Annotated in this window: 50 protein-coding genes and 3 tRNA genes (2 of these 53 only partly in view); 21 read left to right on the top strand and 32 right to left on the bottom strand. The window is 72.7% G+C overall.

The genetic code is table 11. The annotated features are described in order from the left end of the window. Together RQM47_RS04495 and RQM47_RS04490 are read left to right on the top strand one after the other, a co-directional pair. On the top strand, positions 1-761 hold the 3' portion of the coding sequence (locus RQM47_RS04495; protein ID WP_311661441.1) for a hypothetical protein. 277 nt of this gene lie to the left of the window's left edge; the window shows 761 of its 1,038 coding nt (coding positions 278-1,038); its start codon lies off the left edge, out of view; the stop codon is at positions 759-761. Positions 762-873: 112 nt separating this feature from the next. Further along, positions 874-1,491 (top strand): class I SAM-dependent methyltransferase, encoded by a 618-nt coding sequence (locus RQM47_RS04490; protein WP_311661439.1) that lies wholly within the window; start codon positions 874-876, stop codon positions 1,489-1,491. Between the two features lie 139 nt (positions 1,492-1,630). Here RQM47_RS04490 and RQM47_RS04485 read toward each other — a convergent pair whose 3' ends face one another. The 4 genes from RQM47_RS04485 to secA all read right to left on the bottom strand — a co-directional run bounded on the left by RQM47_RS04485 (position 1,631) and on the right by secA (position 8,626). Then, positions 1,631-2,518 (bottom strand): PPK2 family polyphosphate kinase, encoded by an 888-nt coding sequence (locus tag RQM47_RS04485; RefSeq protein WP_311661437.1) that lies wholly within the window; start codon positions 2,516-2,518, stop codon positions 1,631-1,633. 278 nt (positions 2,519-2,796) lie between these two features. Next, positions 2,797-3,018 carry a hypothetical protein gene (locus RQM47_RS04480; RefSeq protein ID WP_311661436.1) on the bottom strand — a complete coding sequence of 74 codons (222 nt, stop codon included), beginning with the start codon at positions 3,016-3,018 and terminating at the stop codon, positions 2,797-2,799. A 210-nt stretch (positions 3,019-3,228) separates the two neighbouring features. Next, a complete protein-coding gene (gene recN, locus RQM47_RS04475) occupies positions 3,229-4,953 on the bottom strand; it encodes a DNA repair protein RecN (protein WP_314007589.1) in 1,725 nt (574 codons plus the stop codon). 247 nt (positions 4,954-5,200) lie between these two features. Further along, positions 5,201-8,626, bottom strand: coding sequence for a preprotein translocase subunit SecA (gene secA / locus RQM47_RS04470; RefSeq protein WP_314007587.1), 3,426 nt, complete (start codon positions 8,624-8,626; stop codon positions 5,201-5,203). A gap of 397 nt (positions 8,627-9,023) precedes the next feature. Here secA and RQM47_RS04465 point away from each other — a divergent pair, with 397 nt between their 5' ends. The 4 genes from RQM47_RS04465 (at position 9,024) to RQM47_RS04450 (ending at position 11,146) form a co-directional block, all read left to right on the top strand. Further along, positions 9,024-10,001 (top strand): PorV/PorQ family protein, encoded by a 978-nt coding sequence (locus tag RQM47_RS04465; protein ID WP_314007584.1) that lies wholly within the window; start codon positions 9,024-9,026, stop codon positions 9,999-10,001. Positions 10,002-10,070: 69 nt separating this feature from the next. After that, complete coding sequence (locus RQM47_RS04460; RefSeq protein WP_311661430.1) at positions 10,071-10,277, top strand: hypothetical protein; 207 nt, start codon at positions 10,071-10,073, stop codon at positions 10,275-10,277. 3 nt (positions 10,278-10,280) lie between these two features. Continuing rightward, positions 10,281-10,568 (top strand): type II toxin-antitoxin system RelE/ParE family toxin, encoded by a 288-nt coding sequence (locus tag RQM47_RS04455; RefSeq protein ID WP_311661429.1) that lies wholly within the window; start codon positions 10,281-10,283, stop codon positions 10,566-10,568. Positions 10,569-10,732: 164 nt separating this feature from the next. Beyond that, the gene (locus tag RQM47_RS04450; RefSeq protein WP_311661428.1) at positions 10,733-11,146 is read left to right on the top strand and encodes a hypothetical protein; all 414 of its coding nucleotides are present in this window, start codon (positions 10,733-10,735) and stop codon (positions 11,144-11,146) included. A gap of 20 nt (positions 11,147-11,166) precedes the next feature. Here RQM47_RS04450 and RQM47_RS04445 read toward each other — a convergent pair whose 3' ends face one another. From RQM47_RS04445 to RQM47_RS04435, 3 genes are all read right to left on the bottom strand, one after another. Next, on the bottom strand, positions 11,167-11,523 hold the full coding sequence (locus RQM47_RS04445; RefSeq protein ID WP_314007581.1) for a Uma2 family endonuclease: 357 nt from the start codon (positions 11,521-11,523) through the stop codon (positions 11,167-11,169). Next, complete coding sequence (locus RQM47_RS04440) at positions 11,520-11,777, bottom strand: hypothetical protein (RefSeq protein WP_311661426.1); 258 nt, start codon at positions 11,775-11,777, stop codon at positions 11,520-11,522. The genes RQM47_RS04445 and RQM47_RS04440 overlap by 4 nt, the downstream gene beginning before the upstream one ends. 71 nt (positions 11,778-11,848) lie before the next feature. Then, entirely contained in the window at positions 11,849-12,781 is a 933-nt protein-coding gene (locus RQM47_RS04435) for a tyrosine-type recombinase/integrase (protein WP_314007577.1), read from the bottom strand. Between the two features lie 265 nt (positions 12,782-13,046). Here RQM47_RS04435 and RQM47_RS04430 point away from each other — a divergent pair, with 265 nt between their 5' ends. Beyond that, positions 13,047-13,685 (top strand): peroxiredoxin-like family protein, encoded by a 639-nt coding sequence (locus RQM47_RS04430; protein ID WP_314007574.1) that lies wholly within the window; start codon positions 13,047-13,049, stop codon positions 13,683-13,685. Positions 13,686-13,755: 70 nt separating this feature from the next. Here RQM47_RS04430 and sucB read toward each other — a convergent pair whose 3' ends face one another. Next, complete coding sequence (gene sucB / locus RQM47_RS04425; protein WP_314007571.1) at positions 13,756-15,711, bottom strand: 2-oxoglutarate dehydrogenase, E2 component, dihydrolipoamide succinyltransferase; 1,956 nt, start codon at positions 15,709-15,711, stop codon at positions 13,756-13,758. Between sucB and RQM47_RS04420 the strand changes: the two genes are divergently transcribed. Then, entirely contained in the window at positions 15,613-18,579 is a 2,967-nt protein-coding gene (locus tag RQM47_RS04420; protein WP_314009434.1) for a M16 family metallopeptidase, read from the top strand. The two genes, sucB and RQM47_RS04420, sit on opposite strands and share 99 nt — an antisense overlap. A 255-nt stretch (positions 18,580-18,834) precedes the next feature. On the opposite strand, the gene RQM47_RS04415 is transcribed toward RQM47_RS04420, so the two are convergent. The 5 genes from RQM47_RS04415 to RQM47_RS04395 form a co-directional block, all read right to left on the bottom strand. Further along, positions 18,835-21,081: a sodium-translocating pyrophosphatase gene (locus tag RQM47_RS04415; protein ID WP_314007569.1), complete on the bottom strand. Its 2,247-nt coding sequence runs from the start codon at positions 21,079-21,081 to the stop codon at positions 18,835-18,837. Positions 21,082-21,140: 59 nt separating this feature from the next. Next, entirely contained in the window at positions 21,141-21,797 is a 657-nt protein-coding gene (pth, locus tag RQM47_RS04410; RefSeq protein WP_314007566.1) for an aminoacyl-tRNA hydrolase, read from the bottom strand. A gap of 246 nt (positions 21,798-22,043) precedes the next feature. Then, on the bottom strand, positions 22,044-22,697 hold the full coding sequence (locus RQM47_RS04405) for a 50S ribosomal protein L25 (protein ID WP_314007563.1): 654 nt from the start codon (positions 22,695-22,697) through the stop codon (positions 22,044-22,046). 99 nt (positions 22,698-22,796) lie between these two features. After that, a complete protein-coding gene (locus tag RQM47_RS04400; protein ID WP_314007560.1) occupies positions 22,797-23,813 on the bottom strand; it encodes a ribose-phosphate pyrophosphokinase in 1,017 nt (338 codons plus the stop codon). Between the two features lie 83 nt (positions 23,814-23,896). Continuing rightward, a tRNA-Gln gene (locus tag RQM47_RS04395) sits at positions 23,897-23,967 on the bottom strand. Positions 23,968-24,177: 210 nt separating this feature from the next. On the opposite strand from RQM47_RS04395, the gene RQM47_RS04390 reads away from it, so the two are divergent. The 4 genes from RQM47_RS04390 (at position 24,178) to RQM47_RS04375 (ending at position 29,228) form a co-directional block, all read left to right on the top strand. Next, positions 24,178-25,008 (top strand): aspartate/glutamate racemase family protein, encoded by an 831-nt coding sequence (locus RQM47_RS04390; RefSeq protein WP_314007557.1) that lies wholly within the window; start codon positions 24,178-24,180, stop codon positions 25,006-25,008. A gap of 233 nt (positions 25,009-25,241) precedes the next feature. Beyond that, a complete protein-coding gene (locus RQM47_RS04385; RefSeq protein ID WP_314007554.1) occupies positions 25,242-26,669 on the top strand; it encodes an undecaprenyl-phosphate glucose phosphotransferase in 1,428 nt (475 codons plus the stop codon). Positions 26,670-26,683: 14 nt separating this feature from the next. Continuing rightward, entirely contained in the window at positions 26,684-27,091 is a 408-nt protein-coding gene (locus tag RQM47_RS04380; RefSeq protein WP_314007551.1) for a four helix bundle protein, read from the top strand. 34 nt (positions 27,092-27,125) lie between these two features. Next, entirely contained in the window at positions 27,126-29,228 is a 2,103-nt protein-coding gene (locus tag RQM47_RS04375; protein ID WP_311661406.1) for an ABC-F family ATP-binding cassette domain-containing protein, read from the top strand. 208 nt (positions 29,229-29,436) lie between these two features. Here the strand turns inward: RQM47_RS04375 and RQM47_RS04370 are convergent, their stop codons facing one another. The 4 genes from RQM47_RS04370 to tkt all read right to left on the bottom strand — a co-directional run bounded on the left by RQM47_RS04370 (position 29,437) and on the right by tkt (position 33,909). After that, entirely contained in the window at positions 29,437-30,354 is a 918-nt protein-coding gene (locus RQM47_RS04370; RefSeq protein ID WP_311661404.1) for a hypothetical protein, read from the bottom strand. A gap of 58 nt (positions 30,355-30,412) precedes the next feature. Next, a complete protein-coding gene (gene rpe, locus RQM47_RS04365; RefSeq protein WP_311661402.1) occupies positions 30,413-31,090 on the bottom strand; it encodes a ribulose-phosphate 3-epimerase in 678 nt (225 codons plus the stop codon). Positions 31,091-31,321: 231 nt separating this feature from the next. Then, the gene (locus RQM47_RS04360; RefSeq protein WP_311661400.1) at positions 31,322-31,729 is read right to left on the bottom strand and encodes a hypothetical protein; all 408 of its coding nucleotides are present in this window, start codon (positions 31,727-31,729) and stop codon (positions 31,322-31,324) included. Between the two features lie 158 nt (positions 31,730-31,887). Next, a complete protein-coding gene (tkt, locus tag RQM47_RS04355) occupies positions 31,888-33,909 on the bottom strand; it encodes a transketolase (RefSeq protein WP_409945959.1) in 2,022 nt (673 codons plus the stop codon). A gap of 236 nt (positions 33,910-34,145) precedes the next feature. On the opposite strand from tkt, the gene RQM47_RS04350 reads away from it, so the two are divergent. Further along, entirely contained in the window at positions 34,146-37,052 is a 2,907-nt protein-coding gene (locus tag RQM47_RS04350; RefSeq protein ID WP_311661396.1) for a penicillin-binding protein 1A, read from the top strand. A 90-nt stretch (positions 37,053-37,142) separates the two neighbouring features. Here the strand turns inward: RQM47_RS04350 and nuoH are convergent, their stop codons facing one another. The 11 genes from nuoH to RQM47_RS04295 all read right to left on the bottom strand — a co-directional run bounded on the left by nuoH (position 37,143) and on the right by RQM47_RS04295 (position 47,461). Then, positions 37,143-38,273, bottom strand: coding sequence for an NADH-quinone oxidoreductase subunit NuoH (gene nuoH, locus RQM47_RS04345; protein ID WP_311661394.1), 1,131 nt, complete (start codon positions 38,271-38,273; stop codon positions 37,143-37,145). A gap of 251 nt (positions 38,274-38,524) precedes the next feature. After that, the gene (locus RQM47_RS04340) at positions 38,525-40,252 is read right to left on the bottom strand and encodes a 2Fe-2S iron-sulfur cluster-binding protein (RefSeq protein ID WP_311661392.1); all 1,728 of its coding nucleotides are present in this window, start codon (positions 40,250-40,252) and stop codon (positions 38,525-38,527) included. 88 nt (positions 40,253-40,340) lie between these two features. Then, on the bottom strand, positions 40,341-40,835 hold the full coding sequence (locus tag RQM47_RS04335; protein WP_311661391.1) for a DUF4920 domain-containing protein: 495 nt from the start codon (positions 40,833-40,835) through the stop codon (positions 40,341-40,343). A gap of 80 nt (positions 40,836-40,915) precedes the next feature. Then, positions 40,916-42,379: an NADH-quinone oxidoreductase subunit NuoF gene (gene nuoF / locus RQM47_RS04330; protein ID WP_311661389.1), complete on the bottom strand. Its 1,464-nt coding sequence runs from the start codon at positions 42,377-42,379 to the stop codon at positions 40,916-40,918. A 28-nt stretch (positions 42,380-42,407) separates the two neighbouring features. Further along, on the bottom strand, positions 42,408-42,581 hold the full coding sequence (locus tag RQM47_RS04325; RefSeq protein WP_311661388.1) for a hypothetical protein: 174 nt from the start codon (positions 42,579-42,581) through the stop codon (positions 42,408-42,410). Further along, on the bottom strand, positions 42,578-43,165 hold the full coding sequence (locus RQM47_RS04320) for a Uma2 family endonuclease (protein WP_311661387.1): 588 nt from the start codon (positions 43,163-43,165) through the stop codon (positions 42,578-42,580). Before RQM47_RS04320 ends, RQM47_RS04325 begins: the two co-directional genes overlap by 4 nt. Before the next feature lie 15 nt (positions 43,166-43,180). Then, entirely contained in the window at positions 43,181-43,879 is a 699-nt protein-coding gene (locus tag RQM47_RS04315) for an NAD(P)H-dependent oxidoreductase subunit E (RefSeq protein WP_311661385.1), read from the bottom strand. Positions 43,880-43,971: 92 nt separating this feature from the next. Further along, positions 43,972-45,366: an NADH dehydrogenase (quinone) subunit D gene (gene nuoD, locus RQM47_RS04310; protein ID WP_311661383.1), complete on the bottom strand. Its 1,395-nt coding sequence runs from the start codon at positions 45,364-45,366 to the stop codon at positions 43,972-43,974. A gap of 77 nt (positions 45,367-45,443) precedes the next feature. After that, the gene (locus tag RQM47_RS04305; RefSeq protein ID WP_311661382.1) at positions 45,444-46,259 is read right to left on the bottom strand and encodes an NADH-quinone oxidoreductase subunit C; all 816 of its coding nucleotides are present in this window, start codon (positions 46,257-46,259) and stop codon (positions 45,444-45,446) included. A gap of 103 nt (positions 46,260-46,362) precedes the next feature. Then, the gene (locus RQM47_RS04300; RefSeq protein WP_314007546.1) at positions 46,363-46,908 is read right to left on the bottom strand and encodes an NADH-quinone oxidoreductase subunit NuoB; all 546 of its coding nucleotides are present in this window, start codon (positions 46,906-46,908) and stop codon (positions 46,363-46,365) included. Positions 46,909-47,083: 175 nt separating this feature from the next. After that, positions 47,084-47,461: an NADH-quinone oxidoreductase subunit A gene (locus RQM47_RS04295; RefSeq protein WP_311661378.1), complete on the bottom strand. Its 378-nt coding sequence runs from the start codon at positions 47,459-47,461 to the stop codon at positions 47,084-47,086. A 160-nt stretch (positions 47,462-47,621) separates the two neighbouring features. Between RQM47_RS04295 and RQM47_RS04290 the strand changes: the two genes are divergently transcribed. After that, entirely contained in the window at positions 47,622-48,047 is a 426-nt protein-coding gene (locus RQM47_RS04290) for a hypothetical protein (protein ID WP_311661376.1), read from the top strand. A 71-nt stretch (positions 48,048-48,118) separates the two neighbouring features. Here the strand turns inward: RQM47_RS04290 and purB are convergent, their stop codons facing one another. Next, complete coding sequence (gene purB, locus RQM47_RS04285) at positions 48,119-49,417, bottom strand: adenylosuccinate lyase (RefSeq protein WP_311661374.1); 1,299 nt, start codon at positions 49,415-49,417, stop codon at positions 48,119-48,121. Between the two features lie 225 nt (positions 49,418-49,642). Between purB and RQM47_RS04280 the strand changes: the two genes are divergently transcribed. Together RQM47_RS04280 and RQM47_RS04275 are read left to right on the top strand one after the other, a co-directional pair. After that, complete coding sequence (locus RQM47_RS04280) at positions 49,643-49,936, top strand: type II toxin-antitoxin system RelE/ParE family toxin (protein WP_311661373.1); 294 nt, start codon at positions 49,643-49,645, stop codon at positions 49,934-49,936. Positions 49,937-49,970: 34 nt separating this feature from the next. Beyond that, positions 49,971-50,276: a HigA family addiction module antitoxin gene (locus tag RQM47_RS04275; protein WP_311661372.1), complete on the top strand. Its 306-nt coding sequence runs from the start codon at positions 49,971-49,973 to the stop codon at positions 50,274-50,276. A gap of 96 nt (positions 50,277-50,372) precedes the next feature. On the opposite strand, the gene RQM47_RS04270 is transcribed toward RQM47_RS04275, so the two are convergent. Further along, positions 50,373-50,446, bottom strand: a tRNA-Val gene (locus RQM47_RS04270). A 51-nt stretch (positions 50,447-50,497) separates the two neighbouring features. Then, positions 50,498-50,570: transfer RNA gene (locus RQM47_RS04265), tRNA-Gly, on the bottom strand. Positions 50,571-50,772: 202 nt separating this feature from the next. On the opposite strand from RQM47_RS04265, the gene rpmH reads away from it, so the two are divergent. The 4 genes from rpmH to mnmE all read left to right on the top strand — a co-directional run bounded on the left by rpmH (position 50,773) and on the right by mnmE (position 54,895). Beyond that, positions 50,773-50,928 carry a 50S ribosomal protein L34 gene (gene rpmH, locus RQM47_RS04260; protein ID WP_311661370.1) on the top strand — a complete coding sequence of 52 codons (156 nt, stop codon included), beginning with the start codon at positions 50,773-50,775 and terminating at the stop codon, positions 50,926-50,928. Positions 50,929-50,966: 38 nt separating this feature from the next. Continuing rightward, positions 50,967-51,407: a ribonuclease P protein component gene (locus tag RQM47_RS04255; RefSeq protein WP_314007544.1), complete on the top strand. Its 441-nt coding sequence runs from the start codon at positions 50,967-50,969 to the stop codon at positions 51,405-51,407. Between the two features lie 38 nt (positions 51,408-51,445). Beyond that, a complete protein-coding gene (gene yidC / locus RQM47_RS04250) occupies positions 51,446-53,332 on the top strand; it encodes a membrane protein insertase YidC (protein WP_314007541.1) in 1,887 nt (628 codons plus the stop codon). A 114-nt stretch (positions 53,333-53,446) separates the two neighbouring features. After that, positions 53,447-54,895, top strand: coding sequence for a tRNA uridine-5-carboxymethylaminomethyl(34) synthesis GTPase MnmE (mnmE, locus tag RQM47_RS04245; protein WP_314007538.1), 1,449 nt, complete (start codon positions 53,447-53,449; stop codon positions 54,893-54,895). A gap of 260 nt (positions 54,896-55,155) precedes the next feature. On the opposite strand, the gene RQM47_RS04240 is transcribed toward mnmE, so the two are convergent. Beyond that, positions 55,156-55,575 (bottom strand): hypothetical protein, encoded by a 420-nt coding sequence (locus RQM47_RS04240; protein WP_314007535.1) that lies wholly within the window; start codon positions 55,573-55,575, stop codon positions 55,156-55,158. A gap of 139 nt (positions 55,576-55,714) precedes the next feature. On the opposite strand from RQM47_RS04240, the gene mnmG reads away from it, so the two are divergent. Beyond that, positions 55,715-56,072 carry the 5' portion of a tRNA uridine-5-carboxymethylaminomethyl(34) synthesis enzyme MnmG gene (gene mnmG / locus RQM47_RS04235; protein WP_314007532.1) on the top strand. Its footprint extends 1,646 nt past the window's final position, so only the first 358 of its 2,004 coding nucleotides appear in the window; it begins with the start codon at positions 55,715-55,717; its stop codon lies beyond the right edge, outside the window.

The following is a 56,072-nucleotide window of genomic DNA, read 5'->3' as shown; positions in this document are numbered from 1 at the left end:
GCGCCGTCCTGTTCGACACGCCGCTCGGCGGTGCGCGCCAGCTGGTCTCGTCGGGGCACGCGGGCGCCGACCTCGCCGAGTTGGGCCGGCGCGGCATCGCGCTCGACCTCCCGTTCACGGAGCGCCTGTTCGACGGCGTCGCCGCCGACGTCCCGGCCGTCCTTGGCTTGGCCGACCGCGAGCACGGGCTGGGGCGGGGCGGTCGGCAGGCGCTGTTCGGCGTCAGCTTCGGCTGCCTCCTCTCGGCGACGGCGTTCGCGCGCGACGGCGTGGGCGCGCGCTTTTTCGGGGCCATCGGCCACCCCGACCTGCCGGCGATGGCGCGCGGCCTGCTCGACGGGTTCGCCCGGTTCTCGGGCCTCCCGGCGGCGGTCGTCGCGGGCGGGCTCCGCCTGGGGCCGGTTGCCGAGGCCGCCGCGCGCCGCATGGGCGGCGAGCCGGCCGTCGGCGCGCTCCGCCTGGCCCGCCTGCTCCAGACGCTCGGGCGGGGCGGGAAGGCCGCCGCCGCTGTCGACCCGCTCGCGTGGGCGGGGCGGGTGACCGCGGACCGCCCCGCGTTCTTCCTCGCCGGCGAGGCCGACCCGGTCGCCCCGCCCGCGGACGTCCGCGCCTCGGCGGCGGCGTTCGCGCGGGCCGAGGTCGAGGTGCTCCCGGCGCTCGGGCACGGCTGGTACCCGGGCGCCCGCCCCGCCGGCGCGCTCTCGTTCGAGCGGGCGTGCGGGGCGTGGCTCGTCCGCCACCTGGCGGACTGGGCGGAGTAGAGGCGCCGCCCCGCCCGCCGCGCAGGGGGCGGGGCGGGGATCTCCTGACCGCGCGCGGCCGGGGGACGACCGCGCGGCGCGGGCGTAGGTCCGGGACGCACCCGCCCCGCCCATGCCCACGCTCCCCGCCCACGCCTTCCGCCGCGCCGACGAGTCGCCGGACGAGCAGTTCTACCAGCACCCGCGCCTCGTCACGCACATCGACGCCGGCGCCGTCGCGGCCGTCACCGACCTCTACCGCGCGCACGTCCCCGAGGGCGGGGCGGTCCTCGACCTCATGTCGAGCTGGGTGAGCCACCTCCCGCCGGAGGCGACGTACGCGCGCGTGGCCGGGCTGGGGATGAACGCCGAGGAGCTGGAGGCGAACCCGCGCCTGAGCGAGTGGGCGGTCCAGGACCTCAACGCCCGCCCCGCCCTCCCGTACGCCGACGGCGCGTTCGACGCCGCGCTCTGCTGCGTGTCGGTGCAGTACCTCACGCGGCCCGTCGAGGTGTTCGCGGACGTCGCCCGCGTGCTCCGGCCGGGCGCTCCGTTCGTGGTCACGTTCTCGAACCGCTGCTTCCCGACCAAGGCCGTGCTCGCGTGGCGGTCGCTGGACGACGCCGGCCACGCGGCGCTCGTCTCGTCCTACGTCGACGAGGCCGGCGGCTTCGACGCGCCCGAGACCACGGTCCACCGCCCCGCCCACGGCGACCCGCTGATCGGGGTCACGGCGCGGCGCGCGGCGTAGCCGGGCCGCCCCGCCCCGACGCACCCTCAGAGTTCGGTACGGCTCGATCTCACCTCGGCGCTCGCGTACCTCGACCGAGTACCCTGTACCTCGTACCCGGTACCCTCCCGCAAGATATGGCGTTGCGCGGGCGGGGTGGCTAGTCGTCCGCCCCCAGCTGCTCGCGGCCCCACTGGAGCAGCTCGCGGAGGTCGTCGTCGGGCTCGGGGAAGTCGTCGTGGAGGTCGCGGAGGGCGACCCGGACGACGGCCGCCGCGGCGGCCCGGCTAAACCACTTGTGGTCGGCGGGGAGCACGTACCATGGGGCGCGGTCCGTGCTCGTGGCTTGGAACGCAGCCTGGTAGGCGTTGAGGAAGGCGTCCCAGTCCTCGCGCTTCTCGACGTCAGCGCGGCTAAAGTCCCACCGCTTCTCGGGCCGCTCGGTCCGCTCGACGAGGCGGCGGCGCTGCTCCTCGTTGGAGACGTGGAAAAAGAGCTTGACGACGCGGATGCCGTTCTCGGTCAGGTAGCGTTCGAAGTCGCGGATCTGGCGGAGCCGGTCGTCCCAGAGCGTCCCGTCCTCGACGCCGGCGGCGACGTCCGGCGGCAGCTTCTGCTCGGCCAGGAACTCCGGCGAGACGCGGTCGGAGACGACGCGGCTGTAGTACGAGCGGTTGAAGACGGCCACCTCGCCGCGGGCGGGGAGGGCGCGGGCGGCCCGCCAGAGGTAGTCGTGGCGCGCCTCCTCCTCGGACATCGACGAGAACGACGTGGCCGTCGTGGCGCCGGGGTCGAACGCGCCCATCACGTGGTGGACGGCCTCGTCCTTGCCGGCGGCGTCCATCCCTTCGAGCACCACGAGGAGCCCGTGCGTGCCGTGGGCTTCGAGCATGAACTGCCGCCGCGCGATCTCGCGCGCGGCCTCCGCGGTCGCCTCACGCGCCGCGTCCTCGTCGTCGAACGGCGCCGTCGCGGACGGGTCGACGTCGGCGAGCCGGTCGTCGGGGCCAAAGCGGAAGGCGGCGGGGTCGAGGGCGGGGTGGTCCATGCCCGTGCAACGCGGGCGGGGTGGCCGGCGCTCCGCCCCGTGCCTTTTTTGGGCGCGGCCTGGGGGGCGCCCGCCGGTGGCGGGTAGTGGAGACGCCGCCCCGCCCGCACTCAGCCGCTTATGCTGCCGCGGGCGGGGCGGTCCTACTTCCGCCGCCTGCTGCGCGAGCCACGCCGGGTGCCGGAAAACAACGGTATGGACAGACTGCATCGCCTTTGCAGCGTCTAGGTCTTCTTCCGCGTAGCGGAGCCAGTCGAGGGCGTCGTGGAGAGTCTGCGTCACGGCGCCTCGCGGGCGTAGACCTCCCGTCCCTCACGGAGCCCGAGGCCGACGATGTGCCACGGAGAGCTCCGCCGCTGGTCGACCTCGTCGGCTGAGGCCACGACCACGTCCTTCGCAACGGGCAAGTCTGCCAGGACACGGCGCAGGGCGACCGTCGCGTCCCGCCGCCGGCCGACGTCTGCGAGCACCACGAGCAGGTCGAGGTCACTCCCGGGCACGGCCTCCCCCGCGCGTACAACCCGAAGACGCCGACGCGGAGCGGGTCCGCTGCCTCGACGATCCGCGCGACGGCCGCCCGGACGTGGGCGGCGCTGGGCGTCGGGAGCGGGGCGGAGGACGAGGCCCTAGGACGAAGGTAGGCCGCCCCGCCCCCGCGTCGATCTCGGGCGGGGCGGACTCACCCCGCCCTCGCCACGGGCGGAGCGGCCTTACTCCGCCGCTCGGCCCTCCTCGATCAACTCGCGGGCGGACTGGAGCGCCGCTGGGCTCACCGACGCGCCGGCCAACAGCTGCGCCACGGCCTCGGCCCGCTCCGCCTCGTCGAGCCGGCGGATGTGCGTCCGCGTGCGGCCGTCGACGACCGTCTTCTCGACCTCGAAGTGGACGTCGCCGAGCGAGGCGATCTGCGGGAGGTGCGTGATCGCGATGATCTGGTGGAACTGGCCCAGCCGGTGCATCGACTCGCCCGCGCGCCGCGCGATCGGCCCCGAGATGCCCGTGTCGATCTCGTCGAACACCAGGATCGGCAGCCGCTCCGACTTCGCGAGCACCGCCTTCAGCGCGAGCATGATGCGAGACACCTCCCCGCCCGAGGCCACTTTCGCAAGGGGTTTGGGGTCCTCGCCCAGGTTCGCCGACAGGTAGAACTCGACGAGGTCGGCCCCGGCCGGGAACGCGACCACGCGGTGCGTCTTGGCCCCGGCGGGGAGGCTCACCCAGCCCGAGTCGTCGTCCTGGAACCCGAACTGGACGGCAAAGCGCGCGTGCGGCATCCCCAGCGTGGCGAGCTCGACGCCGATCGCCTCCTCGATCCGCTCGGCCGTCTCGTGGCGCTTTTGGCTGAGCCGGTAGGCCGCCTTGGAGAGCGTCTCCTGCGCGTCCGCGATCCGGCCGTCCAGCCGGGCGATCGCGCCCTCGAAGTCTTTGGCCAAGTCGTACGTCTGCCCGATCTCGGCACGGTAGGCGAGGACCGCCTCGACCGTCCCGCCGTACTTCCGTTCGAGGTAGTCGAGCTCGCCCAGGCGCTCGCGGATTTCGTCCAGCCGCTCCGGGTTGAACTCGATGCGCGCGTTGTAGTCCTGGAGAAACTGCGTGGCCTCCTTCAGCGCGATCTCCGCCGAGCGCACGTCGGCGAGCGTGTCGTCGAAGGCCGAGTCGATGCGCGCGAGGTCCTGGAGCTGGTTCCGTACGAGCACGGCCCGGTCGTAGAGCGCGTCGTCGGCGTCCGAGATCTGGCCGTAGAGCTCGGCCGTCGCCTCGTAGAGGCGCTCAGCGTTCTCGAGGATGCGGCGCTCGGCCTCCAGGTCGTCGGCCTCGCCCTCCTTGAGACCGGCCGCGTCGATCTCCTCGATCTGGAACCCGTAGAGCTCCTTCTGCTTGCGGAGCTCGGCCTCGCGGCGCACGAGGTCGCGGCGCTCCGTGACCAGCTTCGCCGCCGCCCGGTACGCCTTCCGGTACGTCTCCACCAACCCGCCCAGCCCGCCGAAGTTGTCGAGCAGCTCGACGTGCGTCTCGGTCCTGAGCAGCGACTGGTGCTCGTGCTGCCCGTGGAGGTCGATGGTCGACGCCGACACCTCGCGGAGCACGTCGAGCGTGGCCGGCGTGTCGTTGATGAACGCGCGCGAGCCCCGCCCCGACACCTCGCGGCGGACGACGAGCAGCCCGCCCTCGGACGGCTCGATCTCGTGCTCCTCCAGGACCGCCGGCAGCCGGCCCTCGTCGGCGTTGTCGAACACGCCCTCGACGACGGCCTTTTTCGCCCCGCCCCGCACGGCCTCCGTCGAGGCGCGGTCGCCCAGGAGCAGCTTCATGGCCCCGAGCAGGATCGACTTGCCCGCGCCCGTCTCGCCCGTGATGATGTTGAGCCCGCTGTCGAACTCGACCTCGAGCTCCTCGATGAGGGCGTAGTCGCGGATGTAGAGCGAGCGGAGCATCGCGAGGACAAGGGACTGTGGGGACTGGAGACTGAGGGCGGGGCGGGACCCGGGGCGCGAACACCGACACCACCCCGGACGCCGCCGACCGCCCCGCCCACGTTACTCAGTATGACGGGGAGGCCGGCCACCAAACGAACGGCGGGGGCGCCGACCACCCCGCCCCCGCGTGTGCGGGCGGGGTGGCGGATTGGGCGGGGCGGGCCTTTCCCTGGTCCCTCACTCCCAGTCCCCAGTCCCGGCGCGGCTAGCCGCGCCCGTGGCAGTGCTTGTACTTCTTGCCGGAGCCGCAGTAGCACGGCTCGTTCCGGCCCACCGTCTTCTCGGCCACGACCGGGGCCGCCTTGGCCGTCGGGTCGCGCTCGGCCGACGAGGCGCCGTCGCCGCCGGCGGTCGCCGCCAGGGGCGGGGCGGCCTCCTGCTGCGCCGTCGCGCGCCGCGCGTCGAGGCGCGGCTTGGCGACTTGCGTCACGCGGCGGGCCGCCTGGCGCTGGCTGTCGCCCTGGACGAGCGGGCCGGCCTTGAACACGAGCCCCACGACCTCCTCGTCGACCGTCTGCACGAGCTCTTTGAAGAGGCGGTACGCCTCCATCTTGTACTCGATGAGCGGGTCCTTCTGGCCGTACGCCCGCAGCCCGACGCCCTCCTTGACCTCGTCGAGGTCGCGGAGGTGCTCGGTCCACTTTTCGTCGATGACCGACAGGACGGCCGCGCGCTCCAGCGCGTCGTTGATCTCCTGGCCCTCGGACTCGATCACGGCGTCGGGCGTGACGGTCGCGCGGAGCACCTTCCGGCCGTCCGTGAAGTCGACGTAGAGCTTGGAGGGGCGCTTGTCCTCGTCGGCCGTGTCCATCATCTGCCGGGCGCTCTGGAAGAACGGCCGCGCGAGCGCCGCCCGCTTCCGGCGGTAGTGCGACGTGGCCTCGTCGAGGATGCGCTCAACGAGCCCGTCGGCGCCCAGGGTCGACGCCGTCATCGGGTCGATCTCGAAGTCGAAGGCGAGGTGCCGCAGGAGCCCCTCGCGGATCTCCTCCAGGTCGCCGTTCCCGAAGTGCTCGCCGACGATCTTCTCGACCAGCCCGCGGAGCATCTCCAAGATGTCGCCGCGGAGGCGGTCGCCTTCGAGCGCGTTCATGCGCCGGTCGTAGATCACCTCGCGCTGCGCGTTGAGCACGTCGTCGTATTCGAGCTGGCGCTTGCGGCTCGCGAAGTGGTTCTGCTCGACCTTGGCCTGCGAGCGCGCGACGCCCTTCGTGAGCCACTTGTGCGTGAGGACCTCGTCCTCCTCCATGCCCAGCCGGTCCATGATCTTGGCCGTCCGGTCGTGGCCGAAGAGGCGCATGAGGTCGTCTTCGAGCGACACGTAGAACTGGCTAAAGCCCGGGTCGCCCTGCCGCCCCGCCCGGCCGCGCAGCTGGAGGTCGATGCGGCGGCTGTCGTGGCGCTCCGTTCCCAGGATCGCCAACCCGCCCAGCTCCTTGACGCCCTCGCCGAGCTTGATGTCCGTGCCCCGCCCCGCCATGTTCGTGGCGATCGTGACGGCGCCCTTCTGTCCGGCCTCGGCCACGATCTGGGACTCGGCCTGCGCGCGGGACGCCTTCGCGTTGAGCACGTTGTGCTTGATCCCCGCGCGCTGGAGGAGCCGAGCGACCTGCTCCGACGCCTCGACCGACGCCGTGCCGACCAAGATGGGCTGGCCCGTCGCGTGGATCTCCTCGATCCGGTCGAGGAGCGCCTTGTACTTGGCCCGCTTCGACTTGTAGATGAGGTCGTCGTCGTCGGCCCGCGCGATGGGCCGGTTGGTCGGGACGACCACGACGGGGAGGCTGTAGATCTTGCCGAACTCCTCGGCCTCGGTCTCGGCCGTGCCGGTCATGCCGGCGAGCTTCGAGTAGAGGCGGAAGTAGTTCTGGATCGTGATCGTCGCGTACGTCTGCGTCGCCGCCTGGACCTTGACGCGCTCCTTGGCCTCAATCGCCTGGTGGAGCCCGTCGGAGTAGCGGCGGCCCGGGAGCACGCGGCCCGTGTGCTCGTCGACGATCATCACCTTGTCGTCCTGGACGATGTACTCCTTGTCGCGCTCGTAGAGCGTGTAGCCGCGGAGGAGCTGGTTGACGGCGTGGATGCGCTCGGACTTTTCGGCGTACTCGGTGTACACCTTCCGCTTGGACTCCTCGGCCTCGTTGCGGAGCTCGCGGAGGTCGTTGTCCAGCTTGTTCTGGCGCTTCTCCTCGTCCAGCGAGTCGTCCTCGCGGAGCGACTCGACGAGGTCGGCCTTTTTGTCGTCGTAGGTCCGCTCGATCTGGGCGATCTCCTCGCCCACGTCGGGGATGACGAAAAAGTCGGCGTCGGTCCCGGCGGCCTGCCCGACGGTCTCGCGGCCGCGGTCGGTCATCTCGATCTGGTGCTGGGACTCGACGAGCGAGAAGTACAGCGGCTCGTCGACCTCGGGCATCCGCTTGCCCGAGTCGGCGAGGTAGACCGACTCGACGCTGCGGATCATCATCTCGACGCCCGGCTCGCCCTTGAGCTTGATGAGCTTCGGGTTGCGGGGGTAGCCGCGCTGGGCGCGGAGGAGGTCGAGGCCGGCGTCGTCGCGGAGCGCGGCGGCTTCCTTTTTGTTGCCGGCCGCCTCGGCCTCGTCGGCCGCCTTCAGCTTGCGCTCGGCGTCGGAGACGTAGCCGGCGACGAGCTTCTGCTGCGCGCGGATGAGCCGCTCGACCGGCGGCTGGAACTCCTTGTACTCGTCGACATCGCTCTGGGGGACCGGCCCGGAGATGATGAGCGGCGTCCGCGCCTCGTCGATGAGGACGGAGTCGACCTCATCGACAATGGCGTAGTGGTGGCCGCGCTGGACGAGCTGGTTCGCGTCGACGACGAACGAGTTGTCGCGGAGGTAGTCGAACCCGAACTCGTTGTTGGTCCCATAGGTGATGTCGGCGCGGTAGGCGGCGCGGCGGCCGGGGCTGTGCGACGGGTGCTTGTCGATGCAGTCGACGGTCAGGCCGTGGAAGGCGAAGACCGGCCCCATCCACTCGGCGTCGCGCTGGGCGAGGTACGGGTTGACGGTGACGACGTGGACGCCGCGGCCGACGAGCGCGTTGAGGTAGAGCGGGGCGACCGACGTGAGCGTCTTGCCCTCGCCCGTCTTCATCTCGGCGACCGAGCCCTGGTGGAGGACCGCCCCGCCCAGGAGCTGGACGTCGAACGGGACCATCTGCCACTCGACCTCGGCGCCGCCGGCCTCCCAGGTCTTGCCCACGAACCGCCGGCACGTCTCCTTGATGACGGCAAAGGCCTCGGCCAGGATGTCGTCGAGCACGTCCTCGACGGCGTCGAGCCACTCGCCTTCGAGGTCGTCGAGGCGGGCGTAGAGGTCCTGCCGCTCGCGGACGGAGAGGCCTGTGGGCACCGCCTGCCCGTCGCCGCCGACGGCGTCGTCGTCCTCTCCGGCGGCCAGGAGCCGGGCGCGGACCTCGGCCTGCTCGGCCTCGATGGGCGCGCCGGCCTCGGCGATCTGCGCCTTGAACCCCGCCGTCTTCGCCTTCAGCTCGTCGTCGCTCAGCGACTCGAGCCCCTCGGCGATCTCGTTGATCTCGTCGACGAGCGGGAAGAGCTTTTTGAGCTCGCGCTCGTTGGAGTCTCCGAACAGCTTTTTGAGGGCGGCGAGCATGGGGCGGGGCGGTCTGGGGGAGGACGGCGAAGCTACGCGTCGGAGCGGACCCGGAGGGCGGGGCGGCGGGCGGAACCGGTGTGGGACGGGGTGCCCGGGCGGCCGTTCCGCGGTCTCCGTGCGTTCTTGGGCCGGAGGGCGTGCCGCAACGGCGGGCGCTGCACGAGGTAACGCGGGAGGCTTGCCGTCTCGTCACCCTTCGACACGGCTTCGCACGCCCGGGCCGCCCCGCGCGGCGATCGCGCCCGCGCGCGGGCGCCGATGTGCCCTGGCCGGCGGGGCGGGGCGGCGTAGCTTCGGGCACGCCCGCCGCCCCGCGCCTAGTCGCCCCTTCGAGACGGTTCCGCACGACGCTCCTCCGCCCCGCCCGCCCGGGCCGGGGCCTGCTCCAGCCCGCATGCGCCCGTTCCGTCTGCTCGCGTGCGCCGCCCTCGCGGTGGCGCTTGCCGCCCCGCCCTCGGCGGCCCAGTCGCGCCGGGAGACCGGGTTCGGGGTCGCCCGCCTGGACGCGTCGACGCGGGCGGCGGCGCTCGCCGGCGCCGGCGCGCTGCCGGGCGACGATCCGACGGCCTTGTTCTACAACCCGTCCCTCCTCTCGTCGGAGATGGACGGCGCGGTCGCGCTCTCGTACGCGAACCTCGTGCTCGACGTGGGGAGCGGGGCGGCCGTCTACGCCCGCGACGTGAGGGGCGTGAGCGGGGCGGTCGGCGTCCGGTTCGTGTCGTACGGCGAGTTCGACCGGGCCACGGGCGGGGAGGTCGATGGCGACGAGGGGACGTTCGGGGCCAGCGAGGCGGCTGTGACCGTGTCGGCCGCGCGCGAGGTGCTCCCGGCCTTCCGCGTCGGCGCGACCGTCCACGCCCTGTTCTCGTCGGTCGACGACGCCGACGCGCGGGCGCTGGCCGCCGACGTGGGCGTGTCGCTCGCGGTCCCTGGGCAGGCCCTCACGCTGGGCGCGAGCCTCCACCACGCCGGCGTCGTGCTGTCATCGCTGGGCGAGTCCCGCGACCGGCTCCCGCTCGACCTCCGCCTGACGGCGGTGAAGCGGCTCCAGTACGTCCCGCTCACGGTCTCGCTGGCGCTCACCGACCTCCAGGCGTTCGAGGGGCCGGCGCCGGGCGACTCGTCGTTCGTGGGACGCGCGCTCGACCACGTCGCGCTGGGCGGCGAGCTGGCGCTGGGGTCGACGCTCAAGGCCCGGGTGGGCTACAACGGCCGCCGGGCCGGCGACCTCGACGCGGGCGGGCGCCTGGACCTGGCGGGCCTGAGCCTGGGCGCCGGCCTCACGCTGCGCCGTGTGACGGTCGACTATGCCTACGTCGGGTGGAGCCGGTTCTGCGGCCTCCACCAGTTCGGGGTCAGGACGCGGCTGTAGGGCGGCCCGCCCCGCCCGTGGGCATGGGGAGCCAGGGGTTAGCTTCGGGTCCGCCTGCCCGCCCCGCCCGTGCCTGCCTCCAGCCCGACCCCGAAGCAACGAGCGCGCCGCGTCGTCGAAGAGCTCCCCGACGACGCGACGTACGAGGACGTGATCGCGCGGCTCATCGTCGTCCACAAGGTGGAGCGCGGGCTGACGCAGGCCCGGGGCGGGGTGGGGCTGCAGTCGCAGGAAGAGGTAGAAGCAGAGTTCGCACGCCGCCGGGCGGCGCGTTGACCCGTGGCCGACGTCGTCTGGACTCCGCAGGCGCGGGCGGACCTTGCCGCCGTCGAAGACTATTACGTCGAGGTGGCGCCCGCCTACGCCGACATCGTCGTAGACGGCCTGCTCGGCTCCGTCCGCCGCCTCGCGACGTTCCCACTCTCTGGCCGCTCCGTCCCTGAGATCGCCGACCCCGCGATTCGGGAGGTCGTCTGGAGAGAGTACCGGGTGATCTACTGGGCAGATGAGGCGCACGTCGAGGTGCTTACCGTCCTCCACACGTCTCAGCAGTTTGGAGCGGCCTAGCCCCATGAAGGCGATCTGTTCGCGCTGCGGCGTGTGACCACTGACTACGTCGGGTGGAGCCGGTTCGGCGGCCTTCATCGGCGTGCGGACGCGGCTGTAGGGCACGGGCCGGGGCGCCGCCGCGTTCTTCCCCACCCCGCCCGTACAGGTCTGATCCGCCCGCCATGAGCACGCTCCGCCCCGCCCTCGCCGTCCTCGTGTTCCTGTCGCTGGGCGGGGCGGGGTGCGCGGCCGCCCAGGAGGCCGCCCCGCCCGTTCAGTCCCAGGACGCGCGCGCTGAGGCCGACTCGCTCCGGCTCGCGCTCGGCGAGCGCGCTGAGCGCGAAGGCGAGACGGTCGCGTTCGAGGCGCTCGTCGAGGACAGCCGGTGCCCCGAGGGCGTCCAGTGCATCTGGGCGGGGCGGGTCCAGGTCCGCCTGACGGTGGGCGGCGAGCCGGTCGTGCTCACGCTCCCAGCACGAGAGGAGGGCGAACAGGAGGCGGTCGAGCGGGGCGGCGTCCGGGTCGCCCTCGTCGGGCTGGAGGGCGGGGCGGAGGCGCCCGAGGTGGTCCTGGTGACGGGGCCGGCGGACGGCTAGCCACCCCGCCCGCGGCGGTTCTACGAGCGGCGGGGGCTCCCGAACAGCGAGGCGACCTCGACGGCGAACCCGTCGAGCAGCGCCGACGCCGCCCGCCCCGTGGCGCCGAGGTCGGCTTGCGTCCGGTAGCGGCCGTCTTCGCGGGCGAGCACCGCGACCGTTTTGCGCTCGGGGTCCACGATCCAGTACTCGGACACGCCGCGAGCCTCGTAGACGTCGCGCTTGAGCGTGAGGTCGTAGTACGCGGTCGACGGCGAGAGCACCTCCGCCACGAGGTCCGGCGCCCCGCTCAGGCCCTCCCGCGTCACGATCCCGTCGCGCGCGTGGGAGACGAACACGAGGTCCGGCTGAACGACGAGCGAGTCCGACAGCGTCACGTCGAGGGGGACACGAGCACTTCGCCGAGGCCGTGCTCCTCCACGAAACGCGATAGAGCTACGTGGAGGCGCGCAACGACGCGCTGGTGCAGGAAGAGCGGGGCGGGCGACACAAGGACCTCTCCGTCGAAAAACTGCGCGAGCGTCCCCTCCGGCAGCGCGTGGAAGTCGGCCAACGACTGGCCGCGGAGCCACGTCACCGTCTCCTGCGAAACGGCCGGCGAGTCGAGCGAGATGGGGAGCGGGGCGGGCATGGTCGCGGGGGCGGAAAGGGAGCATACGGGCGCGCGCTCCGCGGGCTCCACCCCGCCCGCGCAGAGCCGCGCTACTCCGTCTCCGGCTCGCGCGTGAGCAACCCCTGCTTGCGGAACGAGATCATCGTCGTCTCGAGCGTCCCGTGCCGCATCCGCCGGCGGACCTCCTCGACCGGCATCCCGTCGTTGAGCCAGATGAGCGCGGCCGTGTGCGTGAGGCTGTGCGGGCTCACGCCACGCCGCTTGAGCTTGGCGGAGCGGAGATGGCCGTTGATGCGGCCCCGGACCGACCGCGTGTTGAGCCGGGTCCCCTCGCTCCGGTGCCCGTGGCTGACGAAGAGCGGGGCCGAGGGCGGGGCGGACCGCGCCTGGAGGTACACGTCGAGCGGGCCGAGGGCGGAGTCATCCAGCGGGACGCGGGCGTCCTTCGACGTCCGCCCCTTGCCCTGGACCCGGATCACGGTCCCCATCAGCGTCCGGTCGAGGTCGTCCACGTCGGCGCGGACGAGTTCGATCTCGCTCAGGCCGCCGTACACCATGAGCGCCATGATGGCCCGGTCGCGGCGGCCGATGAGCGTGGCCTCGGGGACGGCCTCGAACAGGGCCTCGACCTCGTCGGCGCGCAGGACGGCGCGGCTGTGGGACTCCGGCCGGCGGTTCCCCTTCACGCCGCGCGCTGGGTTTTCGGCCAGGTCGCCGCGGGCGACGAGGTAGTCGCAGAACCGGCGGATCGCGGTGAGGTACGTCGAGACGGACACCTGGCTCAGCTCGCGCTCTTCCATGAGGTACGCCTTGTACGCCTCGACGTCGGCCTCGACGAACCGGAACCGGCTCGACGGCCGCCCCGCCCGGACCGCGTGGTACCGCTCGAACTCGTTGAGCGTGCGGCGGTAGGTCCCCCGCGTCTGCTCGCTCTTGTCCTTGAGGTATTCGGTGACGAACCCGTCGAGGCGCTCCTCGAGCTGGACGACGGAGAGGCGGAGGGGCGGGGCGGGGTCGGCCACGGTTTTGCGTTGTGGATAACGGCTATCGGAAGGTAGACCGCCCCGCCCCGCCCGGCAAGGGGCCGCTCGCCGGGCCCGCCCCGCCCGGGCGCTCGGGGCGGGGCGGCGGCGGGGGCGGGGCGGCGCCTGAGTGGCCGGTGGGCGGACCCACCGTTCGGGCCGGAGGCGCGCGCACGGGGGAGCCGCGGGCTCGGCGCGCGGTACGGACCGCCCCGCCCGCATCGGCGGCCGCCCCGTCGCCTCCACCCTACGCCCGGTCTTTCCCATGCCGTCCTCCCTCGCCCCCGGAGCCACCTTCCCCGACTACGTCCTCCCGGACCACACCAAGACGCCGCGCCGGCTCTCCGACCTCCAGAGCGGCGACCCGATGGTGGTCACGCTCATCCGCGGCTTTTTCTGCCCCAAGGACCGCGTCCAGCTCCAGGGGCTGTCCGCGTTCTACAAGCAGCTCGTCGTGGGCACCACGCGGCTCGTCACGATCACGACCGACGACTGGCACACGACGAACAACCTCCGCCAGCAGCTCGACGCCCACTGGCCGTTCCTCTACGACGAGGACCGGACCGTCCAGCAGGACCTCGGCATCAAGGAGTACACCGACACCGAGCACGACGTGATGATTCCGCACACGGTCGTGCTCCGGCCCGACCTCGAAATCCACCGCGTGTACAACGGGTACTACTACTGGGGCCGGCCCTCGACGGCCGAGCTCCACCAGGACCTCCGCGAGATCACCCGGTCGATCCGCCCCGACTGGGACCTCACGCAGCCCGCGCTCCGCGAGGCGTGGGAGGCCGGCGACAAAAAGCCGTTCTACCCGTACGGGCAGAAGTCGATGGAGCGCGTGATGCAGGAGATGGCTGGGGCCGTCGACCAGTTCGCCGGGAGCGCCGACGGCGACTGACGGAGCGTCGTCCGCCCCGCCCGCGCCCCAGAGTGGGCGGGGCGGGGCGGACTGACTGCGGCTCGGGCCGCTAGAGCAGCGTCGAGTCCGGGCCGATGGCCTCCAGTTGGGCGCGGTACGCCGCGAGGAAGCTGGCCGCCATCGCCCCGTCGATGATCCGGTGGTCGTACGACAGCGAGACGTACATCATCTGGCGGATCGCGATCACGTCCTGGCCGTCCACCTCGATCACGACCGGGCGCTTGACGATGGCCCCCGGCGACAGGATGGCCGACTGCGGCTGGTTGATGATCGGCGTGCCCATGAGGCTCCCCAGAGAGCCCACGTTCGTGACCGTGAACGTGCCGCCCTGGAGCTCGTCGGGCTGGAGCTTTTTCGTGCGAGCGCGCTCGGCGAGGTCGGAGACGGTGTGGGCGAGGCCGGTCAGGTTCTGCTGGCCCGCGTTGCGGATCACCGGGACGAGCAGGCCCTTCGTGCCGACGGCCACGGCCACGCCGACGTTGAAGTCCTTCTTGACCAGGATGCGCGTGCCCTCGACCGACGAGTTCAGGAGCGGGTGGTCGCGGAGCGGCTCGATGGCCGCCTCGACGAAGTACGGCGTGTAGGTGAGCTTGATGCCCTCGCGCTCCTGGAACGCCGCCTTGTGCGCCTCGCGGTGCTGGACGAGGCCGGTCACGTCGACCTCGGAGAAGCTCGTGACGTGGGCGCTCGTGTCCTTCGACCGCCGCATGTGGTCAGCGATGAGCTGCCGCATCCGGTTCATCTCGATCACCTCGACGCGGTCGCCCGTCTCGGCCGAGGCCTCGGCCGCCTGGGCGCGCGTGCGCGGCGCGGCCGGCGCCTGCCGCGCGGCCGGGCGGGGCGGGGCGGCCTGGGCCGCCGAAGTCTCGGGTCCCGACCCCTCAGCGTTGTAGCTCTTGGGCTGCGGCGTCTCGGCGGGCTGGCCCGCCCCGCCCCGCGACTCGAGAAAGCCCATGACGTCGGCCTTGGTCACGCGGCCCTCCTGGCCGGAGCCCGTGATCGACTGGAGCTCGGAGAGCGAGAGCCCCTCGGTCTCGGCGATCGAGCGGACGAGCGGGGAGTAAAAGTTGCCCGAGTCGTCGCGGCGGGGGATCGGGCCGCGGTCGCCGGCCGTGGCGCGGGCGGCGGCCTCGGCGCCGCGCTCCTCCCGGACGGCCGGGGCGGCGGCGGCCGTGGCCTCGTTGGGGGCGCTGCTGTAGCTCTTCTCGTACGGCTCCGGCACGTCCGAGGCGCCGTCGCCCGAGGCGCCCGCCCCGCCCCCGCCGTCCGACGCGGCGGCGCCCGAGCCGATGACGGCGATGGGCGTGCCCACGTCGACCGTGTCGCCCTCCTGGACGAGGATCTCGAGGAGCGTCCCCGCCTCGGGGCTGGGCACCTCGGAGTCGACCTTGTCGGTCGAGATCTCGAGGAGCGTCTCGTCCTGCTCGACCGTGTCGCCGACCGCCTTCTTCCACTCCAGCACCGTCCCCTCCATCACGCTCTCGCCCATCTTGGGCATGACCACCTCGGTCCGCGCGCCGCCGCCGGCTGCGCCGCCCGAGGCCGCCCCGCCCGAGCCGCTCGGTGCGGGCGGGGTGGCGTCGCTGCCGTCGCCTCCGCCGCCATCGACGGGCCGCACGATGGGGGCGGCGGGCTTGGCCTCGGGCTCCACGGCCGGGTCCTCGCCGACCGGGTGCGTCTCGTCGTACGGCTCGGCGGCCTCCTCGACCGCCGAGTCCTCGGCGGGCGGGGCGGCGTCGGAGCCGCCGCCGAGGTCGGCGTTCACGTCCGTCTCGATGACGGCGATGGGCGTGCCCACCTCGACCGTGTCGTTCTCCTGGACCAGGATCTCGGCGATGCGCCCGGCCTCGGGGCTGGGCACCTCGGAGTCGACCTTGTCGGTCGAGATCTCGAGGAGCGTCTCGTCCTGCTCGACCGTGTCGCCAACCGCCTTCTTCCACTCCAGCACCGTCCCTTCCATTACGCTCTCGCCCATCTTGGGCATCACAACATCGACTCGGGCCATGGAAGGGGGGCGCAGGCGCGCGGCTTAAAGAGGGGGCGGGGCGGGAAGGTACGGGAGCCATACGCGGCCCCGCCCGGTAGCGCTCCCGGAGCCCGCACGAAAAAGCCGCCGCCCCGCCCGCGCCGGCTCCGGGCGCGCGCAAAGGCTCGGGCGGGGCGGCTCGCGAACGGGCTGACGTACTACGTCCGCGAAAACCGCGAGCCCCGCGACCGCGCCGAGCTCCGGCTCGTCGTCGACGCCGGGAGCGTGCTCGAAGACGACGACCAGCGCGGGCTCGCCCACCTGCTGGAGCACATGGCGTTCAACGGGACCGAGGCGTTCCCCGAGCAGGAGCTCGTCCGCTACCTCGAGTCGACGGGCATGCAGTTCGGGCCGGACGTCAACGCCTACACGTCGTTCGACGAGACGGTCTACATGCTCCAGGTCCCGACCGACTCGGCGGACACGTTCGAGACCGGCCTCGAGGTGCTCCGCGAGTGGGCCGGCAGCGTGACGATCACGCCCGAGGAGGTGGCCAAGGAGAAGGGCGTCGTGCTCGAAGAGCTCCGGCTCGGGCGGGGCGCCGGCGGGCGCGTCCGCGACGTCCAGTTCCCGGTCATCTTCCAGGGCTCGCGCTACGCCGAGCGGCTCCCGATCGGGGACGAGGAGACGCTGGAGGCGGCCACGGCCGAGCGGCTCCGCGACTTCTACGACGACTACTACCGGCCGGACCTCATGGCCGTCGTCGTCGTGGGCGACGTCGACGCCGACCGCGTGGTCGGGATGATCGAGGACCAGTTCGGCGACCTCGACCCCCCCGCCGACGCCCCGCCCCGCCCGAGCTTCAGCGTGCCCGGCCACGACGAGACGCTCGTCGTGATCGCGACGGACCCCGAGCTCCCGCAGGGGCAGGTCCAGGTCCTCCTCAAGCGAGAGCCCGAGACGACGCGGACCGAGGCCGACTACCGGCGGACCGTGAAGGTCGGGCTGTTCAACGCCATGCTCAACGCGCGCCTGGGCGAGCTCCGCCAGAGCGCCGACCCGCCGTTCGCGTTCGCCGGGGCCAGCCTGGGCGGCGGCCTCCGCACGGTCGACTTCGCCTCGTTCTTCGCGGTCGCGCCCGGCGCGGGCGCCCTCCGCGCCCTCGACGCGCTCCTCACCGAAGCCGAGCGGGTCCGCCGGTTCGGGTTTACCGAGGGCGAGCTCGAACGGGCCAAGGCCGAGGTCCTCAACGGGCTCGACCGGGCGCTCGCCGAGCGCGACCAGACGCCGAGCCGCGCCTACGCCAGCGCCCTCGTGGACTACGACCTCGAAGGCGCCCCGGCGCTGGGCGTCGACGACCGCGACCGGCTCACGCGCGGCTACCTCCCCGGCGTCACGCTCGACGAGGTGACGGCCCTCGCCAGCGAGCTCCTGGAAGAGGAGAACCGCGTCGTCGCGCTCGCGCTGCCCGAGACCGAGGGCGGGGCGGCGCCGACCGAAGCCGAGGTCCGCGCGACGCTCGCCGCCGTCGAGGCCGCCGACCTCGCGCCCTACGACGACGCCGTCGCCGCCGGCCCGCTCGTGCCCACCCCGCCCTCGCCGGGCCGCGTGGTCGAGGCCGACGACCTGGGCAACGGCGTCACGCGGTGGACGCTCTCGAACGGCGTCCGCGTGCTCCTCAAGCCGACCGACTTCCAGAACGACGAGGTCCTGATCTCGGCGACCAGCCCGGGCGGCACGTCGCTGTTCAGCCTCGACACGTACCGCGCGACCCAGTTCGCCGCGGCCGTCGTCGGGTCGAGCGGGGCGGGCGCGTTCTCGGCGCCGGAGCTGCAGAAAAAGCTGGCCGGCCAGACCGTCTCGGTCCTCCCCACGCTCTCGGAGCGCGAGGAGGGGATCCGCGGGCAGGCCTCGCCGGACGACCTCGACACCGCGCTCCAGCTCGTCTACCTCACCATGACCGCGCCGCGCCGCGACGAGGACGCCTTTGGCTCGACGCTGGGCCAGATCCGCACCTTCCTCGACAACGCGGCCGCGACGCCGCAGAAGGCGTTCTCGGACACGCTCAGCGTCACGCTCACCGGCGACAACCCGCGCCGCCAGCCGCTCACGCTGGCGGCCCTCGACGCCGCCGACCTCGACGCGTCGGTCGCGGCGGTGCGCGAGCGCTTCGCCGACGCCGACGACTTCACGTTCTCGCTCGTCGGCGCCTTCGAGCCCTCCGAGGTCCAGCCGCTCGTCGAGACCTGGCTCGGCGGGCTCCCGACGCTCCCGCGCACCGACGTCCCGCAGGACGTCCTGGTCGACCGGCCCGACGGCGTCGTCCGCAAGACGGTGTACCGGGGCGTCGAGCCGCAGGCGCGCGTCCAGGTCGTGTTCCACGGCCCGCTCGACGCCTACTCCGACGAGGCCGAGGCCGAGCTCGACGCGCTCGCCCAGGTCCTCGAGACCACGCTCCGCGAGACGCTCCGCGAAGACCTCGGCGGGACGTACAGCGTCCGCGTCCAGGGCGGGGCGGACCGCGAGCCGCGCCCCGAGTACACGGTCTCGCTGGGCTTCGGCGCCGACCCCGCCCGCGTCGACGAGCTGGTCGACGCCGTGTTCGCCGACATCGCGGCGCTCAAGGCCGACGGCCCCGAGGACCGGCTCGTCCAGAACGTCCGCGAGGGCGCCCGGCGCGAGCAGCAGACCGCGCTCCGCCAGAACGGCTACTGGCTGTCGGTGCTGGGCCAGGTGGCCCGCTACGGCCTCCCGGTCGACGAGGTCCTGGCCCGCCCCGCCCTCCTGGAGGCGGCGACCGAGGCGACGGTGCAGGAGGCGGCGCGGCGCTACCTCGACACGGACCGCTACGTGCAGGTGGTCCTGCTCCCGGAGACCCTGGGAGACGGCGGAGCCACGGACGAGTAACCGCCCCGCCCCGCTCGCACGTCGCGGGCGGGGCGGCCCGACGACGTCCGCCCCGCCCGAGCACGGGCGGGGTGGTCAGAGAAATTCGACGCGCCCTCTCCTCTCGTCCGCGTCGTACCCCCCGAACAGCCGGGGGTTCGCCGCCCCGCCCCTACAGAAACGTCTGGCTTCGCAGAGGACCGGGTACCTGGCCTCCACCACCGCGGCGATGGCGGAGCGGAAACAGCGGCCGCCCCGCCCGCGGCGCCACGTCATTTACAGGTCCGAGTCGGCCGTCCCCACGCTCTCGGCCGGCGGGAGCGGGTCGACGTCGGCGGGCGGGGCGGGGAGCGAGACCTCCTCGATCTCGAGCACGTCGACCTCGTCGACCACGTCCACGTCGCCGACGATGAGCGGGGCGATGACGAGGGCGACGACCGAGATGAGCTTGACGAGGATGTTCAGGCTCGGCCCCGACGTGTCCTTGAGCGGGTCGCCGACCGTGTCGCCCACGACGGCCGCCTTGTGGACGTCCGAGCCCTTCCCGTAGGTCTGGCCGTCGAACGTGACGCCGCCCTCGATCCGCTTTTTGGCGTTGTCCCACGCCCCGCCCGCGTTCGACTGGAAGATGGCCATGAGCACGCCGGTCACGGTCACGCCGACGAGCAGGCCGCCCAAGACCGTCGGGTCGTAGAACCCGACGGCGACCGGGACCGCGACGGCGAGGACGCCCGGCAGGATCATCTCGCGGAGCGCCGCCTGCGTCGAGATGTCGACGCACCGGGCGTGGTCGGCCTTGGCGGTCCCCTCGCGGAGCCCGGGGATCTCGGCAAACTGCCGGCCGACCTCCTTGATCATGTCGCCGGCCGCGCGCCCCACGGCGTTCATGGCCATCGCCGAGAACACGAACGGGAGCATCCCGCCGACGAGCACGCCGGCCAGGATGCGCGGGTCGGCCACGTTGATCGCGTCGAGCCCGGTCTGCTGCATGTAGGCGGCGAAGAGCGCGAGCGCGGTGAGCGCCGCCGACCCGATCGCGAACCCCTTCCCAATCGCCGCCGTCGTGTTGCCGACCGCGTCGAGCAGGTCGGTCCGCTCGCGGACCTCGGGCGGGAGCTCGGCCATCTCGGCGATGCCGCCGGCGTTGTCCGAGATCGGCCCGTAGGCGTCGACGGCCAGCTGGATGCCCGTCACCGAGAGCATCCCCAGCGCCGCGATCGCGATCCCGTAGAGCCCGGCCGTCGAGAACGCGCCGACGATCGCCAGGGCCAGGATCAGCGTCGGGATGCCCGTCGAGTACATGCCCACGCCCAGCCCGGCAATGATGTTGGTGGCCGCGCCCGTCACCGACGCCCGCGCGATCCCGGTCACCGGCGACGTGTGCGTGGCCGTGTAGAACTCGGTCACGAGCCCGATCGCGACGCCGGCCGCCAGCCCGATCCAGACGGCGAAGACGATCCCCCACGCCGAGTACACGAACGTCCCCACGATCGGGGTCGACGCCGTGAACTCGGACGGGATCATCCACAGGATGATGAGCGTGGCGAGCGCGGCCATGACGGCGGCCGCCCCGAACTCGCCCAGGTTGAGCGCCCGCTGCGGGTTGCCCCCCTCCCTCACCTTGACGAAAAAGGACCCGAGGATCGAGACGACGATGCCGACGGCCGCCAGGACCAGCGGGAGGAGCACGGCCCCCAGCTCCAACCCGCCCGCGTCGACGAGCGCGCCGGCGAACGCGGCCCCGAGCACCATGGCGCCCACGATGGAGCCCACGTAGGACTCGAACAGGTCGGCGCCCATGCCGGCCACGTCGCCCACGTTGTCGCCCACGTTGTCAGCGATCGTCGCCGGGTTGCGCGGGTCGTCTTCCGGGATCCCCTCGTAGACCTTGCCCGCGAGGTCCGCGCCGACGTCGGCGGCCTTGGTGTAGATGCCGCCGCCGACGCGCGCGAAGAGCGCGATCGAGGAGGCCCCGAGCGAGAACCCGGCCAGCACGTTGAGCACGCGCGTGACCTCGAGCGGCTGGAGCACGCCGTCGTCCCCGTCGAAGGCGCCGGTGTAGAAGATGAACAGCGTCCCCAGCCCGAGCAGCCCCAGCCCGACGACCGAGAGGCCCATGACCAGGCCGCCCGAGAAGGCCACGTTGAGCGCCTCGCCCAGCGACGTCCGCGCCGCGTTCGTCGTGCGGACGTTGGCCTTGGTCGCCACGCGCATCCCAAAAAAGCCCGCGAGCCCCGAGCACAGCGCGCCGACCACGAACGAGAGCGCGATGAGCGGGCTGGAGTCGGCCCGCCCCAGGTTGGCCAGGAGCAGGAGCGCGGCCACGACGACCACGAACACGGCCAGCACGCGGTACTCGCGGCGGAGGAAGGCGGCGGCGCCCTCCTGGATGTCGTGGGCGATCTCGGCCATCCGCTCCGTCCCGACGGGCTGCGCCGTGACCCAGCGGGTGCGGAGGAAGGCGTAGCCGAGCGCGAGGACGCCGGCGAGGGGGACGAGCCAGGCGAGCAGGTCTTCGGTCATGGGAGCGGGTGTGGGTGAGGGGGCACCCACCCCGCCCTCCGGGGCGCGAGCGGGGCGGGCTAGCGGCCGTTGAACTGGTTCATGGCCGCCGCGAGGCCGTCGTGCGCGAACGCGAGCGCGGCCTCGGCGGCGAGGTCGAGCGCGGCGTCGGCCGCCGCGCGCTCGCCGTCGTCGAACGGCGCGAGGACGTAGTCGACCTGGCCGCCGGGGGGGAAACTATCTCCCAGCCCGATTCGGAGGCGGGGGAATTCCGCAGTTCCTAGAGCGTCGATCACGCTCTGCACACCGTTGTGCCCCCCGGCCGACCCCTTCCCGCGCAGCCGGACCTGCCCGAGCGGGAGCGCGAGGTCGTCGTAGACCAGGAGCACGTCGGCGGCGTCGAGCCCGTAGCGGTCGAGGAGCGCGGCGTAGGCCGCCCCGCTCCGGTTCATGAACGTGAGCGGCTTGGCGAGCGCGAGCCCCTGCCCGCGGTAGAGCCCCTCGCCCACGACCGACCGCCCCGCCCGGCCTCCGACTTCGGCGTCGAGGGCGATGCCCGCCGCGTCCGCCGCGCGCTCGATGGCCACGAAGCCGGCGTTGTGCCGCGTGCCGACGTAGTCCGGCCCCGGATTGCCCAGGCCGACGAGGAGGCGGCGCACGTCCACCCCGCCCGCGTCGGGCGCGCCCGTGGCGGGCGGGGCGGGGCGGGAACCGAGGAGACGCGAGAGCCAGGACATGGGCGGGGTGGGAACGGTGTGCGGTCGGAGACGAGCGGACCCACGCCGCCCTCGGCGGGGGAAGCGCAAGGGCCCGCCGGGTGGTACCCGCGGGCTCCCAAGGTGGCAGCGTACGACCGCCCCGCCCCGGGAGCCCGCGGCGGGCGGGGCGGAAACGCGACGGGCGCCCACGGCGAACCGGGGCGCCCGTCGCAGGCAGAGTCGGGAGGCCGCCCCGCCCGCGTAGGGCGGGGCGGGACGCGCGGGCTACGCCTCCTCGGCCGCGTCGTCCTCGCCCTCGACCTCCTCGCCGACGACGGGGACGTCGGCGTCGAGGATCGCGGCGACGGCGTCGTCCGCCGTCTCCTCGACGAGCGCGCGCGGCGCGCTCACGACGGCGATCGTCCGGGCCAGGTCGGTGAGCACCTCGATCGAGCCGCCGATCGAGAGGTCGTCGACGTGGATCGACTCGCCCACCTGGAGGTTCTCGATGTCGATCGAGATGTGGCCGGGGATGTCCTTCGGGAGCGCCCGGACCTCGAGCTCGGTCAGCGACTGCGACAGGACGCCGCCGGCCTTCACCCCGACCGGGGTGCCCTCGAGACGGACCGGGACCGTCATCGTGAGCGACTCGCCGGCCGTCAGCGCCAGGAAGTCGGCGTGGAGCGGGACGTCGGTGACGGGGTGGAAGTCGACGTCCTTGAGGATGGCCTCGTGCTCCTCGCCCTCGAACGGGAGCGCCACGCGGTACGTCTCGGTCGTGAACACGAGCGGCCGCAGCGCGAGCGTCTCGACGGCAAAGTGGACGGGCTCGGTGTGGGTGCCGTAGAGGACGCACGGGACGAGCCCGGCCTTGCGGACGGCCTTCGTGGCGGCCTTCCCGGTGTCCCGGGGCTGAGGGGCGAGGTGGACGGTCTGCATAACGGGTTCGGGGTTCGGGGTTCGGGGGGTTCAGGGTGGGGGCGGGGCGGGCGAGGGTCGGTCGACCCTGGACTCTGAACCCCTCAACCCTGAACCGGCTTAATCAACGAAAAGGGTCGAGATGGACTCGTCGGCGCCGATCCGGTGGATGGACTCGGCGAAGAGCGGGGCGACCGAGATGACCTCGATCTTGGGAGACGTCCGCTGGAGCGGGATCGTGTCGGTGACGACGACGCGGCTGAGCGGGCTGGCCTCGATGCGGTCGACGGCCGGGCCGGAGAGGAGCGCGTGCGTGCAGAAGGCTTGCACGTCGAGGGCGCCGCCGTCGGCGAGCGCCTGGGCGCCGGACGTGAGCGTGCCGGCCGTGTCGCACATGTCGTCGATGAGGAGGCAGTTGCGGCCGGCCACGTCGCCGATCACGTTCATGACCTCGGCGACGTTGGCCTCGGGCCGGCGCTTGTCGATGAGCGCGAGGTCGGCGCCGAGGCGCTTGGCGTAGGCCCGGGCCACCTTCGAGGCGCCCACGTCCGGGGCCACCACGACGAGGTTGTCGCGGAACGCGCGGAGGTCCGCCCCGCCCCGCCCATCCGCGTCCGCCCCGCCCGGCCGCGAGTGCTCGTCCAGCCACTGCTCGAACACGACGCTCCCGTAGAGGTGGTCGACCGGGATGTCGAAGAACCCCTGGATCTGGGCCGCATGGAGGTCCATCGTGAGCACGCGGTCGACGCCGGCCTGCTCGAGCATCCGGGCGATCATGCGCGCCGCGATCGAGACGCGCGGCTGGTCCTTCCGGTCCTGCCGCGCGTAGCCGAAGTACGGGATGACGGCCGTGATCCGCGCCGCCGACGCGCGCCGCGCGGCGTCGACCAGGAGCATGAGCTCCATCCAGTTTTCGGCCGGCGGCGGCGTCGACTGGACGATGAACAGGTCGGTCCCCCGAATCGACTCGTCGTAGCGGACGTAGATCTCGCCGTCGGAGAAGTCGCGCAGCGTGACGCCGCCGAGCTCGCCCGAGTGGTCGCCCTCGACGCGGCCGTAGGCGGCGGCGATGTCGCGGGCGAGCGCGGGCACGCTCCGGCCGGCGAAGATCGTGACGGGGAGGGCGGGGTGGGACACGGGGCGGACCCGGAGGGCGGGCGTTCGCAGGACGGACCCTGCGGGCGGGGAGGCAGGCCCTGCGGGCGGGGCGGCGGGGGCGGTTGCCCGAGGAGGATTCGAACCTCCACAAACAGCTCCAAAGGCTGCTGTGCTGCCATTACACCATCGGGCAAAGTCGGCGCCGGGGCGGGGCGGACCCCACGGGCGAACCCAAGGGGCGAGGCGGCATCGGTGCCGCCGGTGTCGCCTCGGCGCAGAACTGCGAAACTAGGGGGCCGCCGGGCCGCCGGCCAACCCGCGCCCTTCGCAGAGCGGCCGCCCCGCCCCGCCGGAGAGCGTCTTGCCGTCGTTTTCACCGCTCCTGCCCGTATCCGCCCCGCCCGTGCCCGCCCCGCCCGTGACAGACCCCGCCCTCTCCGCGCTGAACGGCGCCCCCTCCCCCGACGAGCGCTCCGCCATCGGCGTGCTCGGCGGGCTCGGCCCGTACGCCGGCCTCGACCTCGTCCGCGCCGTGTTCGACGAGACCGACGCCCACGCGGACCAGGAGCACCTGCCGGTCACGCTCGTCTCCTACCCCGGCCGCATCCCCGACCGCGCCACCTGGATCGCCGACGCGGCGGCGCCGTCGCCGCTCCCGGCCATGTTCGAGGTGCTCCGGCGGCTCGACGACGCCGGGTGCTCGGTCGCCGGCGTCCCGTGCAACACGGCCCACGCGCCGGCCCTGTTCGACCGGCTCGTGGCCGGTCTCGCCGCCGAGGGCCGCGCGCTCCGCCTCGTCCACATCGTCGATGCGATCGTCGAGCGCGTGCGGGAGGTGGCCCCACGGGCACGTCGTGTCGGCGTGCTGGCGACCACGTCGTCGGTCGAGAACCGGCTCCACCAGGTCGGCCTGGAGGCGGCGGGCGTCGAGGCCGTCGTCCCCGACGCCGAGCACCAGGCCCGCGTGCAGGCGTCGATCTACGGCCGCGCGTGGGGCCTCAAAGCGCAGTCCGCCCCGCCCGACCCGCGCGCCCGCGCCGCCCTGCTGGACGCGGCCGACCACCTGATCGGCCGGGGCGCCGAGGCCGTGATCCTGGGCTGCACCGAGCTCCCGCTCGCGGTCCCCGAGCCCGAGCGGGGCGGGGTCCCGCTCGTCAACTCGACGCGGGCGCTGGCGCGGGCGCTCGTCCGCGCCAGCCACCCCGCCCGCCTCCGGGCCGGGCGGGGCGGGTGAGTACGGCCGCCCCGCCCGGGTCCGTCCCAGAAGGAGGAGCACGGGCGGGGTGGGAGCAGCGGCCTCGTCGTTCTTCTCCGCCCGAGCGGGGCGGCCTGTCCTTCAGAAGTGACCCGCGGACGGCGATACGCGACTCTAGATTCGCTCCCGAGCCTGCCCCGCCCCGCCCCCGCCGTTTGAGACGCTTCTTTCCTGGACTCTAGCGGCCGCCGAGGCCGCCGGCCCGCCCGCAGATGCTCCTCGAGCGCAGCCTCCTCCTCCAGCGCGGCCTGTTCGCGGCCGACCTCGTGCTCATCGCCCTGTCGTGGGTGCTGGCGTGGACCGTCCGGTTCGAGGTGCTGACGCCGCCCGAGTGGGTCTCGCTGGGGTCGTACCTGGGGTTTTTGCCGTTCGTGCTCGTCGTGTGGGGCGGGGTGTTCCTGCTCTCGGGGCTGTACCAGACGCGGCGGGCGCAGCGGCTCCCGCTCATGGTGTTCGCCGTCGCGCGGGCCGTCGCGCTGGGAGTGGCGGCGTCGGTCGCGGCGCTGTTCTTCTTCCGGGAGTTCTCGTTCTCGCGGCTCCACATGCTCCTGTTCGGGGCGATCTCGTCGGCGCTCCTCGTCGCCCTGCGGACGGCCATCTACGCCGCGCTCCGGCAGGCCCGCGAGCGCGGCCACAACGTCCGCCGCGTGCTCATCGTGGGCGCGGGGAAGGCCGGGCAGCGGCTGGCCCGGGCGTTCCAGCACTACCCGTGGATGGGGTTCGAGGTCGTCGGCTTCCTCGACGACCGCGGCGACGCCGTCGACGCCGAGCCGGCCGACCCGTTCTACCCGGGCCAGGAGGCGGCGCCCCGCGTGATCGGCCCGGTCCGCGACGTCGGCGCGGTGCTGGACCGGCTGGGCGGGGTGGACATGGTCTACGCCGCGCTCCCGCTCTCGGCCGCCAACAAGATCGAGGCGGTCGCCGAGGCGTGTACGACGCGGACGGCCCACCTCTGCCTCGTCCCCGACATCCTCGGCCTCGACCTGCTCCTCAACAGCCGCGTCTCGGACGTCGACGGGCTCCCGGTCATCCACCTCTTGGACGAGGCCCCGTTCGACGTCCGCCAGATCGTCAAGCGCGCGGCCGACGTCGCGTTCTCGCTCGCGGCCCTCGTGCTCACCGCCCCGCTCCTGGCCCTGATCGCGGCGGCGGTCAAGCTGTCGTCGCCCGGGCCGGTCCTCTACCGCCAGACGCGGATGGGGCTCAACGGGCAGACGTTCGAGATCCTCAAGTTCCGCTCGATGCCGGTCGGCGCCGAGGCCCAGAGCGGGGCGGTGTGGTCGCGGCGCGGCGAGGCCCGGGCCACGCCCGTCGGCGCCTTCCTCCGGCGGACGAGCCTGGACGAGCTCCCGCAGTTCCTCAACGTGCTCCGCGGCGACATGTCGGTCGTCGGCCCGCGGCCGGAGCGCCCGGCGCTCATCGAGGGGTTCCGGCACCAGATCCCGGGCTACATGCTCCGCCACAAGATGAAGGCCGGCATCACGGGCTGGGCGCAGGTCCACGGCTGGCGCGGCGACACGAGCCTGGAGAAACGGATCGAGTTCGACCTCTTCTACATCCGCAACTGGTCGCTCGGCATGGACGTCAAGATCCTCTTCCTCACCCTGTTCCGCGGGTTTGCCCACGAGAACGCGCACTGAATGCGGAATTGAGAATGTTGAACGTGGAACGAAACGCAGACCCGTCGGGAAGGCCGCGGCAGGTACGCGACATTGGCGAACGGACGTTGGCGTATGGTGTCCGGGCTGTCCGGTTGTTCCGAGCGCTCCAGGAGTCCAGCGACCGGGCGGGGTGGGTGATCGGGAAACAGTTTCTTCGGTCCGCAACCTCCATCGGAGCGAACGTGACCGAGGCCCGCGCAGGGGAGAGCCGGAAGGACTTTGTTCACAAGCTCCAGATCGCTCAGAAGGAAGCCCGCGAGAGCTTGTACTGGCTCCGCCTGCTCGCCGAAGCCGAGGTGACCGCTCCCTCGCGCCTCCGCGGCATCACGCGCGAGACGGACGAACTCGTTGCGATTCTGACTGCGATCACGCGAAACGCGAAACGCAACTCGGCCAGATAGCAGACCTTCCGCATTCAACCTTCCGCATTCCACATTGCTCGTCGTAAACGACCTTCATCTCGCGTTCGGCGGCCGCGTCCTGTTCGATGGCCTCTCGTGGACCGTCCGTGGCGGCGAGCGGGTCGGGCTCGTCGGGCCGAACGGGGCCGGCAAGTCGACGCTGCTCCGCGTCATCGCCGGCGACCAGGCGCCCGACGCGGGCGGGGTGGTTTATGAGGGCGGGGCGACCGTCGGGTTCCTGCGCCAGGACACGCAGGAGCAGGACATCGAGACGACGCCGCTCGAGGACGCGCTCCGGGCCTTCGACGACGTGCTCCGGCTGGAGGCCGAGGCCGAGGCGTTGACGAAGCAGATGGAGGCGCACGCCGACCACACGTCGGACGACTACTTCGCCCTCGTCGAGCGGTTCAGCAAGGTCCACGACCGGCTCGTCACGCGCGAGGCGCACACGGCCGAGGCGCGGGCGGCCGCCGTGCTCTCGGGGCTCGGGTTCAGCGCCGACGAGATGCGCCGGCCGCTCAAGACGTTCTCCGGCGGCTGGCGGATGCGGTCGACGCTCGCACGGATGCTGCTCGGCGAGCCCGACGTGCTGCTCCTCGACGAGCCCACGAACCACCTCGACATCGAGTCCATCGACTGGCTCGAAGGGCACCTCACGGGCTACCCCGGCGCCGTCGTCCTGGTCTCGCACGACCGCTACTTCCTCGACCGCATGACGACGGCGACGGCCGACCTCGTGCGCGGCCAGATCGACAGCTACGCCGGCAACTACTCGCACTACCTCGAAGCCCGGCAGGAGCGGCGGGCGCACTGGCAGGCGCGGTACGACAACCAGCAAAAGGAGATCGCCGAGGCCGAGCGGTTTATCGCCCGGTTCCGCGCCAAGGCCACGAAGGCGAAGCAGGCCCAGAGCCGGATCAAGATGCTCGAGAAGCTCGAGCGCATCCCGCCGCCGCCGGCCGAGGCCAATACGATCCGGTTCCGGTTCCCCGACCCGCCCGCGTCCGGGCGCCAGGTGGTCGAGCTGGGCGCGTTCGCCAAGTCGTACCCCGCGCCGGAGGGCGGCGAGACGGTCGTGTTCGACCACGCCGACCCGCTCGTGCTGGAGCGGGGCGACAAGGTGGCGCTGGTCGGCAAGAACGGGGCCGGCAAGTCGACGCTCGCGCGCATCCTGCTGGGGACGGAGTCGGTCGACGGCGAGGTCCGCCAGGACCGCCGCGCTGAGATGGCCCACTTCGCGCAGCACCAGGCCGAGGCGCTCGACCCGTCGCACACCGTCTTCCAGTCGCTCCAGGAGGTCTCGCGCGGGCACTCCGACACCGAGCTCCGCTCGCTCCTCGGCGCGTTCCTGTTTACGGGCTCGGACGCCGAAAAGAGCGTGTCCGTGCTCTCCGGCGGCGAGCGCTCGCGGCTCGCGCTCGCGCGGACGCTCCTCAGCCCAGCCAACGTCCTCGTCCTCGACGAGCCGACGAACCACCTCGACCTGGTCTCGAAGAACGTGCTCGCCGAGGCGCTCCGCCAGTACACCGGCACGTTCGTGCTCGTCAGCCACGACCGCCACTTTATCGACGCCGTCGCCGAGTCGGTGTGGTACGTCGAGGACCGCGGCGTGCGGACCTACCGCGGCACGTACTTCGAGACGCAGTGGCAGCGCGAGAACGGGACGGCGGCCAAGCACCTGCCCTCGGGCGACGGCGCGGCCCAGACCGCCCCGCCCACGCCTGCGCCGCCCGCGAAGGGCGGGGCGGCCGCGCCAGCGAAGGGCGGGAAAGCAGCGGGCGGGGCGGGCAAGGGCGGGGCGGCGAAGTCCTCGGGCGGCAAAAAATCGAAGGAGGACAAGCGCCGCGAGGCCGAGGCCCGCAACGCGCTCTACCGCATGATGAAGGACGGGACGGTCCCGTCGGCCAAGGAGCTCGGGCCGGACCTCGCGCAGCGGGCGCTCGACCTGTTGGAGCAGTCCGTCGCCGACAAGGAGGGGGAGATCGAGACGCTGGAGGCGCAGATGGCCGACCCCGACCTCTACGCGAAGCCCAAGGAGTTCGAGACCACGATGGCGTCGCTCACGACGGCGAAGGCGGACCTCAAGGGGCTCTACAAGCGGTGGGAGCGGCTGGCCGCCCAGGTCGAGGCGCTCTAATACGGGCTCGCTGAGTTCGTCAGGCACTCGCCACCCCGCCCGGCCCCTCACCCTGGCCGCCCCGCCCCCTCGCCCTGGCCGCGCCGACGCTGCGCGACGTTCGGGCGCGGGGCGGCTGGACCACCCTGCCCACCCAGCGCGAGCGGGGCGGCCGCGCCCGTTCGGACCTCGGCGGCCGCCCGCCGCGGTCTGCCGCCCCGGCCTCCGCCTACGAGCACGGGGGCGAGCCCCAGTCCGCGTGGCCGCGCCTGGCCTGGCACCGGACCTGGCGGCCGGCGTCGACGAGCTCCCACGTGCCGACCCCGTTGTCGCGGTAGAGCAGGCGCAGGCGCTCGTCGCGGACCGAGTCGTCGCGGAGGTCGTAGGCCGTCACCAGGACCACGGCCTCGCCGTCGTACACCTCCACGACCTCGACCTCGACGGCGTCGGTCTCGTACCGCCGCGCGATGGCCTCGGCGGCGGCCTCGGGCGTGGACGCCGCATTGTAGCCGTCGAGGACGTCGGGGGCGGGGCGGTAGGTGTCGCCGCCCGCGGCGGCCGAGCCGCCCCCGCTCGCCCCGCCCGGAACGCGCGGGAGGAGCTCGAGGGCGGACACGACCTCGACGGCCTCGACGAGGCTCACGGGCCGGCAGCCGTCGGCCGTGTCGCTGAGGAACAGCACGCCGACGCCGTCGAGCGCGATCGGCTCCGAGACCACCGTCTGCACCCCCCACACCTGAGCGCTCGTCGCACCCGGGTCGTCGGCGGCCTCGAACACGCGGACGGTCGGGCGCCCGGGGAGCCCGCGCGCGATCGCCTCCTGCGAGACGAGCGGGTAGTCCGGCAGGCGCATCCCGCCCGTGTCGCCGCTCACCTCGAAGCACGCGCCGTCGTCGCGGCGGTAGTCGAGCGCGTAGCGGACGGAGCCGGCGCGGCGCTCGACTTCGAGCCCGCCCAGGCGGAACGCCCCGGTCGCGCCCGGGACGACCACGGGGATGCCCAGCTCGTCCAGGTACAGGACCTGGTCCGACGAGAGACCGGCGACCTCGGGGACGGCGGGGGCCTCGGCTTGGGGCGGGGCGGAGCAGGCGGCGAGCGCGAGCGCCGCGACGAGTGCGAGGGGTCGGGGCGGCAGGATCGGCGACATGCGGGCGGGGTGGGCGAGGGCAGCGTGGGGAGACTACGCCCGACTCCGCGCGCGGTCCCTACGCCGTCCGCATCTCGGCGCGGCGGAACGCGGCCACGTTCTCGGCCACGTCGCCCCGGAAGACGGCGCTGCCGGCGACGAACACGTCGGCGCCGGCGTCGAGGAGGGCGCGCGCGTTGTCCGGCGACACGCCGCCGTCGACCTCGATGAGCGGCCGCCCCGCCCCGGCGGTCTGCGCTCCGCTCGTCATCTGGCGGAGCCGGCGGACCTTGTCCGTCGAGCCCGGGATGAACGACTGCCCGCCGAAGCCGGGGTTGACCGACATCACGAGGACGAGGTCGAGGTCGCCCAGGACGTCTTCGAGCATCACGAGCGGGGTGGCCGGGTTGACCGCCACGCCGGCCCGGCACCCGAGCGCGTGGATGGCCTGGACGGTCCGGTGGAGGTGCGGGCACGCCTCCTGGTGGACCGTGATAACGGACGCCCCGGCCTCGGCGAAGTCCTCGAGGTAGCGGTCCGGCTCCTCGATCATGAGGTGGACGTCGAACGGCGTGTCAGTCTCGTCGGCGAGCGCTCGGAGCCCGCGCATGACGGGCACGCCGAACGAGATGTTCGGGACAAAGTGGCCGTCCATCACGTCGATGTGGAGCCAGTCGGCCCCGGCGTCTATGGCCTCGCGGGCGTGGGCTTCGAGGCGGCCAAAGTCGGCGGCGAGAACAGAAGGGGCGAGCGTCATGAGGAGCGGGGGCGGGGCGGTGTCGGACGGCCCGCTCCGCCGCTGGGATCCGCCGCCCCGCCCGGTCTCGTTGCCAGGGGCGGGGCGGGGCGCACGAGGCTCCTTGCCGCTGCACCAGGGCAACGTGCAGGGAGGTACAGGGTACTCGGTACGGGGTACAGGTACGCGCGCGCCGAGGGCAGACCGGGCCGTACCTCGTACTCGGTACCCCGTACCCACCCGAAGGGTGCTCTAGGCGCCCCGCCCCGCCTGCCACGCGGCCCACTTGGCCGCCCCGGCCCCCACCCCGCCCAGCGCGACCGCGAACGACTGCAGGAGCGGCACCGCGAGCGGCGCCGAGGCGCTCTTCGGCCCCGGCGCGACGACGAACGCGAGCACGTACATGGCGGCCGCGAAGAACACCGCCAGCACCAGCCCGGCGAGCACGGCCGCCTCCGCCCACGGCACCCCGTTCGCCCACCGCGCAAGCGCCACGAAGGCGACGTACGGGAGCAGCGCGATCATGACGACCGACGCCAGCGCCTGCCACGGCCGCCCGTCCGCCGTCACGACGATCAGCACGAGCGTGGCCACGACGGCGCCCGTCGCCACGAACCGGACGATCCGGGCCAGAGCGCCGGGCGGGACGGGAAGGCTCACAGTCGGGGCGGGGTGGACCCAAAGGGCGGGGGCCGGAAACTAGCGCCGCTCCCTCCTCCCCCACCCCGCCCGCGGCCTGGACAACGCCGCCCCGCCCGCGGGACACGGGCGGGGCGGGCGCGGAGGCGGGGCGGCCGGCTCGTTCGCGGGCGGGGTGGCTAGCTGCGGACGCGGCGGGCGGCCTCGACGACGGCCTCGACCGTGAGCCCGAGGTCCGTCAGGGCGTCGGCGCCCGGCGCGCTCTCGCCAAAGCGGTCAATCGCGATGACCTCGCCGTCCAGCCCGACGACGCGGCCCCACCCGTACGGGCTCGCCGCCTCGACGGCCACGCGCGCGCGGACGGACGACGGCAGGACGGACTCGCGGTACGCCTCGTCTTGCTGGAAAAAGAGACGGTCGCACGGCATCGACACCACGCGGACCGCCCCGCCCAGCTCCTTTTTCGCCTCCATGAGCAGGTTCACCTCGGCCCCGGCCCCGACTAGGATCAGGTCCGGCTCACCGTCGGCGTCGGAGAGCACGTAGCCGCCGCGCGCGACGCCGTCGACGGCGCGGTCCTTCGACTCCGCGAACGTGGGCAGCGCCTGGCGGCTGAGCGCGAGGGCCGTCGGGCCGGGGCTCTCGACGGCCAGCTTCCACGCCGCCGCCGTCTCGTTGGCGTCCGCCGGGCGGACGACGTGGAGGCCGGGGGTCGCGCGGAGCCCGGCCAGCTGCTCGATCGGCTGGTGCGTCGGCCCGTCCTCGCCCAGCCCGACCGAGTCGTGCGTGAACACGTGGACCACCGGCGCCTCCATGAGCGCGCCCAGGCGCACGGCCGGCTTCATGTAGTCGGAGAAGATGAGGAACGTGCCGCCGTACGGGCGCACGCCGCCGTGGAGCGCCATCCCGTTCATGGCCGCCGCCATCGCGTGCTCGCGGATCCCGTAGTGGACGTAGCGGGCCTCGGCCGTCGTCTTCTGAAAGTCCTGCATCCCCTTCGCCTTCGTCTTCACCGACGGCGTGAGGTCGGCCGACCCGCCCACGAGTTCGGGGAGGACCGGGACGAGCGCGTCGAGCACCTTGCCGCTCGCGGCGCGGCTCGCCATGCCCTTTTCGTCGGCGTCGAACGTGGGCAGCGCGTCGGTCCAGCCGTCGGGGAGGCGGCCCTCGATGCGGCGCCGGAGGTCGGCGGCCTGGTCGGGCTGGGCCTCGGCGTAGGCCGTCAGGCGGCCCTCCCACTCGTGCTGCTCCCGCGCCCCGCGCGCAGCCTGCTCGTGGAACAGCGCCGTCGCGTCGTCGGGAACGTAGAAGTCGGGCTCGAGCGGGATGCCGAGGTTCTTTTTCGTCGCCTCGATCTCCTCGTCGCCGATGGCGTCGGAGTGGACCGTGTGCTGGCCGGCCAGGTTGGGCGACCCGTACCCGATCGTCGTGCGGACTTCGAGGAAGCTGGGCCGGTCGAGCACGTTGCGGGCCTCGCGGATGGCGCGCGCGACGGCCTCGTTGTCGTGCCCGTCGATCTCGCGGATCACGTGCCACCCGAGCGCCTCGTACCGCCCCGCCCGGTCCTCGGTGAACGAGAGCTGGGTGTCGCCGTCGATCGAGACGTGGTTGTCGTCGTAGAGCACAACGAGCCGACCCAGCCCGAGGTGCCCGGCCAGCGACGACGCCTCGTTCGTCACGCCCTCCTGGAGGTCGCCGTCCGACGCGATCACGTAGGTGTAGTGGCCGACGACGACGTGGTCCGCCGTGTTGAAAGCGGCCGCCAAGTGCTTCTCAGCGATCGCCATGCCGACGGCCGTGGCGAGCCCCTGCCCGAGCGGCCCCGTCGTCGTCTCGACGCCCGGCGTGTGGTGGACCTCGGGGTGGCCCGGCGTCTTCGAGTGGAGCTGCCGGAACTCCTTGAGGTCCTCCAACGAAACGTCGTAGCCGCTCAGGTGGAGGAGGCTGTAGATCAGCATCGACCCGTGGCCGGCCGAGAGCACGAAGCGGTCGCGGTCGAACCACTGCGGGTCCTCCGGGTTGTGCTTCAGGAACCGGGTCCAGAGCACGGTCGCCGCGTCGGCCATCCCCATCGGGAGCCCGGGGTGGCCGCTGTTGGCCTTTTCGACGGCGTCGATCGTCAGGCCGCGGATCGTGTTCGCGGCGACCTCTTCGAGGTGGGCGCGTTCTCGCGAGGACCGCTCCGGGGCGGGGTCCTCCATCTGGTCGGTGCTAACGGTCGGCTGGGCCATGAGGGGCGGGGTGGTGAGAGGGGCGGACCGTACGAGGGCGGGGCGGCGAGGGTCCCCCCAGGAAGTGCCGCGGCCGGGCCGGCGAGGGCGGGGCGGCCCCCACACGCACCGCCCCGCCCTGCCCGTTGGAGCCGCCGCAGCCGGCCGGCGTATCTCTGGCCGCCCCGCCCCGTAGCCTGCGCCCGCTCCCGCCCCGCCCGCCGTCCATGCCCCAGACCGCCCCGCCCACCGTGCCCCTCTGGCGCCGCGCCCTCGCCCGGGTGTGGGCCACGCTGAAGGTGGCCGTCGCTTGGGTGTACACGCGCCTGAAAGCTGCGGGCGGGGCGGTCTGGTCGAAGGTCCGCGATCCTAAGCTGTCGACGGCGAGGCGCGTCGCGTGGGGCGCGGGCGGGGTGGTCGGCGCGGGCGCCCTGGCCGGGGCCGCGCTCGCGGTCGGGCTGCTGTTCTACGGCCTCGTCCTGTGGCCGCTCACGCCCAGCGTGGGCGACCTGCGGAACGCCCGTGAGGTGGACCCGGCCGTCGTGCTCTCGGCCGACGGGACCGAACTCACGCGCTTTGCGCGCCGCAACCGCGAGTGGCGCACGCTCGACGAGATCTCGCCCCACGTCGTCGAGGCGCTCGTGGCGACCGAGGACCGCCGGTTCTACGCCCACTCCGGCCTCGACGCGCTCGGCGTGGGCGGGGCGGCGGCCGACGCGCTTACGGGGCGCGGCCTCCGTGGGGCCTCGACGCTCACGCAGCAGCTGGCGCGCAACCTGTTCCCCGACGCCATCGGGAACGCGCCGTCGGTCTCGCGCAAGATGAAGGAGGCCGTCACGGCGCTCAAGATCGAGCGGGTCTACACCAAGGACCAGATCCTCGAGCTCTACCTCAACACGGTCCCCTTCCTCTACAACGCGTGGGGCATCGAGATGGCGGCGCGGACCTACTTCTCGACGAGCGCCGGCGACCTCGACCGGCTCCAGGCGGCCACGCTCGTCGGCATGCTCAAGGGGACCTCGTCGTACAACCCGTACCGGAACCCCGACCGGGCGCTCGCGCGGCGGAACGTGGTCCTGGGGCAGCTCGTGGCCTACGGGGACCTGTCTGAAGCCGAGGCCGCCGCGCTCCGCGATGAGCCGCTCGGGCTGAAGTTCGAGCGGCAGCCGATGCAGCGGAGCCTCGCCCCGCACTTTACCGAGCACGTCCGCGTGCAGCTCGAGGGCTGGGCCGACGAGGCCGGCTACAGCCTCTACGGCGACGGCCTGACGGTCCACACGACGCTCGACTGGCGGCTCCAGAAGGCGGCGGCGGCGGCCGTCGAGACGTTCGGCGACGCGCTCCAGACGGTCGCCGACGTCGAGTGGGGCCGGGCCAGCGCCGACCGGCTCGGGCCGACGACGGCACCCTACGTCCGCGTGGCGCGGCAGACGCAGCCGTTCGAGCGGTTCTGGACGCTCCGCCGCGAGGCCGCCGACGCCTTCGTCGCCGAGACCGCCGCCTACCGCGCGGCCGTCGCGGGCGGGGCGGCGCCCGACGACGCGCTCGCCGCGCTCCGCGCCGACCCCGCGTTTCTCGACTCGCTCCGCCAGGAGAAGATGCGGCTGGAGGTGGCGCTCGCGGCCGTCGACCCGTCGACTGGCGAGGTCCGCGTGTGGGTCGGCGGCCGCGACTTCCGCGACTCGGCCTACGACCACGTGGGCCGCGCCAAGCGCCAGCCGGGGTCCACGTTCAAGCCGTTCCTCTACGCCCGCGCCCTCGAAGAGGGGTTCGAGCCCGACGACGAGGTGCCGGACGACGACGTCGAGATCACGCTCGACAACGGCGTTGTGTGGACGCCCACGAACGCGGGCGGGGCGGCGTCGGGCGAGCTCGTGAGCCTCCGCGACGGGCTCGCGCAGTCCAAGAACACGGTCGCCGCGCGGCTCGTCGAGGAGGTCGGCGCCCGCGACCTCGCGCGGACGGCCCGCCGCATGGGCATCCAGAGCAAGCTCGACGCGGTCCCCTCGCTCGCGCTCGGGACGAGCGACGTGTCGCTGCTCGAGATGACGAGCGCCTACGCGACCATCGCCGACGGCGGCGTCTACCGCGCGCCCGTCACCGTCACCCACATTACGGACCGCGACGGGAACGAGGTGGCCCGGTTCGCGCCCCCGCCCCGCCCCGCCCTCGACCCCGACGTGGCGACGGACCTGCTGGACATGATGCGCGGGGTGGTCGACGTCGGGACCGGCTCCGACGTCCGCCGCCGGTTCGGCGCGCGCGGCGACCTCGCCGGCAAGACGGGCACGACGCAGGACGGCGCCGACGGCTGGTTTTTGCTCATGCACCCCGACCTCGTGATGGGCGCGTGGGTCGGGTTCGACGACCCGCGTGTCACGTTCCGGTCGTCGTACTGGGGGCAGGGCGGCCACAACGCGCTCCGCGTCGTCGGCGACTTCTACCGGCGGGCAGAGCGCGACCGGCTCGTCGACCGGGCCGCCGTCTTCCCCCGCCCCGCCCCCAGAAGTGACGACGGCGACGGCGTCTTCGAGCGCTTCGCCTCGGCCGTCGCCGATTGGGCGGGTGGGCTGTTCGAGCGGGGCGGCGAGCGCGTCGCCGACGCGTGGAACGCGGACCGCCGGGACGGCGCCGACCTCCCCGATGGCTACGGCCCGCGCACGCCGAACCGGGCGGGGTGGCGCCCGGACCGCGCCGACGACCGCCCCGCCCGCCGCGACGACCACGAGGAGCGGGACGAGGCGGACGAGACGCTGTACGTCGACTCGGACTGGGTCGAGGACATCCTGGACCTCGACCGGATCGAGGACCCGCGCGTCCGCCGCGAGGCGCGGCGGGCGGTCCGGCAGGCCGTCCGCGAGGCGAACCGGGGCGCGGGCGACGGGCTCCGCGAGATCCGCCGCGCCCGCGACGAGGCCGTCCGTGACGCCCGCCGCGAGGTCGAGCGCGCCCGCGAGGACGCCGAGCGGGGCGGGCCGCTGTTCGAGGACGAGGAGGTCGAGGACGAGGGCGGCTTCGTCGTCGACGAGCCGGTCGAGGGCGGGGTGGGCACGCCGGAGGCCGCCCCGCCCGTGCCGCCGCGCGCGCCGGGCCGCGAGAGCGTGCCGCGCGCGGCGGGTCGGATCGGGTGGTAGGCCACCCCGCCCTCGCGGCTACGCGGCCACTCCTCCACTGATCCACGCTCCGCCACCCTGCGCGGGCGGGGCGGCCGCCCCGCCCCGCGGCTACGGCGCCACGTCGAGGGCGCCGGGGTCTACGTAGGTCTCCGTTTCGAGGATCAGCGCCGGCGCCGGGTCCGGGGCGGCGATAAGCTGGTAGGCCGCAACGAGGAAGGCGACGACGACGATGTTCGCGATCGCGATCGGGAGCAGCTTCTTCCAGCCCAGGTTCATGAGCTGGTTGTACTTGAAGCGGGGGAGCGTCCAGCGAATCCAGATAAAGCAGAAGGCGATAAACGACACCTTCACCAGGAAGGCCACGACCTGGAGCATCGTGAGGACCACCGCCGGGATCGCGCCCGCGTAGGCGGCCTCCCACGGGAGGAGGTAGCCGCCCAGGAACAGCGTCGCGATCAGGAGGGAGGCCACCCACAGGTTGACGTACTCCGCCAGGAAGAACATCCCGAACTTCATCCCCGAGTACTCGGTGTGGTAGCCGGCCACGAGCTCCTGCTCGGCCTCGGGCAGGTCGAACGGCGCCCGGTTCGTCTCGGCGAGCGCGCACACGGCGAAGACCACGAACCCGACCGGGTTGCGGAACCAGTTCCAGGCGAAGACGCCGGCGACCGGGTGGTTCTGGCTCTCGACGATGTCGAACAGGCTGAGGCTCCCGGCGTAGAGCACGACCGAGAGCGCGGCGGCGCCCATCGCCAGCTCGTACGAGATCATCTGCGCCGACGACCGGAGGCCGCCCAGGAGCGCGTACTTCGAGTTCGACGACCACCCCGCCAGCGTCACGCCGTAGACCGACACCGACGTCATGGCGAGCACGACGAGGAGCCCGACGCCGATGTCGGCGACCGCGAGCGGGTTGCCGGCCGGCGTCCGCGCCCACGGGATGAGCGCGCCCGTCGACATGGCGATGACGACCATGAGAACGGGCGCCAGGCTGTGGACGAACTCGTTCCCCTGCGCCGGCACGATGTTCTCCTTGAACATCAGCTTGAACACGTCGGCGAACGACTGGAACAGGCCGCCCGGCCCGACGCGGTTCGGCCCGTTCCGCTCCTGGATAAACGCCGACACCTTCCGCTCGGCGTAGACGAGCAGCGCCGCCGTCACCAGGAACAGGTTGAGCAGCAGGAAGATGACGATCGGGAGGTCGAGGACCTCCCAGACGGAGACGACGATGTCCATGCGTGCGCCCCTCCGGGGCAGGTTCGATGTATCGGGTGCAGGGTACGACCGGACCGGGGCCGCGGGCGGGGCGGCCCGTTAAGAGCAGGCAGGGAAAGGGGCGAGAGGGCCACCCGACCACCCCGCCCCCATCGAGCGTCTATCGAAACGAGGCGTGCCGTAGAGACGTCGCGCGTGGCGTCCGTGCGGGGCGGGGCGGCTCCTTCCTCCACCCCGCCCGAACCACCCCGCTCGCGGGCGGGGCGGGGCGGTCAGGCGCCGAGGGCCGGCACCTCCTCGCCCGCGTCGGAGGTCTCGAGCGGGACGCCGAGCGTGCCCATCGCCCCGTGCGTGGCGCCGTCGAAGCCGCCCCGCCCAGCGACCTCGGCCATGACGGCGGCCGGGCTCTTGTACGACATGGGGTGCCCGAGGACGGACGCGACCTCAGGGAGCACGGCCCACCCGGGCAGGCAGTCGATCTTGTTGTCCTCGTCGTGCCAGCGGTCGAACGGCGTCCCCACGCGGGCCGAGCGGCCCATGCCGGTCCCCAGCGCCATCATGAGCGCCCGGTTCATGGCGCGGACCATCTTGGCGGGGCGGAGCAGCTGCGCGCGGCCGTCCTCGTTCACGTACGTCCCGATCGTCTCGACCGACATCGTGATGGGCAGCGAGACGGTCGACGGCGTCTGGTTCGTCGTGTGCGTCGGGTGGAGGACGACGGGCGTGCCGTCGAGGTCGGCGGCCGAGACCAGGCCGTCGCCGACGAGGTCCTCGTGCAGCACGTAGACCAGGCGCGCACTCGCCACCCCGCCCGCGAGCAGCGCCGGGTCGGCGGGCTCCATGCCCAGCCGGCGGCAGCCCTCGGTGTTCGGGGCCGGGTCCGACGAGACCAGGAAGTCGTCGCCCTCCTGCTGCCCGCGACGGTCGACGAAGCGGGGCGGGGCGGCGCCGACGGCCTCGGCCAGCCGCATGAGCAGGTAGTTGTCCTCGACGGTCGCGTAGGGCGAGCCCAGGAACAGCGTGTCCGCCCCGCCCTCGCGGAGCAGGGCGGCGGCCTCGTTCCGGGCCGTCTCCCACGTCGTCGGGCGGCCGTTCAGGTGCGGGCCGCTCGCGCGGTCCTCGTTGTACGTCTTGTAGACGAGCCGGGCCACGTCGGGCATCCAGTACTCGTTGACGTCGAGGTTCTCGCGCGGCGTGATGCGGAGGACCTCGTTGTTCTTGGTCCAGACCGTCACGTTCGTGCCCGTGCCGTCGAAGTCCGAGACGGTCGGCGTCTTGTCCATCTCCCAGACGCGGGCCTGGAACCGGAAGTAGTCCTCGGTGAGCGCGCCGACCGGGCAGATGTCGGTCGTGCACATCGAGTAGGCGTCGTCGAACGACTCGCCCGGAGCCGTCATCGGGTAGTTGTTGTCGCCCCGGTTGATGATGGTCAGCTGGTGCGTCTCGGTCACCTCGGCCGTGAACCGGGTGCAGCGCGTGCAGTTGATGCACCGCTCGGCGTCGAGGACCACGTTCGGCCCGAGCTGGACGCGCTTGGGCTTGTGGACCTTCTCGAACTCGAAGCGCGAGCCCTCCGGGCCGTACTTGTACGCCTGGATCTGGAGCGGGCACTGCCCGGCCTGGTCGCAGATCGGGCAGTCGAGCGGGTGGTTGATCAGCATGATCTCCAGGTTCTCGGCCTGCGCGTTGGCGACCTCGACCTCGGAGAGCTGCGTGTGGACGACCATCCCGTCGGTCATGTCGAGCGAGCAGCTCGGCATCAGCTTCGGGGCGTAGTTGATCTTCTGGTTCCCGTCGTCGTCGAGGACCGGCTCCTTCGTCTCGCGGTCGAACATCGGCGTCCCCGTCTTGACGAGGCACTGCCGGCAGTTGGCCGGGACCGAGAGGGCGGGGTGGTAGCAGAAGTGCGGGATCTCCGTCCCGTGGTCGAGGCAGAACTGGAGGACCTTCTCGCCCTCCTCGAACTCGTACGTCTGCCCGTCGATGTGGACCTGCGGCATGGTGTGGGCTGATGCGAAAGGGTACGGGGTACAGGGTACGAGGTCCGGGCGCCTCGGGGCTGCACCCCGTACCCGGTCTCCCGTACTGCTACGCGTCGAGGCGCTCGGCGCCGGTGGCCGTCAGGACGAGCGAGCGCTCGGGCTCGGTGATGGCGGCGAGGGCCTCGGCGTCCGCCCCGCCGTCTTCGGCGTAGTGGCGCTGCTCCTCGACGGAGGCGGTCTCGACGGCGAGCCGCCCGGCGATGCGGTAGCGGTCGCCCGAGGCGTCGGTGGGGAACGTGAACACGTAGGCGCCGGCCTCGTCCTTGGGCACGACCACGCGGACGGTCTGGCCGTCGGCGCCGGCCAGCGTGAGCCAGCAGCCCATCTTCTGGCACACCTCGCGGGGCTCGCCCTCGACGACCACGTCCTGCCCGTCGAGCGCGTCGGCCTGGACGATCAGGTCGCCAGCAGAGAGCGCCGCCCCGCCCGGGACGGCCGCGCCGACGAGGACCACGTCCGCCGCCCCGCCCTCGGCGGGCGGGGCGGGGGCGTCGGCGCAGGCGGCGAGCCAGAGGGCGGGGAGCAGGAGGAGTCGGCGCATGGCGGGGAGGGGGCGCGGTCGGGCGGGGCGGCCGCTCGCGAAGACGGCGGGCGGGGCGGGGCGGACGGGCCGCTCGCGCGCTACGGCGTGCCGGTAGGCGTGATGGTCGGGTCGGTCACGGGCTCGACGTCGCCCGGCACGCTCGTCGGGTTGCCCGCGTCGGCGGCGCTGGGGACGCCCGGCGTGCTCACGTCGAGCGAGGCGCCGTCGCCCGATAGGTCGGCACCGTCGAAGGCGGTCGGCTTGCATTTGGCCTCGAACTCGTCGCGGAACCGGCGGATGCCCCAGCGGACGGGCCACGCGGCGGCGTCGGCGAGCGCGCACACGGTCCGGCCCTCCATCTGGTCACACAGGTCGAGCAGGAGGTCGAGGTCGCGCGTGTAACCCTCGCCGGCGTCGATCCGGGTCAACAGCTTTTCCAGCCAGCCCGTCCCGTCGCGGCACGGCGTGCACTGGCCGCACGACTCGTGGTGGTAGAAGTGGGCGATCCGCCGCGTGAAGGCCACCATGTCCGTGTCCTCATCCAAGAAACACGGGCAGCCGGTGCCCATCGAGCTCCCGGCCTCGCGGAGCGTGTCGCCGTCCATCGTCACGCCCTGCGCCATCTCCCACGTCAGGGGCGGGGTGGAGGAGCCGCCGGGGACGACGGCCTTGATCTTTTTGCCCCCGCGCGGGCCGCCGGCCGCCTCCAGGAGGTCGGTGAGCAGCATACCGGTCGGGTACTCGTAGACGCCCGGCTTGACGACGTGGCCCGAGACGCCGTACAGCACCGGCCCGGGGTGCTTCTCGGCGCCCGTCTGGGCGAACCACTCGGCGCCGCGGTTGACGATGAGCGGGACGTCGGCGAGCGTCTCGACGTTGTTGATCGTCGTCGGCATCCCCCAGATCCCCTTCTGGGCGGGGAAGGGCGGCTTGATGCGCGGGTAGGCCCGCTTGCCCTCCAGCGAGTTCATCAGCGACGACTCCTCGCCGCAGATGTAGGCCCCGGCGCCGGCGTGGACCACGAGGTCGAACGAGAAGTCGGTCCCCAGGATGTTCTCGCCCAGGTAGCCCTTCGCGTAGGCCTCGTCGACCGCCGTCTGCACGTGGTGGATGTAGTCGTCGTACTCGCCCCGGATGTAGAGGTAGCACGTCTTGATCGTCATCGCGTACCCCGCCAGCGTGATCCCCTCGATCATGAGGTGCGGGTTGTACTCGAAGATCTGGCGGTCCTTGAACGTGCCCGGCTCGGACTCGTCGCCGTTGCAGCAGAGGTAGCGCGGCTTCTCGGGGTCGACGGGCGGCATGAAGCTCCACTTGAGCCCGGTCGGGAAGCCCGCCCCGCCCCGCCCCTTCAGACCGCTTGCCTTGACCTCGTTGGTCAGCTCGGTCCGGTCGAACTTGCCGTCGCGGACGACGTCCTTGAGCGCCTTGTAGCCGTCGGCCTGGGCCTCGTAGACGTCGATCTTGTGGAGGTCCTTGATCGGCGGCAGGATGGCGCGCTCGTAGGTGCGCCAGTCGCCCGCCTTGGAGGCGCCGGTGATGAGGGTGTCAGCGTCGGCCATGGATCGGAGGGGTCGGTCGGAAAAGAGTCTAGCTGCGAACGCGCCGGGGCGGGGCGGCCGTGCGGGGCGGGGCGGCGTCCGCCGGCGGCACCGCGATGCCGGCGCGGCCGAGCGCCTCCGACACCGGGCCGCGCACGTCGAGCGCCGGGGCCGCCCGGAGGGCGGCCGCGCGGATGCGGCGGTCGGCGAGGCGGGCGCTCACGGGAGGAGGTCGGTGACGGCGACGGTGGCGTCGGGAGCGCCCAATGGCGAGACCGCCCCGCCCCGCCCGTGCGTCGCCTTGGTCCCGTACGCCCCGCCCGCGGGATCGCGGTGGACTTCCAAGATCTGATCCTGGAGGTTGACGATCCAGTATTCGGGAATACCTGCCTCCGCGTACACCTGAGCCTTCCGCACACGATCGCGAAGGAGACTGGAGTCGGCCACCTCAACGAGCAGGGCAATAGCCTTCGGCCCGGGGTGGGGGTCGTAGTCGCGTGGAGAGCCGAAGACGACCGCCACATCCGGCTCAGGCTCGGATAGGTCCGAGAGCGCAACGGGCTTCTCTTCCTGGACGAAGACGTCCGTCCCTAGGACGGCGCGCAGGGCTTGACCTACGAGGGTGGTAGCCACACGGTGCGGGCGGTTCTGTGGCATCTTGGGCACGATCTGACCGTCCAGCAGCTCCACCTTGTCGTCCGGCCCGAGCACGCCCGCCTCCACGATCCGGTCGTACTGCTCCCGCGTCCAGACCCAGTGCGGCTGCGGGGTCTCGATCTGGGGCGGGGCGGGGGCGGCGACGGGCATCCGGGCGGGGCGGCGCTAGTGGATCGTCCGGGAGACGGGCGGCGTCACGTAGCTCTCCGTCGCCTCGGCGTCGGTGCGGCGGTTGCCGCCCAGGTCGTCCTCGTCCTGGGGCAGCGTCACGGACTCGAACGGGACCTCCCGCCCCGCCCGCAGCGCCTCGATCAGGGCGTCCACCTTGGCCTCGGTGAGGTTGTGGACGTAGGGGCCGTTCGTGACCTGGAGCATCGGGGCCGAGCCGCACGCGCCGAGGCACTCGGCCTCCTGGACCGTGAACAGGCCGTCCTCGGTCGTCCCGCCCTTGGGCACGCCGAGCGTCTCCTCCAGGTAGTGCAGGAGGTCGTAGCCGCCGCACACCTGGCACGTAAAGCACGTGCAGACGTCGAGCACGTACCGGCCCTTCTCCTCCTTGAAGTACTGCGTGTAGAACGTGGCCACGCCGTACACCTTCGCGTACGGCAGCTCCAGGGTGTCGGCGACGAGGCGGATGACCTCGGGCGGGAGCCACCCGAACTTCCGCTGCGCGAGCCACAGCCCCTTCATGACCGCGCCGTCGGCCGTCGGGTACTGCTCGACGTACGTCTGCATCGTCTCCTTTTCCTCATCAGTCCAAACGAGGTCCGCGTCGGAAACGTGGCGCTCGGGCTCCACGCCCGGCACGTAGGGCGGCTTGGGCGAGGCGTCGCGGAGGTGGTCGCCGGGGGTTTCGGGAGTCATAAGAACGCTGAACGATGAATGACGAACGCTGAAGGGGTGCAGAGCGTGGAAGCTGGGCGCTTTATCGTTCCGCGTTCAGCGTTCAGAATTCGCTACTTGTCGGAGTCGCCGATGACGGGGTCGATGGAGCCGATGAGGACGACGGTGTCGGCCACCATCGCGCCCTCCATCATCGTCTCCAGGCCCTGGAGGTTCGAGAACGAGCCCGTGTTGGCCTTGACGCGCCACGGGCTGCCGGTCCCGTCGGAGACGAGGAAGAAGCCGAGCTCGCCCTTCGGGCTCTCGATGGCGTGGTAGCACTCGGCGCCCTTGGGCGGGGCGACGCCGGTGTCGGTCATCATGAAGTCGTGGATCATCCCCTCCATCGAGTAATAGACCTCGTCCTTGGAGGGGTATGCCGCCTTCGCGTTGTCGATGCGGACCGGCCCCTGGGGCAGCTTCTCCAGGCACTGCCGGATGATCTTGACCGACTCCTCCATCTCCTCGATGCGCACGAAGTAGCGGGCGAGCGAGTCGCCCTCGGTCCGCATCGGGATGTCGAAGTCGATCTGGTCGTAGACGAGGTAGGGCTCGAAGAGGCGGATGTCGTGGGGGACGCCCGACGCGCGGAGGTTGGGGCCGGTGTAGCCCTGCGCGATGGCCTCGTCAGCGCTCAGGATGCCCACGTCCTTGTTGCGGTCGACCCAGATCCGGTTCCGGTTGAGGAGCTTTTTCCAGTCCGCGATCTGGCGCTCGAACTCGTCGCAGAACGCGGCGATCATGGCGAGGGCCGTGTCCGAGAAGTCGAACGCGAGCCCGCCGATGCGGCTGTGCGAGACCGTAAAGCGGGCGCCGGCGATCTCGTCGAAGATGGAGTAGATCTCCTCGCGGTACTTGAACGTCCAGAGGAAGACCGAGAGCGCGCCGGCGTCCATGACCATGGTCCCCGCCCACAGGAGGTGGGCCGAGATGCGGGCCAGCTCGCACCCGATCGTCCGCAGCCACTGCGCCCGCTCCGGGACCTCGATGCCGGCCAGCTTCTCGACCGCGAGGCACCACGCCACGTTGTTCGAGTAGGGCGACATGTAGTCCATGCGGTCCGTGTAGGGCATGAACTCCTGGTAGGTCTTGACCTCGGCGAGCTTCTCGATGCCGCGGTGCAGGTACCCCAGGTCCAGCAGGCACTTGTCGACCGTCTCGCCGTCCAGCTGGCACACGATGCGGAGCGCGCCGTGCGTCGCCGGGTGCTGCGGGCCGAGGTTGAGGATCATCTTGGACTCCAGCGGGTCCTCGGCGATCATGGGCACGGCCGCCCCGCCCACGCCGTCGCCAGCGGTCGCCGCGGCCTCGAAGGCGCGCTCGTCGGCCTCCCGCTCGACGTAGGTGTGGCGGTCGTTGAGGGCCTTGTAGATGGCCGCCTGGTGACGGGGCCAGAACGTGAACAGGTCGTTGTTCGAGCCCGGCGCGGCGGAGTGGGCGGACGTGGTGCTTTGGTCGGTGGCGGCCATAACGGGGGGCGGGTGGGCAGATCGCGAGGGGGCGGGGCGGCGGCGTGTTCACCTGCCGCGTGCCGCCGTCTCACCGGCTACCCTTCGTCGGTGGAGAGGTCCTTCGGGATGAGGCCGTGCGCGCGGGGGTACGGGTCGAGCTGGAGGTCGCCGTCGGGGTGGTTCGGCGGGAGCGGGAGCGAGCCCGGGATGCCCAGCGTGGGGAATTCCTTCCGCAGCGGGTGGTACTCGAAGTCCTCGGGCATGTAGATCCGGCGCATGTCGGGGTTGCCGTCGAACCGGATCCCCATCATGTCCCACGCCTCGCGCTCGTGCCACCCCGCCCCCGGCCACACGTGCGTGACGGTGGGGACCGCGGGGTCGTCCTCGTCCACGCGGACCTTGAGGCGGATCCGCTTGCGGGCCTTGAGCGCGCACAGGTTGTAGACGACCTCGAAGCGGTCCTCCTCGGTAAAGCGGTCGACCGTCGCCATGTCGGCCATGTAGTCGAAGCCGACCTCGTCGCGGAGGAACAGGCACACGTCGGCGATCGCGTCGCGGTCGACGTAGACCGTCGTCTCGCCGGCGTAGCCGACGACCTCGCCGACCGCCCCGCCCTCGCCCCCGAAGCGGTCCTGGAGCGCCTGGATCACCTTCGGCACGACGGTCGACGCCTTGGCGTGCGGGTTCTCCGTCTGAAGCCGCTCCATCTCGCCGGCGAGCGCGGCGCGCGGCGTGAAGTGGAACTTCAGCGTCTGCGTCTGCTCCGCCGGGTCGACGAACGGGGCGCCGTCGGGGCCGCCCACGACGAGGTCGGCGCCCCGGGCCAGGGCGACCGACGGCGGCGGGATCACGTCGGGGGCGGCGGGGCGGTCGTCGCCGGCGTCCTCGTGGGGGTCGGGCGGGGTGGGCATAGGGGGGATGGGTGAGGGGTGACGAGTGACGGGCCTGAACCACCCCGCTCCCGCGTCGCGGGGCAGGAGCTCATCGCCCTTTACTCGTCGCTCATCGCTCGTTTTACGCGGTGACGACCTCGCCGTTGGGGCCGACGATCTGGCCCTCGACGAGCTGGTTGGGCTCGTCCTTGAAGCGGACGTCCTTGGCGACGGACTCGGTCACGCGGATCTTCTCCTGGATGTCCATGAGCGCGTGGAGCACGGCCTCGGGGCGGGGCGGGCAGCCGGGGATGTAGACGTCGACGGGGAGGAAGTTGTCGATGCCCTGGACGACCCCGTAGCACCGGTGCATCCCGCCGGTCGAGGCGCACGCGCCCTGCGCGATGCACCACTTGGGCTCGGCCATCTGGTCCCAGATCCGGCGGACCGTGTGGGCCATCTTGTAGGAGCACCACCCCGCCACGATCATGAGGTCGGCCTGGCGCGGGCTGAACCGCATGGCCTCGGACCCGAACCGGGCCGCGTCGTACTTCGGCCCGGCAAACCCCATCATCTCGATGGCGCAGCAGGCGAGGCCCATCGGCATGGGCATGAGCGAGTTCGACCGCGCCCAGTTGATGACCGAGTCGACCGTGGTCGTGAGGAAGCCGCCGTCTTCGCTGAACATGGTGTGCGCGTGCTGTGTGCGGGAGTGTACCCGGGGGCGGGGCGGGTGTTCGCCCCACTCCGATTTTCAACCGGGACTGAAACAACGGCCGCGGGGGGCCGAGTGGCGTGTGGGCGAGCGCGAAGAAGAGACGCGGTGGAGCGGGCCGCGCCGCCCGAGACTCGCGGCCTCGCCCTCAGTCCCAGTCGATCCCGCCCTTTTTGACGTCGTAGATCAGGCCGACCACGAGGACGAAGAGGAACACGGCGATGACCGAGACCGAGATGAGCGCCGCCCCGCCCCCGGCGGCCAGGAAGGTGCGGAACGAGACGGCCCACGGGTAGAGGAACACGAGCTCGACGTCGAACACGATGAAGATCATGGCGACGAGGTAGAACTTGATCGAGTAGCGGTCGCGGGCGGTCCCGACCGGGTCCTGGCCGCTCTCGTACGGGCTCTTCTTGACGGCGCCCGGCTGGTACGGCCCGAAGTACTCCGCCACCTTCAGCAGCGTGTACGCGAGGCCGAACGCCATCACGATCATCAGGAACAGGGGCAGGAACTCGGTGATCATCGGCGGAGCCGGAGCGGCGTAGAGCGGGCCGAGAAGCTACCACCCCGCCCCGCCCGTCGGCGCCGCGCGCGGGCGGGGCGGGGTGGCTTCTTCGGGAAGCCGCGCGGGCGGACCCTCCCGCCCCGCCCCGTCGTTGAGCCGGCGCCCCGCCGCCCCGCCCATGCGCCTCCTCCCCGCCCTCCTCCTGCTCTCCGTCGCCGGGTGCCAAAGCACGCGCGACGTCCCGACGCTCGGCGGCGACCGCAACCCGGCCGAGGCCGTCGCCCTCGACGTGACGACGGCGGCGGACCTCGCGAGCCGGCTCGACGCGCTCGGGCTCGACCTCGCGTTCGTCTCGCGCACCGAGCCCAACGCGCGCGCCTCGGGCGGGGCGGCCTACGAGGTCGCCGGGGGCGGCGAGCTGTTCGTGTTCGAGTACCCGACCGCCGCCGCCCGCAACGCCGACATCACGTCGCTCGCGGCCTCGGGCGGGGCGGACACGTCGGTCTACGCCTACGGCGAGCGGCTCGTCGTCGTCTACGCGGGCGCGGACGCCGACGTCCGGGCTACGCTCGACGGGGCGCTCACGCCCGCTCCCCAACCGTAGCGCCGGCCGGGCGGAACCGCCCCGCCCCGCCCGTGTGGCGCTTATGCGGCAGTGCGGGCGGGGCGGCGCCCTCAGCCCAGCCCGACGCGCTCGAAGATCTCGTCGACGTGGGCCTGGTGGTAGGCTGGGTCGAAGGCGTCGGCGATCTGGACCGGGCTCAGGCGGTCGGCTACGCTGGGCGCCGCCTCGACGATCTCGCGGAAGCTCCGTCGCTCGCGCCACGCCTGCATCGCGAGCGGCTGGACGGCGTCGTAGGCGGCCTCGCGGCTGAGGCCGGTTTCGATGAGCATCAGCAGGAGGCGCTGGCTGTAGACGAGCCCATACGTCCGCTCCAGGTTCTCGGCCATCCGGTCGGGGTAGACCGTCAGGTTTTCGACGATCCGGGCGAGCCGGGCCAGCGCGTAGTCGAGCGCAGTCGTGGCGTCGGGCAAGATCACGCGCTCGACCGACGAATGGCTGATGTCGCGCTCGTGCCAGAGCGCCACGTCCTCGTAGGCGGCCACCATGTAGCCGCGGAGGAGCCGGGCCATGCCGGTCAGGTTTTCGGACCCGATGGGATTCCGCTTGTGCGGCATTGCCGAACTCCCCTTCTGCCCGGGCCGGAACGCCTCCTCGGCCTCCAGCACCTCGCTCCGCTGGAGGTGGCGGACCTCGACGGCGACCGTCTCGATGGTCGTGCCCACGAGCGCGAGCGCGCCCAGGTACTGCGCGTGGAGGTCGCGCGGGAGCACCTGCGTCGAGATGGGGGCGGGGCGGAGGCCCAGCCGCTCGCACGTCAGGCGCTCGACCTCGGGCGGGATGTTGGCGAACGTGCCCACCGCCCCGCTCAGCTTGCCCACGCGGACCGCCTCGGCGGCGGCGTCGAACCGGGCGAGGTCGCGCTGGACGGCGTCGTAGAACCGGGCCAGCTTGAGCCCGAACGTCGTGGGCTCGGCGTGGACCCCGTGCGTGCGCCCGACGGTGACGGTGTGCTTGTGCTCGACCGCGCGCTCGGCCAGAACGCCGGCCAGCCGCTCCACCCCGCCCCGCAGGATCTCGTTGGCGCGGAGCAGCCGGAGCGACTGCGCCGTGTCGACCACGTCTGACGACGTGAGCCCGTAGTGGACCCACTTCCGCTCCGGCCCCAGCGTCTCGGACACGGCCCGCGTAAAGGCGACGACGTCGTGGCGCGTCTCGGCCTCGATCTCGTGGATGCGGTCGACCGAGAACGAGGCGTCCCGGTACAACGTCTCGACGTCCTCGTGGGGAATCTGGCCCGTCGCCTCGGCCCACGCCCAGCAGGCGGCGAGCTCGACGTCGAGCCAGGCCTGGTACTGGGCCTCCTTGGTCCAGATGGCGCCCATCTCGGGGCGCGTGTAACGGTCGATCATAACGGGCGGGGCGGGAGATCGGGCGGGGCGGACCCAACGGTCAACCGCAACCTCGCGCCACCGCGGGCGGGGCGGGGGGAAGCCGGCGCCAAGACCACCGCGGGCGGGGCGGGAACAAGTAGCACGAGGCGTGTTACGTTAGCACGGCCCACGCTCTAATTGGCCAAAACATCCGGACCCTGAAGCGCATGATCTACGACCTGCTACCCACGACCATCCCTCCCGATGATCACCGACTTCTCGGATGACGCCACAGCCGACATCTACAACGGGAACGACACCAAGCGCGCTCGCAAGGCGCTTCCCCCTCAGCTCCACAGCGTCGCTATCCGCCGGCTTGACTACCTCGACGCCGCGGCTCGGCTGGACGACCTCCGAGTGCCTCCGGGAAACAGGCTCCACCCGTTAACCGGCGACCGTGCCGGGCAGCACGCCATTCGCATCAACGATCAGTATCGCATCTGCTTCGTCTGGACTCCCAACGGCCCCTCGCGCGTTGAGATCACCGACTACCACTAGGTAGAACGCACCTGATGCTTCAGGGAGCACACCCATGACTCGAATCCCCACCAACCGCCGGCCCACTCTACCCGGTGATATCCTGCTCCACGAGTTCCTCGAACCCATGGGGATCTCTCAGTCGGCGCTCGCGGCCGCCATTGGCGTCTCGTATCAACGGCTCAACGGCGTCATCCGAGGCCGCCGCGCGATGACGCCCTCGACAGCCCTCCGGCTCGCGCGCTACTTCGGGACGACCCCCGATGTGTGGCTCAACCTACAGCTCCGCGCGGACCTTTATGAGGTCGAGCGCGAGGAGCGCGAAGACCTTGAGGCGATCCAGCCTCTGGCTGCGGCCTGAACTCTACGCCTCGAGGCCAGACCACGACGGCTGTATACCCCGCCCCGCTCGTCCACAGCTCAGAGGCAAGCGCGCGTGAAGCCTGGGGCCATCCTGTGGGCGGTGAGGGACTCGAACCCCCGACCCTCTCGGTGTAAACGAGATGCTCTAACCATCTGAGCTAACCGCCCGGCGGCCCCGGAACAGACCGAGGCCGGCGCCGCGTGGCACCGGCCTCGGGGAGCGGGAAACCGGACTCGAACCGGCGACCCTCAGCTTGGGAAGCTGATGCTCTACCAACTGAGCTATTCCCGCACGCGCCCGGCCGTGACCGGAGCGGACGGCGAAGGTACGGCGCCCCCGCCCCGCCCGTCAAGACGCGCCCGCCGTGCACGGGCGGGGCGGCGTGAAGTCAACGTCGCTTCACGGCGGGGGCGGGGCGGTCCGGTATCTTCGCGGCTCTTCTGTCCACGCGCCGACCCGCGGCGCCGACTCACCCCGCACACGCGGCACACCGATGAAGCGCACCTACCAGCCCAGCCGCCGCAAGCGCGCCAACAAGCACGGGTTCCGCTCGCGCATGGCCACCAAGAACGGCCGCAACGTCCTCGCCCGGCGCCGGGCCAAGGGCCGCCACGACCTCACGGTCAGCGACACGAAGGCGAGCAAGTAGCTCCGCCGCCCCGCCCCCCGGGTTCGCCGTCGCGCCGCGTGCGGAGACACACGTTTCCCCGCACGCGCCGGCTCAAGCGCCGCCGGCTGATCCGGCCGCTCTTCGAGCGCGGCCGCGCCGACGTCGGCCGAGTCCGCGAGGGCGTCGTCGCGCTCCTGTACCGGGCCGTCCCGCGCGAGGCGCTCGGCCACGACGTCGGGCTCCAGGTCGGGTTCGCGCCCGGCCGCCGCGCACGGACTAACGCCGGCCGCACGCGGCTCCGCCGCCTGATGCGCGAGGCGTTCCGCCAGCACCAGGGGCCGCTGCTCGACCGGTTCGACGGGCGCCCCGACGCGCTCACCGTGATGGTCCTGTTCCGGGGACGCGAGGCGACGGCCTCCGCCGACCTCCGCCGCGACCTGCCCCGCGCGCTTGACCGGCTCGCCCGGCGCGAGTTGCCCCCGGCCGCCGACGCACCCGCGGACCCGCCCCGCCCGTAAGGCCGGCCCGATAGGCCCCGCCCCCACCCCGCCCGCCTGTGGAACCCCAGGGACCCGACCGCACCGCCCTCCTCGGCATCCTCCTCATGTCCCTGATCCTGGGCGTGTGGATGGTGACGACTGCCCCCAGCCCCGAGGAGGTCGAGGCCCAACAGGCGGCGGCCGACTCGGTCGCCGCCGCCGAGGCCGCCCGCGAGGCGCAGCCCCAGGCCGCCGAACTCGCCCCGCTCGACGCCCCGCCCCCGGCGCCCGCCGACTCGGCCCTGTTCGGCCGCGCCGTCGGCAGCCCGGAACGGACGGTGACGGTGCTCACCGACCGCTACGAAGCCACGTTCTCGACGCTCGGCGGGGCGCCCGTCAGCTTTAAGCTGAGGAACTACGACCGGGCGGGGACCGACGAGCCCGTCGACCTGGTGTCGGACGACGCCGGCGCACTCGCGCTCGAGTTCGTCCCCCCGCAGGGGTCCTACGTCGACACGCGGACGCTCTCGTTCACGCCCGTCGTGGACGGGCAGCCGTTCACCGGCGACACCCTCTACGTCGAGGAGGGCGAGGGCGAGATCACGTTCGAGGCGCCTGTCGGGGGCGGGGCGCTCCGGCTCGCCTACGGGTTCCACCACGACTCGTACGACGTCGACTTCCGCGTCGAGACGCCGGGCACCAACATCCTGAGCCAGAGCGGCGGCTACGAGCTCGTCTGGAACGGCGCGCTGCCGGCCACGGAAGCCACCGTCGACGTGCAGCAGACGGGGGCCTACCTCAGCTCCGGCGGCGAGACCGAGAGCATCAAGATGGACGAGGAGGGCGAGGCCGAGCCCATGACGCGGACCGGCGACGTCGACTGGGTGGCGGTCAAGTCCAAGTTCTTTATCGCCGCGCTCATCCCCGAGGGACGGGCGACGGGTGCCCAGCTCGAGGGCGTCCAGATCGGCGAGGTCGACGGCCCCAGCTTTGCCCAGGACTACACGGCCCGCGTCGAGATGCCGCGGCTCGCCGAGGGCGGGGCGGACGCGTTCACGCTCTACCTCGGGCCGCTCGAGATCCGCCGGCTCGCGGCCTACGGGCTCTACGACACGGTCGACTTCGGCTTTATCGGGTTCATGACGCGGCCCATCGCGCGCTACATCGTGGCGCCGGCCTTCGCGTTCCTCTCGACGTTTATCGCGTCGTACGGGCTCGTCATCATCGTCTTCGCCCTGCTCGTCAAGCTGCTGCTGTGGCCGCTGACGGCAGCGAGCTACCGAAGCGCGGCGAAGATGCGCGAGCTCCAGCCGCAGCTGGCCGACGTCAAGGAAAAGTACGGCGAGGACCCGCAGAAGCAGCAGGAGGCCATGATGCGGGTGTACAAGGAGGCCGGGGTGAACCCGCTCGGGGGCTGCCTCCCGATGCTGCTCCAGTACCCCATCCTGATCACGATGTGGACGTTCTTCCAGAACACGCTCGTGCTCCGGGGCGAGAGCTTCCTCTGGGCCGCTGACCTCTCGGCGCCGGACCCTGTGCTGTCGCTGCCGTTCTCGATCCCGTTCGTCGGAGACTTCCTCTCCGGCTTTACGATCCTCATGGCGGCATCGATGGTGATCTCGATGAAGCTGTCGACGGGGTCCTCGACGGGCGCGGCCGGCGCGCAGCAGAAGGTGTTGATGTACATGATGCCGATCGTGTTCTTCTTCTTCTTCAACCGCTTCCCGTCCGGCCTCTCGCTCTATTACCTCGCGTTCAACCTGTTCTCGATCGTCCAGCAGCGGCTCGTCAACAAGCAGGTCCATGAGGCCCACGTCGCCGGCGAGACGCCGGAGCTGGACCGGGCGGCGGACGTGGCCGAGCGGGCGGCGAAAAAGGGCAAGAACGGGAAGCGCCCCAAGCGGCCCGGCCGCCGCCGCGCGACGACGCAGATGGTGTCGAACGGGAAGGGCCGCAAGCGGTAGACCGCCCCGCCCGCGCCACCACACGCCGCCCCGCCCGCGCCTCCCCGCCCCGCCCGACGTCTGTCCCCCACCCCAGCCCTCCCCCGGTGGGGGAGGGAGACGTACGCGAGACCTATGCTGGACGACGCCCGCGGCCGCCCCGCTCCCGACTCTGACGCGCCGGGCGGGGCGGGCGCCCCCATCGCGGCCCTGGCGACGGCCCGCGGGACCGCCGCGCTCGCCGTGGTCCGCGTGGGCGGGGCGGGCGCCGTGGACCTCGTGGCCTCGCGGTTTTCCCACCCCGCCCTCGCGACCGCCGCCGGCCGGACCGTGCATGTCGGGTGGCTGAGCGACGGGGCGGGGCGGCCGGTCGACCAGGTCGTGTGCGTCGTATGGCGCGGGCCGCACTCGTCGACGGGCGAGGACGTGGTCGAGGTGGTGTGCCACGGCGGCGACGCGGTCGCGCAGGCCGTGCTCCGCACGCTCTACGACGCCGGCGCCCGCCCCGCCCCGGCCGGCGAGTTCACGCGCCGCGCGTTCCTCAACGGGAAGCTGGACCTGGCGCAGGCCGAGGCCGTCGCCGACCTCGTCCACGCCGAGAGCCGCGTGGGGCACCGGGCGGCCGTCGCCGCGCTCCGGGGGCGCGTGTCCGACGCCGTCGCCGAGGTCCGCGAGGCGCTCGTCGAGACGGCGGCGCTCGTGGAGCTGGAGCTGGACTTTGCCGAGGAGGACGTCGAGTTCGCCGACCGCGCGGCGCTGGGCGCGCTCCTCGACCGGGCCGACGCCGTGCTCGGCGAGCTGTTGTCGACGGCGCGGCTGGGCGCGCTCGCCCGCGACGGCGTGCGCGTGGTGCTGGGCGGGCGCCCGAACGCGGGCAAGTCGACGCTCCTCAACGCGCTCGTCGGCCAGGACCGGGCGATCGTGAGCCCGACGCCGGGGACGACGCGCGACGCCGTCGAGGCCGAGGCCGAGCTGGGCGGCCTCCGCTTCCGGTTCGTCGACACGGCCGGGCTGCGCGAGACGGCCGACGCCGTCGAGGCCGAGGGCACGCGCCGCGCCCGGGCCGCGATTGACGGCGCCGACGCGCTCCTCTACGTCGTCGACGCCACGGTCGGGCTGGACGCCGAGGAGCGCGCGTTCCTGGACGGCCTCGCCGCCCGCCGCCCCGCCCTGCCCGTGCTCGTCGTCCACAACAAGGCCGACCTCTACGCCGCCCCGCCCGCAGACGCCGCCCCGCCCCAGGTCACCGCGGGCGGGGCGGGGTGGTCGGTCTCGGCTCGCGAGGCGCTCGCGGCGCCGGCCGCGCTCGACGGCCTCCGCGGCGCGCTCCTCGACGCTGTCCGCGCTGGGCTCGCCGGCGCCGAGGCGGGCGAGGTGGCCGTCAACGAGCGGCACCGGGCGCACCTCGACGACGCGCGCGGGGCGGTCCGCCGCGCGCGCGCCGCGCTCGACGGGCGGGGCGGGGCGGACACGCTCGCGCTCGACCTCCGGGCGGCGCTCCGCGAACTGGGTCTCGTCACGGGCGCCGTCACCACGGAGAACGTGCTCGACGCCGTGTTCTCGCGGTTCTGCATCGGGAAGTAGCGGGCGCCACCCCGCCCACGCCGGCGCCCGCTTCAGCGAGAGATCTCAGGAGGGCGGTCACGAGGTCGAGGGCGCGCTGGTGCCGCTCGACCCGCTCCGTAGGCGTCAGGCGGAGGGTCTAGCGGAGGAGCGACAGGTCGCCCCCCCACGCCTGGGCGAGGTCGAGGGCGGCTTGGCAGTCGACGTCAGTCATGGCGGGCGTACGGGGCGGGGCGGCCGCCCTTTTCGTCGGGGCGCCGGCCGGTGCCCGCCCCGCCCCCTCAGGCCGCGGCGGGGCGGGCCAGGTGCGCGGTGTTAGCGTAGGTCGACTGCCACGCCCGGAGCCTCTCCTCGGAGAGCCCGTCGACCATCTCGGCCACCTCGTCGATCGACTCGTTGATGGCGTCGACCGCCGCCTGCTCGCCCTCGGGGAGCCACATGCGCATGACGGCCAGCTGGTTCTTGACCTGGTCGGCCAGCATCTCGCGGATCTCGTGGACGGACCGCGCGCGCACGAGGCGCTGCCGGCGGCGGACGACCCAGAACAGGACGCCGTGGACCACGCTCACGCCCAGCGCGGTGACGGCCGCGATCTGCCACACGTCCACGCCGGCCGGGCCGAGCAAAGCGGCGGCGGCCCAGACCACGACGAGGCCGGCGGCGCTGAGGTAGAGCTCGATGTGGTCGACGAAGTGTTTCATGGTGGAGAGCGGGCGGGGCGGGGACCTCGGGGATATCGGAGGGTGCGGGGCCGCCGTTAAGTCCTTTTCGCCCAGAATCCGGGCGCTCCCGACGGGTCGCCCTCTATCCTCGGGTCCGGCTCACCACCCCGCCCGTCCCATGCCTACGGATTCCTACGACGTCGTGGTCGTCGGCGGCGGCCACGCCGGCGCCGAGGCCGCCCACGCCGCCGCCCGCCTGGGCGCCCGCACGCTCCTGGTCTCGATGTCGCTCGACGCGCTCGGCGCCATGTCGTGCAACCCGGCCGTGGGCGGGGTGGGCAAGGGCCAGATCGTCCGCGAGATCGACGCGCTCGGCGGGCTCATGGGCCGCGTGGCCGACCGGACGGGGCTCCAGTTCCGGCTCCTCAACCGGAGCAAGGGGCCGGCCGTGTGGAGCCCGCGCTGCCAGAGCGACCGCCGCGCCTACGCCGCCGCCGTCCGCGACGAGCTCGAAGCGACGCCGAACCTGTTCCTCC

Source organism: Rubrivirga sp. S365, from assembly GCF_032248475.1.
Classification (GTDB): Bacteria; Bacteroidota; Rhodothermia; order Rhodothermales; family Rubricoccaceae; genus Rubrivirga; species Rubrivirga litoralis.
Note: the sequence above shows the minus strand (reverse complement) of the source record. Positions and strands in the feature narration are given on the sequence as shown.

Coding starts and splice junctions, on each gene's coding strand:
- RQM47_RS04490 (WP_311661439.1), top strand. CDS start 874: ATGCCCACGCTCCCCGCCCACGCCTTCCGCCGCGCCGACGAGTCGCCG.
- RQM47_RS04485 (WP_311661437.1), bottom strand. CDS start 2,518: ATGGACCACCCCGCCCTCGACCCCGCCGCCTTCCGCTTTGGCCCCGAC.
- recN (WP_314007589.1), bottom strand. CDS start 4,953: ATGCTCCGCTCGCTCTACATCCGCGACTACGCCCTCATCGAGGAGCTC.
- secA (WP_314007587.1), bottom strand. CDS start 8,626: ATGCTCGCCGCCCTCAAAAAGCTGTTCGGAGACTCCAACGAGCGCGAG.
- RQM47_RS04465 (WP_314007584.1), top strand. CDS start 9,024: ATGCGCCCGTTCCGTCTGCTCGCGTGCGCCGCCCTCGCGGTGGCGCTT.
- RQM47_RS04450 (WP_311661428.1), top strand. CDS start 10,733: ATGAGCACGCTCCGCCCCGCCCTCGCCGTCCTCGTGTTCCTGTCGCTG.
- RQM47_RS04440 (WP_311661426.1), bottom strand. CDS start 11,777: ATGCCCGCCCCGCTCCCCATCTCGCTCGACTCGCCGGCCGTTTCGCAG.
- RQM47_RS04430 (WP_314007574.1), top strand. CDS start 13,047: ATGCCGTCCTCCCTCGCCCCCGGAGCCACCTTCCCCGACTACGTCCTC.
- sucB (WP_314007571.1), bottom strand. CDS start 15,711: ATGGCCCGAGTCGATGTTGTGATGCCCAAGATGGGCGAGAGCGTAATG.
- RQM47_RS04415 (WP_314007569.1), bottom strand. CDS start 21,081: ATGACCGAAGACCTGCTCGCCTGGCTCGTCCCCCTCGCCGGCGTCCTC.
- pth (WP_314007566.1), bottom strand. CDS start 21,797: ATGTCCTGGCTCTCGCGTCTCCTCGGTTCCCGCCCCGCCCCGCCCGCC.
- RQM47_RS04405 (WP_314007563.1), bottom strand. CDS start 22,697: ATGCAGACCGTCCACCTCGCCCCTCAGCCCCGGGACACCGGGAAGGCC.
- RQM47_RS04385 (WP_314007554.1), top strand. CDS start 25,242: ATGCTCCTCGAGCGCAGCCTCCTCCTCCAGCGCGGCCTGTTCGCGGCC.
- RQM47_RS04380 (WP_314007551.1), top strand. CDS start 26,684: ATGTTGAACGTGGAACGAAACGCAGACCCGTCGGGAAGGCCGCGGCAG.
- RQM47_RS04370 (WP_311661404.1), bottom strand. CDS start 30,354: ATGTCGCCGATCCTGCCGCCCCGACCCCTCGCACTCGTCGCGGCGCTC.
- rpe (WP_311661402.1), bottom strand. CDS start 31,090: ATGACGCTCGCCCCTTCTGTTCTCGCCGCCGACTTTGGCCGCCTCGAA.
- tkt (WP_409945959.1), bottom strand. CDS start 33,909: ATGGAGGACCCCGCCCCGGAGCGGTCCTCGCGAGAACGCGCCCACCTC.
- RQM47_RS04350 (WP_311661396.1), top strand. CDS start 34,146: ATGCCCCAGACCGCCCCGCCCACCGTGCCCCTCTGGCGCCGCGCCCTC.
- nuoH (WP_311661394.1), bottom strand. CDS start 38,273: ATGGACATCGTCGTCTCCGTCTGGGAGGTCCTCGACCTCCCGATCGTC.
- RQM47_RS04340 (WP_311661392.1), bottom strand. CDS start 40,252: ATGCCGCAGGTCCACATCGACGGGCAGACGTACGAGTTCGAGGAGGGC.
- RQM47_RS04335 (WP_311661391.1), bottom strand. CDS start 40,835: ATGCGCCGACTCCTCCTGCTCCCCGCCCTCTGGCTCGCCGCCTGCGCC.
- nuoF (WP_311661389.1), bottom strand. CDS start 42,379: ATGGCCGACGCTGACACCCTCATCACCGGCGCCTCCAAGGCGGGCGAC.
- RQM47_RS04320 (WP_311661387.1), bottom strand. CDS start 43,165: ATGCCCGTCGCCGCCCCCGCCCCGCCCCAGATCGAGACCCCGCAGCCG.
- RQM47_RS04315 (WP_311661385.1), bottom strand. CDS start 43,879: ATGACTCCCGAAACCCCCGGCGACCACCTCCGCGACGCCTCGCCCAAG.
- nuoD (WP_311661383.1), bottom strand. CDS start 45,366: ATGGCCGCCACCGACCAAAGCACCACGTCCGCCCACTCCGCCGCGCCG.
- RQM47_RS04305 (WP_311661382.1), bottom strand. CDS start 46,259: ATGCCCACCCCGCCCGACCCCCACGAGGACGCCGGCGACGACCGCCCC.
- RQM47_RS04300 (WP_314007546.1), bottom strand. CDS start 46,908: ATGTTCAGCGAAGACGGCGGCTTCCTCACGACCACGGTCGACTCGGTC.
- RQM47_RS04295 (WP_311661378.1), bottom strand. CDS start 47,461: ATGATCACCGAGTTCCTGCCCCTGTTCCTGATGATCGTGATGGCGTTC.
- RQM47_RS04290 (WP_311661376.1), top strand. CDS start 47,622: ATGCGCCTCCTCCCCGCCCTCCTCCTGCTCTCCGTCGCCGGGTGCCAA.
- purB (WP_311661374.1), bottom strand. CDS start 49,417: ATGATCGACCGTTACACGCGCCCCGAGATGGGCGCCATCTGGACCAAG.
- RQM47_RS04280 (WP_311661373.1), top strand. CDS start 49,643: ATGATCACCGACTTCTCGGATGACGCCACAGCCGACATCTACAACGGG.
- RQM47_RS04275 (WP_311661372.1), top strand. CDS start 49,971: ATGACTCGAATCCCCACCAACCGCCGGCCCACTCTACCCGGTGATATC.
- rpmH (WP_311661370.1), top strand. CDS start 50,773: ATGAAGCGCACCTACCAGCCCAGCCGCCGCAAGCGCGCCAACAAGCAC.
- mnmE (WP_314007538.1), top strand. CDS start 53,447: ATGCTGGACGACGCCCGCGGCCGCCCCGCTCCCGACTCTGACGCGCCG.
- RQM47_RS04240 (WP_314007535.1), bottom strand. CDS start 55,575: ATGAAACACTTCGTCGACCACATCGAGCTCTACCTCAGCGCCGCCGGC.